This is a genomic window from Myceligenerans indicum, from assembly GCF_016742955.1.
In the GTDB taxonomy this organism is placed as follows: Bacteria; Actinomycetota; Actinomycetes; order Actinomycetales; family Cellulomonadaceae; genus Myceligenerans; species Myceligenerans indicum.
In genome coordinates this window covers 113,372-171,042 of the sequence record NZ_JABBYC010000003.1, presented here as the reverse complement: position 1 = coordinate 171,042, position 57,671 = coordinate 113,372, and the positions used below count along the sequence as shown (strand labels likewise).

Below are 57,671 nucleotides of genomic sequence, written 5' to 3'. Positions count from 1 at the left end.
CTGGGACCACAAGCGTCCCAACGCGGTGGCCGCGAAGAAGGCGTTCGTGATGAACCGGGTGGGCGACATGGGGCTCATCGTCGCCATGGCGCTGCTGTTCGCGCACACCGGCGCGCTCGACTACGGGACGCTGCTCGGCAGCGGTGCCTCGGGCACGGCCGCCGTGGACGGGCTGGACCAGGGGACCGCCACCGCCGTCGGCCTCGCCCTGCTGCTCGCCGCCTGCGGCAAGTCCGCGCAGTTCCCGCTGCAGGCCTGGCTCGGCGACGCGATGGCCGGCCCCACACCCGTCTCCGCCCTCATCCACGCCGCCACGATGGTCACCGCCGGCGTCTACCTGCTGGTCCGCTCCGGGCCGATCCTCGACGCGGCGCCCACCGCGCAGCTCGTCGTGGTGATCGTCGGGTCCGTCACGCTGATCTTCGGGGCGATCGTCGGCTGCGCCAAGGACGACATCAAGAAGGCGCTGGCCGCCTCCACGATGTCGCAGATCGGGTACATGATGCTCGCGGCCGGGCTCGGCCCGGTCGGCTACGCGTTCGCGATCTTCCACCTCATCACGCACGGCTTCTTCAAGGCGGGGCTGTTCCTCGGCGCCGGCTCGGTGATGCACGGGATGAACGACGAGGTGAACATGCGTGGCTTCGGCGCGCTGCGCCACGTCATGCGGCTGACCGCGTGGTCGATGTTCTTCGGCTGGCTCGCGATCCTCGGCATCCCGCCCTTCTCCGGGTTCTGGAGCAAGGACAAGATCATCGAGGCGGCCTTCGTCGGCGAAGGCTGGCAGCCCTGGGTGTTCGGCGGGGCCGCGCTGATCGGCGCCGGCATCACCGCGTTCTACATGACGCGCCTGATGACCATGACGTTCTGGGGCCGGCCGCGCTGGACGGAGCCGGAATACCATCCGCACGAGTCGCCCGGCCTGATGGTGTGGCCGCAGGTGGTCCTCGCCGTCGGCTCGATCGCGCTGGGCGGAGTCCTCGCGTTCGGCGACGTCTTCACCACCTGGCTGGAGCCCGTCGTCGGGACGCCCGGGCACCACGAGCCGGTGCTGGCCGTCCCAGTGCTGATGGGCGCCACCATCGGCGTCGTCGTCCTCGGGGCCGTCATCGGGTACGCCATGTACCGGCGGGACGTTCCGGCCGAGGCGCCGCGCGGGTCGGTGCTGACCCGTGCCGCACGGCGCGACCTCTTCCAGGACACCGTCAACGAGGGTCTCGTGATGAAGCCCGGGCAGGGCGTCACGGCGGTCCTGGTCACGGCCGACACCGGCGTGATCGCTCGGGGATGGGCCACGCTCGCGGGCGGTGTGGCGGCGCTCGGCGCATGGCTGCGCAAGGCGCAGACCGGGTACGTGCGCGCCTACGCCGCCTCCATGGCGGCCGGCGTGCTGATCATCGGCGTGGTGATCGCGCTCGTCGCGACCCTCGGTCAGACGGCCGGAGCGTAAGGAGACATCGAGATGACCGTTCCCTGGCTGACCACGCTCGTCGTGTTCCCGCTGGTTGCCGCCGTGGCCGTGTGGCTGCCCGGCCTGGTGGGCTCACGCCGCGACGGTGCCGGAGGCGCAGGCCTGGCCAAGACGACGGCGCTGACCGCCGCGCTTGTCGAGGTCCTGGTGCTGATCGGCGCCTTCCTCGAGTTCGACACCGCGACCGCCGCCGAGTACCAGCTCGCCGAGACCCACGCGTGGATCCCGCAGATCGGCGCGTCGTACGCGCTGGGGGTCGACGGCGTGAGCCTCCTGCTGGTCGCGCTCGCGGTGGTGCTGGTGCCGCTGGTGCTGGCCGCCGCCTGGCGCGAGCAGGGCGACAACGGCCTGCACCTGCGCCGCTACCTGGCGCTCGTGCTGATCCTCGAGTCGCTCATGGTCGCGGTCTTCGCCGCCCGCGACGTGTTCCTCTTCTACGTCCTGTTCGAGGCCGTGCTCATCCCCGCCTACTTCCTCATCGGCGGGTTCGGGCAGGGTCCGCAGCGGCGCCGGGCCGCCGTGAAGTTCCTGATGTTCTCCCTCGCGGGCGGGCTCATCATGCTGGCCGCCGTGATCGCGCTGTACTTCCAGGTGCCGGTGGACCCGGCCACGGGGCTGCGGCCCGAGGACGCCTTCCTCACCACGAACCTCACCGGGCTCGAGCTGGACCCGGTCGCGGGACGGCTGATGTTCGCCGGGTTCTTCATCGCGTTCGCCATCAAGGCGCCGCTGGTCCCGGTGCACTCGTGGCTGCCCGACGTCGCCGGCAACGCCACGCCGGGCACCTCCACCCTGCTGATCTGCGTGCTGGACAAGATCGGCACCTTCGGGATGCTGACGCTCTGCCTGCCGCTGTTCCCGGAGGCGTCCCGCTGGGCCGCTCCGCTGGTGATCGCGCTCGCGGTGGTCTCGGTGCTGTACGGCGCGATCGCGGCGATCGGGCAGACCGACCTGCTGCGGCTCGTGGGCTGGACCTCGGTGAGCCACTTCGGCTTCATCATCCTGGGCATCTTCACCTTCACCGGGCTCGGCACGGCCGGGTCGGCGTTCATGATGCTGAACCACGGCCTGGCCACCGGCGCCCTGTTCCTCACCGCCGGGTTCCTCGTCGCCCGGCACCCGGACCGGTCGCAGGCCATCGCGGACTACAGCGGCCTGCGCACGGTCACCCCTGTGCTCGCCGGGACGTTCCTCGTGGCGGGGCTGGCGACGCTGTCGCTGCCGGGCCTGGCCACCTTCGTCTCGGAGATCATGGTGCTCGTCGGGGCCTACGGCGACACCCCCGGATGGGCGTTGGCCGCCATCCCGGGGGTCGTGCTCGCCGCGATGTACATCCTGCTCACCTACCAGAAGATGTTCACCGGCGACGTCGCCGAGGGGCTGGACCGGATGCCCGACATCGGCCGGCGGGAGAGGTTCGTCGCCGCGCCTCTCGTCGTCGGCCTGCTCGTGCTCGGGCTCGTCCCGCAGCTCGCGCTCGACTACGTCGACGCACCGTCGGCTCGTGCTGTCGCCGGGATCGAGGCCGTGGCCGACGTCGGCGCAGCGGGCGCGGCCGATGCCGGCACCCCCGCGGAAGGGAACGAGTGATGCCTGAGATCACCGCATTCGAGGCTCCCGAGATCGAGTGGGTGGCGCTGGCGCCGCTCCTGATCGTGCTGGGCACCGGCATCGTCGGCGTGTTGGTCGAGGCCTTCGTGCCGGCCCGTGCCCGCCGTCTCACGCAGATCGTCCTCACCCTCGCCGCTCTGGCGGGCGCGCTGGTCGCCGTGGGCGTGCTGTGGGGGATGCTCCAGGACACCCTGACGGCGCAGCCCGGCCAGGAGGCGGCGCTCAACCCGCGGGTACTGGGCGGCACCCTGTTCCTGACACCCTTCGCGCTCGGGGCGCAGGGGATCATCACGATCCTCGCGATCCTGGGCGTGCTGGTGGTGGCCGACCGCACCTCGACCGGTGAGGACGCCTTCGCGCCCACGGCGGCCGCGGTACCGGGCACCCACTACGAGGACCTGGCCCGCGAGGCCGGGCTGCGCCAGACCGAGATCTACCCGCTGCTGCTGTTCGCGGCCGGCGGCATGATGCTGTTCGCCTCGACGGACGACCTCATCGTCATGTTCATCGCCCTGGAGGTGCTGTCCCTGCCGCTGTACGTGCTGTGCGCGACGGCGCGCCGGCGCCGGCTCCTGTCGCAGGAGGCCGCGGCCAAGTACTTCCTGCTGGGCGCGTTCGCCTCGGCGTTGTTCATCTTCGGGGTGGCGCTGATCTACGGGTTCGGCGGGATGGTGGTCCGGGGCGGCAACCCCGACGCGATCGGCGTGCGGCTGCTGGAAGTCTCCTCCGCCTCACGCAACATCCTGAGCCAGGGCGGTTCCCTTCCCGACGGCACGGCGGCGCTCTACCTGGCGGGCGTCGTGCTCGTGGTCGTGGGCCTGCTGTTCAAGGTGGGCGCGGTGCCGTTCCACGCCTGGACCCCTGACGTCTACACGGGCGCCCCCACCCCGATCACCGGCTTCATGGCCGCGGCCACCAAGGCCGCCGCCGTGGTGGCACTGGTGCAGGTGCTGTGGCGGGCCGGCTTCGGGATGGCGCCTGACGTGGTCGAGCAGCTCCAGCTCGCGGTGGTGGTCATCGCCGTGCTGACGATGGCGGTCGGCACGGTCGTGGGTGCGGTGCAGACCGACGTGAAGCGCCTGCTCGCCTACTCCTCGATCGCGCACGCCGGGTTCCTCGTCACGGGCGTGGTCGGCTTCGCGACGGTGGTCGACGGCGGCGCCGCTGTCTCCTTCGTGACGCCTCCAGAGGGCCAGACGATCGTCGCCCCCGACGTCATCCGCGGCGTCCTCTTCTACCTGCTGGCCTACGGCGTCGCGACGGTCGGCGCGTTCGGCGTCGTCACGCTGGTGCGGGAGCGGTCGGCCGACGGCGTGATCCTCGGCGAGGCCACCGACCTGGCCGCCTGGCGCGGCCTCGGACGGCGGGCACCGTGGCTGACGGCCGCGTTCGCGCTGTTCCTGCTCTCCATGGCCGGCATCCCGCTGACCGCCGGGTTCGTGGCGAAGTTCGGCGTGTTCTCGGCCGCGGTCGCCGCGGGCTACTGGTGGCTCGCGGTGCTCGGTGTGCTGGCCTCCGTGGTCGCGGTGGCGTTCTACGTCCGGGTCATCGTCATCATGGTGATGACCCCGAGCAACGAGGAGACGGCGGCCGCCGCCCAGGGCGTCGTGGCGGTCAGGGACGCGGGGGTGCCCGGCTCCGGCGCAGGTCTGTCCGGCTCGGGAGCCTCGGGCCGGGGCTCGGCCGACGCGTCCGCCGCCCCGGCCGGAGGCGCCGTGGAGCCCGCGGCCCCGGCATCCGGCGCCGTGCGGACCGCAGCTCCGGAGGGCGGGCTCGCCACCGCGACCGTCTTCGGCGAGGAGCACGAGGCGAAGGCCGAGGCCGCTGCCACCGACGCCGTCGTCGTCGGATCACGCGGACCGGCCGCCGTCGCGGTCGCCCTGTGCGCCGCGGCCACCCTGGTGCTCGGCCTCTTCCCCTCCCTGGTGCTCGACCTGGCCGAGCAGGCGACGCGCTACGTTCCATGACCAGTCATCGGTACCAGCCGCGCGGCCACGCCCTGGTGCTCGACGGGTGCGTTCCCATCGAGCGCGAGCGCGTGGTCGCCGCGTGTCGGGAGACGGCCGGCGTGTGGGCGACTCCACTGCACTCGCGGACCGGCATGGTTCACCGAACCGGGCCCGTACGAAGTAAGTTCGTCCCGTGACTTCTGCACCTCACGAGACCGACGCCGCGGCGGCGGCCCTGACCGACCCCGCCGCGGCCGCAGTGGCGCTGGGCTTCCCCGTGCAGGACACCGAACTGGCAGGCCGGCTCGCGGACCGGCTGACGGAGGTGGACCAGGCCCTCGAGGACGCGGTCGCCCAGGCCGACGCGCTGGCCGACGACGTCTCCCGGCATCTCGTCGACGCGGGCGGCAAGAGGTTCCGGCCGCTGCTCACGCTGCTGTGCGGGGAGCTCGGCGACGGCACACGCGCGGAGCTGGTCGACGCGGCCGTCGTCGTCGAGCTGACGCAGGTCGCGTCGCTGTACCACGACGACGTCATGGACTCGGCGCCGTTGCGGCGCGGGGCGCCGTCGGTGCACTCGGTGTGGGGCAACTCGGTGGCGATCCTCGTGGGCGACATGCTGTTCGCCCGCGCGTCGCAGCGGGTCGCCGAACTCGGGCCCGAGGCGGTGATCATCCAGTCCAAGACGTTCGAGCGCATGTGCCTCGGTCAGCTTCACGAGACCACGGGACCGGACACGGGCGAGGACGCGGTGACGCACTACCTGCAGGTGCTGAGCGACAAGACCGCGAGCCTGCTGGCGACGTCGGCCCGGCTCGGCGCGATGTTCGGGGGTGCACCCGCGGACCAGGTCGAGGCCGTGGCCGCCTACGGTGAGAAGGTCGGCGTCGCCTTCCAGCTCGCCGACGACGTGCTCGACATCGCCTCGGACGGCTCCGTCTCCGGCAAGACGCCCGGCACCGACCTGCGTGAGCACGTGCCGACGATGCCGGCCCTGCTGCTGCGCAAGCGCGTGATCAGCGGTGACGGTTCACCGGACGCGGCCGGCCTGCCGGCGTCAGGTGCCGGGGCGTCTGCGTCCGCGACGCCGGACGGCGCCGCCGCGTCATCGGCCCGGGACGCGAAGCTCCTGGCCGATCTCGAGGGCGACCTGTCCTCCGACGAGGCGCTGGCCGACGTCGTGCGGAGGCTGCGCGAGCACGAGGTCCTGACCGAGACGCGCGACCTGGCACGCGCCTGGGCGCAGGAGGCGGCGGACCTCCTGGCGCCGCTGCCGGAGGGCCCGGTCAAGGACGCGCTGACCCAGTTCGCCGCGGCGGTGGCCAACCGTACGGTCTAGCGGTGGTCGGCTAGTGTCGGGCCATGATCATCACCGGGCTCGTCCTCGCTGGTCTCGCGGCCCTCGTCCACGTCTACATCTTCTACCTGGAGTCGGTCGCCTGGCGGAGCCGCCGGGCGCGCGCGACCTTCGGTATCGCCTCCGACGAGGAGGCACGCCTGACCCAGCCGCTGGCCTTCAACCAGGGCTTCTACAACCTGTTCCTGGCGGTCGAGATCGTGCTCGGGATCGTGCTGGTGGCCGCGGGAACCACGGCGGTGGGCGCAACCCTCGTGTTCGTCGGCGCCGGGTCGATGGTGGCCGCCGCGCTGGTGCTGGTGCTCTCGAACCCGTCGATGGCCTCCGCCGCGGCGAAGCAGGGCGCGCTCCCGCTGCTCGGCGTGATCGCGCTCGCCGTGGGGCTCGTGGTGTGACCGTGGTGGCCCCCCCGCACGCGGGGCCACGGGTCCGGGCCCGTCGCGTCGGTGGTGGTCCGGGCCGGCTCTAGGTGAACGTCACGGTCTTCTCGTCGCTGTCGTAGTCGTAGCTGCCGGTGAAGCCCCAGTTGATCCAGCCGCCGTCGCCGTTGTTCACCACGGTCCCCTCGTCGAGCGCGATGACGTCCATGCCGTCCACGGTCGCCAGGTGCACGAGGCCCTCGGTCTTGCTGAACGTGAAGTTCTCGAAGTCCTTGACCACGAGGATGTTCTTGTCCGGGAACGCCTTGGAGTACTCGTCCAGCAGCGAGTGGACCCGCTCGGCCCGGTCGCCCGGGATGTCGCCGTCGTAGTCGGTACCGGGGTAGGTGCCCTCGGTGTACATCGGGTGCTTGTTGTCGGCGTAGTCCTCGCCGAGGTCGTGCCGGGAGTCCAGGTTCTTCGTGGGCGGGTCGGAGAAGTCGTCGGTGTAGTAGTCGTCGGGCTGCTCGAAGTCCTCGTCCTTGCAGCGCGGTGCGGGCGAGGCAGTCTGCTTGTCGCCGTTCACGTCGGTGACCTCGAACGAGGACTCCGACAGCGTGCGCTCCTCGTCGACGGTGGTCCACTCGACGCTGAACAGGTCCAGGCCCTCCCAGGACAGTCCGGCGTTCCCGGTCTCGGTGACCTTGTCGGCGTCGTACTCCAGCTCGCGCACGTTGGCGTAGTCCTCGGCGGCCTCGTAGAACGTCCCGCCGTCGGAGTCGTTGCCGTCGATCTCGACGTCGTCCTTGATCAGCCGGCCGTCCTCGTCACGAGGGAAGACCTCGTCGATCTCCGGACCGAGCGTGTCCCGCAGCTCGGGATACTGGTTGAAGTCGATGATGAGCTGCCGCGTGGAGATCGTGCCCTCCTCCTCGGACCTGTTCCAGCCACCACCCACCGAGAAGCCGTACGGCAGCGCCACGTCGACGTCCACACCGGCGTTGTAGAGGGTCTGCATGACCTGCTCGTCCATGGTGATGATCAGCTTGGACAGCTCGCCGTCCTTGTTCCATGCCACGGTCGTGCTCGTGGTGCCCTTCCACTCCCTGCCGACCTTCCCGCCCGCGCCGGCTCCGCCGCTGCTGGTGGTCTTGTCGCCCTTCTTGGTGAAGGGCTGCTTGCCCCCGAGCTTCGCGCCGATGAGGAATCCGCCGATGTCGGAGGAGGTGTAGGTGGCCGTCTGGCTGCCGTCGGACCACAGCCGTTCCTCGACCTGCACCTCGCCCTCGTAGCCCCCCTCGACGCTGCCCTTGAGGCCGAACTTCCCGGCCTCGCCCGACAGGCTCAGTCCGCCCTTGAACTTGACCTTCTTCACGTCGCTCTCGGCCTCGGCGAGCTCGTGGTGCTCGGGTTCCTCGTCCCGCAGGTCCTCGGCCTCCTCGAGATACGGGTTCTCGCCGCAGCTCCCGGACCACTGGATCCTGGCTCCCGAACAGCTCTTCTGCTTCCCGTTGACCTCGTTGTACTTCTTGTACCAGTCGATCCACTCCTGGGCCTTGTCCATGTCGGCGAACTCGTAGGTCTTGTCGGACTCGTAGCCCGTGATGCCCGCGATGTCGAAGCTGACGGGGGAGCCGCCCACGCCGTCGCCGCTGACCCCGGCGCCCTGCTCGACGCCCTTGAGGATGTGCACGCGGATGCGCCCGTCACCGAGCTTCTCGATCAGGGTCCCGTTGCTGTTGCCCCAGCGGAAGAACAGGAACGAGACCTTGTTGGACTCGACGTGCCCGGTGGACTCGACCACGCACGGGGGCTCCATCGAGTCGTAGGCGTCGCTGATGCAGTTGGCCAGGTGCCCGGAGGCCCCGGCGCGCTCCTTGCCCTCGGAGGCGTTCTCGTAGTCCTCCCACTCCTGCTCGCACCCCTTGGGCACGGGCAGTTCGCGGCAGCCCACCTGCACCCGCGGTGGCGCGTCCGGATCGATCTCGCCGCTGGTGGGTACCGCGTTCACGCAGTCCTCGTCGTTCGGGTCGTCGCTGGGTCCGCCGCGGCCGTCGGTCACGCAGTCGACGAAGTCCCCGATCTCGTCGGCGCGGTAGACCCGTTCGCCGTCCTCCCGGTCCAGGAAGCCGTCCGGCATGTTCGCGGAGAAGCAGATCGTGGGCACCGGGTACCACTCGCACCCGATCTGCACCACCGACGTGTCCCACTCGCTGCTGCTGGTGTCCACCGTGTCGAAGGTGACGTCCTCCTCGCAGTCCCCTTCCGGGGGCCGGTAGCCGTCGCCGGGGCCGTCCTCTCCGCCGCCCGGGCCGTTCTCTCCGCCGCCCGTGGCGCAGTACGTGACGCCCTCTTCCTTGATGATCGGGGACACCGCGCAGATCAGCTGCTCGGCCACGCTCGCCCCGACCGGCGTCGCGGCGGCGAAAACGATCGCCACGATCAGCAGGGTCAGGCCGATCACGCCCACGTACTCGGGCAGCGCCTGGCCGGCCTCGTCACGCAGGCCGGCCCGGGTGCCGGTGATGCTCTCGTGTGCTCCGCGGCCGCGAGGAGGCACGCCGGTCCGCAGGCGACGGCCGGACCGGGGACGCCGGCTCGCGGGGGCATTGTCCGAGGTGGTCACGTGGCCCAACGTACGGACTCTTCTCGCAGGTCACGACGGCCCAGTGGCTCAAACCCACTGGGCCCACGCACCCACCGCGCCTGGGTCGCGGGGCCGTCGTCGCAGGCCCGGCAGGATCCTAGGTTGGACCGGTGCCGACAACACCGCCCCGGGGTCCTGTCCGAGCCTTCGAGCGGTCTCCCGCGCCGGACCTCGCCCGCGGCGGCATGCTGCTGCTGATCGCCGTCGCGAACACCGTGTGGTACCTGTGGGGCCGCGACCATGCGCCGGGCAACGGCCATCCCGTCGACGGCTCCTGGATCGACAAGGCGACGGACGCCCTCGTGATCATGACCGTCGACATGCGGGCCTATCCGCTGTTCGCCTTCATGTTCGGCTACGGGATGGTGCAGCTGTACACGCGGCAGGTCGCCTCCGGTGCCGGTGAGAGGGACGCGGCGGGGCTGCTCCAGGTACGTAACCTCTGGCTCCTGGTCCTCGGGTTCGTGCACGCCGCGACGCTCTGGATGGGCGACGTCCTGGGCGCGTACGGACTGGCAGGGCTGCTGCTGGTCTGGATCTTCCTCCGCCGCCGGGACGCCACGCTCCTCGGGTGGGCCGGTGGACTCCTCGGCCTGCTCGTGATCGGGACCGCGATCAGCGTCGTCGGCTCCTCCTTCGCGGCGCGGCTCTCGTCCGCCGAGGCGGCGCAGGCGGCCGGCCCGTCCACCTCCGTGGACCCGTCGATCAGCCTGGACTCCTACCTCGCGTCCGTTCCCGTGCGGCTCGGCCAGTGGGTCTACGGCACTCTCGGCCAGGGCGTCGCGGACCTGGTGGTTCCGATGATGATCCTGCTCGCTCTCTGGGCGGGCCGCCGCCGCATCCTGGAGAACCCAGGAGCCCACCTCCCCCTGCTGAGGCGGGTCGCGGCGATCGGTGTTCCGATCGGCTGGCTCGGGGCCCTGCCGAACGCCCTGGACCACCTCGGCGTGCTCGGGGTTCCCGCGCGCGCCGAGGGATTCTTCCTCCTGGTGCAACTGCTCACGGGATTCTTCGGTGGGCTCGGCTACGTGGCGCTCTGGGGCCTGGCCGGGCACGTCGTGGCCCGACGGCGGTCGCGCGTGCCCGCGGCCGGCATCCCGGGCGCCGGTCTGCTCGCCGTCGACGGGCTCGTGGCCGGGGCGATCCAGGCGGTGGGCAGGCGGTCACTGACCTGCTACCTGGCGCAGTCCGTCCTGTGCGCGCCGGTCCTCGCCGCCTGGGGGCTCGGGCTGGGACAGCACCTGTCCTCGGGCACGATGTTCCTCTACGCGACCGCCGTGTGGGGCGTGACCGTCCTGTTCGCGGTGTGGCAGGAGAACAGGGGTCTGCCCGGGCCCGCGGAGGTGCTGCTGCGCAGGCTTACCTACCGCGGCGCGATCCGCCGCTGACGTCGAAGGGTGGCCGGAAGGGACCCTCATCAACCCTCCGGCCACCCAGCTCTTGGGGGCCCCGGCGCGGTGCGCACGCCCGGTCTCAGTCGGACAGCACGACGGCGCTGCGGAAGGCGGACACCTCGGGTGGCGTCCAGTCGTCCTCCTCGGTATCGCCGTCGTCCTCGTCCTCGTCCTCGCCGTCGCCGTCGCCGGGAGGCGGGTCGTCGGCGAGCTCGTCGAGGAGGTCCGCCAGGCCGGGCAGGCCCTCCGGACCGGTCACGCAGTCGCCGTCGATCCGCCAGCCCAGGCCGTCGTCGCTCACGCACAGGCCGCCGCTCAGCCTGATCCGAGCCGTGGCGGACGCCTCCGAGCGCACCTCCGCGACGGGGACCTCGTCCTCGTGCCGCACCTCGGCGGTCACCCGCAGGCGGGCCGCGTCGACGCGGAGGGCGGTCAGCTCGGCGCCGTTGCGCTCGGCGTACTCCTGGGCCGCCTGGTACATCTCCTCCCGCACACCGGCGGTGAGCGGCGGCGCGTCGAGGATGCCCCAGAACTCCGCCGCGTCCGGCGCCCCGAGGTGCAGCCCGCTCAGGACGCCCAGGTGGTCGTCCCACTCCTGGGCCGCGGCGAGCGCGGCGGCGTCCGCGGCCGTGCCGGTCTCGCGGCGGTCGTCCGTGGCGGACCCGATCATCGTGATGACCAGTACCGCACCGGTCACGAAGGCGAGCGCGGCCGGGATGGTCAGGACGTGGAGCGAGCCGCGTTCGCGGTCGTGCCGTTCCCGCGCGGCGACGGTCCTCACGCGGCGCCGGTGCCCGAGCCTCATGTCAGTCTCCTGTTCCGCCGGTCACGGGGACGCCGGTGATCCGGAACCGGTCCGGTGCGTCGACCGTGACGGTGTCCTGCCCGGTGTCGGGCCAGACGACGGCGATCGTCGTGGTGTCGCCCGTGCCGATAGTGGTGACCTCCTCGTCGCCCAGCAGCCGCCGCAGCTGGAAGCCGGTCGGGGTCTTGTACGACTTGTAGTCGTAGGGGAGGACCCGTTCCGTGGGCCCCAGCAGCGCGAGGTTGTGCGGGCCGGCGGCCTCCGCGAGGGTGCCGAAGCTGCGGTCGCCGACGAGCTTGAGATAGGACGGGAGGAACCAGGCCGGGTCGACCGAGTCGCCGGCGGTCCGCTCCGCGGTCAGCGTGCCGACGACCGCTCCGGGCCGGCGCACCATCGAGGTGACCTCGACGGTGTAGTCGCCGCCGCTCGTGGTGATGTCCACGGGTCCGTTCGCGACGGTGGGGGCGTCGGTCCCCGGGAGGTCTTCGCCGCTGTCGTCGTCCTGGACGACGAGACGGCCCCGGAACTCGATCTCGACGCGACGGTTCGCGGCCCGCGCCGCCGCACTCGTCCCCTCGGCGATCGGCTCGGACTCGCCGCGGCCCTCCTCGGAGACGGTGTAGCCGGATCCGAGCGCGGTCCGCAGGCGGTCGGCGACCGACGCGGCGCGCCGTTCCGACAGCGTCTGGTTGTACGAGTCCGAGTCGACGTCGTCGGTGTGGCCGACGACGTGCACCTCGCCGGAGTCGGCCTGCTCCTGGATGTCCCGCGCCGCGCGGTCGACGACCGCCCGTGCCTTCTTCGACAGCGTGTGGCGGTCGGAGGCGAACAGGACGTCGGACGCCAGGGTGACGGTCACCTGGTCGTCCTCGGCCGAGGTCACGGACTCGTCGTCGTAGGAATGGGTGAACGCGCGGATCTTCCGGCTCTCCGTCTCCGGCGTGCCGCCCACCAGCGAGACGGCGTCGTCGAGGCCTCCCTCGTCCTCGACGACGGGCACGCCGAGCGCGGCGCCGAACCGGGGGACCAGGACATCCACGGTGCTGCCCTCCGGGGCGGCGAAGACGGTGGTGGCCCGGCCGCGCAGCACACCGGGTTCGTCGGCGTCGTCATGGACGCGCTCGATCGTGGTCGCGGGGCCGTCGTCGTTCTCGCCGACCGGGTACACGAGCCCGGCGCCGGTGTCGAAGAGGCGGACTCCGCGGCCGTCGGTGGCGGTCTCGCCGAGGCCGCCGAGACTCAGGGCGAGCGTCGACCACAGCGGGGTGTGCTCCGCGTCGTCGGACGTCGCCGTGACGTCGTACCGCAGGACGGCCAGGTCACCGTCGGTCTCGATCGGGTACAGGCCGATGCGGACCCGCGTTCCGCGGACCCAGGGCGCGTCCAGCGTGGTCACGGGAACGACCCCGTCCGAGGGCCCGGTGCCCTCGGACGGGGTCGTGGGGACGGATACGCCGGACGGCGAACCGTCGCCGGAAACGGGATCTCGGTCCCCGAGAAGCCCGCATCCTGCCGACAGGCCCACCAGGGTGACCGTGAGCAGGGTGAGTGCGGTCCGACGCATCAGCTTCCTCCATCGTGCTCGGGTGTGTCAGCCCTCGCCGCCGCCGCCGATGTCGTTCACGGCGTTGGTCAGCTGGGTGACGATGGCCTTGCCGACGTCGCCGCTCGCGGCGACCACGACACCGACGATGGCGACGACCAGCAGGATCGCTCCGACGTACTCGACGGTGCCCTGACCGGTCTCGTCGTCGTGCGTGCGACGGGCGATGCGGTCGGCGTGGGTCCTCAGCGCCACCTGGGCGGCGACGACCTTCTGCGTGAGCGTGTTCATGACGTCCTCCACGTGTGCGGTTCTCGTTCCGGCTGCGGAACCCCGCCGCAGCACGAGCACGAATCTATGGACGGGCGGAACGTCTTCCCAGGGCGTGAGGTCCCAGGTCAGGGCCCTTCCTGGGTGGGCCTTCGGGCCCAGCGGCACCGGGTCTGCCGGCGCCGGGGCCGTGGCCCTGGCGGAGCCACAGCACGATGGCCTGGCTCCGTGTCGTCACGGCCAGCTTCGCGAACAGGCTGTTGACGTGGTTCTTCACGGTCTTCTCGGAGAGGAAGAGACGTGCGGCCACCTCACCGTTAGACAGCCCGTCGGCCACCAGGTCCATCACCTCCGCCTCACGCGGCGACAACAGGCCGCGCACCGCCGGGTCCGGACCCGGGGCGGCGTCGCGGCCCATGGCGGGCGTCCCCGGCGCGACGCCCGAGACGACCTGGCTCCCGCCCCGGCACAGGCGCATCGCCTCGACCATCGCGCGCGGCTCGAGCGCGCCGTGCACCAGGTACCCGGCTGCCCCGGCAGCCATCGCCTCGGCCACGGTGGCAGGGTCGTCCGTGTGCGTCAGCATCACCACCGTCGCGCCGCCCGCGAGCCGGGGCAGCAGCTCCAGACCGCTCACCTCGGGCATGCGCACGTCCAGCAGCACGACGTCGACCCAGCCGGCCAGCACGTGAGCCACCGCTTCCTCCGGGTCGCCGGTGTCGATCACCGAGGTGACGCCCTCGGTGCCGTCCAGGAGCGTTCTCAGGCCCATCCGGATGATCGGGTTGTCGTCCACGGCAAGGATTCGCATCAGACCACCTCTGCGGTTCGGCCGCGGCGGTGCTCGGACCTCCGCGGCGGTCGGTCGGGGACGACGTCGGACACGTCGCCGTTCGGGCGCTCCGGTCGGCCGGCCGGTTCGGCGGGCAGGAGGACGCGTGCGGTGGTTCCGCCGCCCGGAGCCGGGGTCCAGGTCACGTCGCCGCCGCACAGCGCGGCCCGCTCCCGGATGCCGCGAAGCCCGTACCCGCCCGTCGCGGGCACCTCGGCCGGAAGCCCGCGGCCGTCGTCCGTCACGAGCACCCGAGCGGCCGGCCCCTCGGTGGTGACCAGGACCTCGACCCGGGAGGCGCCGGCGTGCTTGCGGACGTTCTCCAGCAGCTCGGTGACGACCGCCCGGATGTGCCGCGCCCGCCCGGGCCCGATGATCTCGTCCGCGCCGGCGCGCACCATGACGTCCACCGGAACGCCGGTGCGTTCCGTCCAGCGACGGGCGAGGTCGGTGACCGGGCCCGTGACACCCCGGGTCTCGTCGCGCAGTTCCCCCAGAGCGCTCCGCGTGTGCCGGTGAGCGGTCTGGACGGCATCGCTCAGCCGGCGGGCGACCTCGACGGTGCCGCGTGCGACACCCTCCCGTTCCAGCCGGTCGGCGAGCCCGCGCGTCGTCAGCGAGAGCCCGGCGAGGTCTCCGGCGACCGTGTCGTGCAGGTCGCGGGCCAGGCGCAGGCGTTCGGCCAGCATGGCCTGGTGCTCGCGCGTCGTGGCCAGCTCGGCCGTGATGACCGCCTGCTTGCGCAGCCGTCGGCCGAGCATGGTTCCCGTCCAGGTCATCACGGCCGTGAGGGCGGCTCCGGAGATCCCGGTGACGAACCCCTGCCAGGACGGCTCGTAGGCCGTGAGCTGGAACAGGCACAGCGGCACGGCCATCACCAGGCCGAGACGCAGGCCGGCGAAGAGTCCCCAGAGGGCGGCGGTCGCGGCGGCATACACGGCCATCAGCGGCGATCCCGCCAGCGGGATCAGGGCGACGACGGCGACGACGATGTCGCACGCGAGCAGGATGCCGTTACGGGCGTAGATCCGGCCACGGGTCTCCCAGTTCAGCGCGGGAACGAAGGAGAACGGCGCGGCGAGCACCACGAGGACCGCACCCAGCCAGCCGGTGCCGTTGAGCATCGCCAGAACCAGGGAGAACGCCAGGACCACGAGCCGCACCTGGCACAGGAGACGCACCGCCGGACCGATCGCGCGCTGCGTGGTCGCGTCCATGCCGCGCGGCGGGAGGGACGCCGGGCCGTCACGCTCAGAAGACCCCACCGAGCACCCCCGCGTTCGCGATGAGAACCGCCGAGACGATGAGGATCAAGGCTCCCGGCAGGATGGTCACCGTGACCGCGAGCGACACCATCGGGGCCGCCCGCGCGGCACGCTGCCGCACGTTCTCGGCGTGCTCACGGCGCACGTCGGCGGCGATCGAGGTGAGCGCCTCCGCCAGGGGAACGCCCAACTCCTCGGCCTGCAGCAGCGCCGTCACGAACGTGCCCACGGCGCGGGACCTGTTGCGCTCACGCAGAGCCTCGAACACCTGGCGCCGGCCAGATCCCACGTTCATCTCCCGCAGCGCGGTGCGCATCTCCCCGGCCAGCGCGCCGCCATGGAACTCGCACACGCGCTCCAGGGCCTGACGGAAACCCAGACCCGCGGTCACCGTCACCGCGAGGACATCCAGGAAGTCCGGAAGCTCCTGGTCGATCTGCAGCTGGCGCTTGTTCGCCTCGAGCTGCAACCACAGGCGCATCCAGGTGCTGAGCGCCACGAACAACACCAGGCCGATCTGCCAGTAGCCCTGCAACGCGAACAACAGGCAGAACAGGACACCCAGAAGAACCAGCGCGGCCTCGCGGCGCACGAACATCGTCAGCGTGACGCCGTCCGGACGCCCGGCACGGCGCAACACCGTGTCGAGCCGCTGAAGACGGGCGCGGCCCCGCAGCCGCACGGCCGTCCGCTGCAACGGCGCCCCCAGCACGTCCAGCACGGCGGCGAACCCGAGAGTCCGCTTCACCTCCTCCGGCGCGTACTCGGCCTCGACATCCTCCAGACCGGTACTGGTGACGAGCCGATAGCCCGTCATGCCCAGCACCGCCACCCCGGCCGCGGCCAGCGCGATCAGAATCCCGAACACGTCACACCTCCCTCCGTCGTCATCGGTGTTTCTCGGACTTCGTTTCCGGCGTGTGCCTCGTTCCTCGGCCCACACCGTGCACTGCGCCCTTCGTCACACCTCCACCTTCGCGAGGCGGCGGACCAGCAAGTAGCCGACCACGAACAAGCCGGTCGCGACGAGCAGCACCACCTGGCCGATGAGGTTGGTGATCATCTCGTCGACCACGCCCGGGCTGAACACGTTCATCAGTGCCACCGCGCCGAAGGCCAGGAAGATCACCGTGTACCCGGAGAACTGGGCGCCGAGAGTGGACGTGGCCACCTCACGACGCAGCCGGCGCCGCTCCTCGAGCGTGCTGCCGATCCCCGACAACGCGGTGACCAGGGCGCCGCCCGTCCGCCCCTGGATCGACAGCGTCTGGACCAGCACCGACAACTCGCGCGACGGAAGACGCTCGCTCAGGCTGTCGAGGGCTTGCTGCAACGACCGGCCCACCGCCATCTCGGCGCTCACCTGCGACACCTCCGAACCCGCGGGCTCCGGCATCTCGTCGGCCGCCATCTCCAACGAGCGGCGCACCGCCAGACCGGCCGACGCGCCGTTCGCCAGCAGCCGTGCGAGCTCGGGCAACTGCGCCACGAACCGGTCCACCCGCTGCTTGCGCCGCCGCTCCAGCCAGCTCCGTACGGCGACGACGACGATCAGAACCGCCAGCGCCGCCGTCGTGCGGCCGAACAGAGGAAGCACGATCAGACCACCCGCGAGCGCCGCCGCCGCCGTCGCGGCGACGAACATCGACGGCGACCACCCCGGCAGGCCCGAACCAGCGAGCAGGGACTGCAGGCGCTGCCCCCAGCGGACCCGCTGCAGGCGCTCGTCGAGACGGGCGAAAACGCCGACGCGCTTCTTCGGGTCCATCTCGGCGGACTCCACGATCCGCCGCTCGATCTCCGCGTTGTTCGCCCACGTCGCGACGGTCGCCGCCGCCGTCATGAGCGTCACCAGCAGGCCCACGGCCACGAGGAGGACGATCATGACGTCGCACCCCCGTCGGCCGGAGCCGGGCCCTGCACGGCCTCGCCGGCCCGGCGGAGCCGTTCCACCAGCTCCGCCGGCGGCGTGGACCGCAGGAACCGACCCGTCACGAGACGGTCCGGGCCCAGCGGATCGGTCACGAACTCCACCAGCGGGGTCAGCGCGTAGTCCTCACGCCGCCTCGACGTCACCGCCTGCACCTCCACGACACGGCGCGAGCCGTCCTGTGCGCGCTCCAGGTGGATGACGACGTCGATCGCCGAGTTGATCTGGTCCCGCAGGGTCGTCACCGGCAGTTCCACCTCGCTCATCGAGGCGAGCGTCTCCAGCCGGCTCAGCGCGTCCTGCGCCGTGTTCGCGTGCACCGTGGCGATCGACCCGTCGTGGCCGGTGTTCATCGCCTGCAGCATGTCCAGCGTCTCGCCGCCACGGACCTCACCGACGATGATCCGGTCCGGCCGCATGCGCAGGGCGTTGCGCACCAGATCCCGGATCACGACCGCGCCCCGCCCCTCCACGTTCGCCGGACGGGACTCGAGCCGCACCACGTGTCCCTGCTGCAGGGACAGCTCGGCGGCGTCCTCGATCGTCACGATGCGTTCCTGCTCCGGGATCATGCCCGACAAGGCGTTCAGGAACGTCGTCTTCCCCGAACCCGTGCCGCCCGAGACCACCACGTTCAGCCGTGCTCGCACGCAGGACCCCAGCAGTGCCGCGGTGTGCCCGTCGAGCGTGCCGCGGTCCACCAGCTCACTCATCCGGAAGGGCGTCGGGAACCGCCGGATCGTCAGCGTCGGCCCGTCCAGCGCCAGCGGCGGGATGATGACGTTCACGCGTTCGCCGCTCGGCAGACGTGCGTCCACCATCGGCGAGGACTCGTCCACCCGGCGGTTCACCTGCGACACGATCCGGTCGATCGTCTGATAGAGCTGGTCCGAGGACGGGAACCGGGTCGGGACCCGCTCCACCTTGCCGTACCGCTCCACGAAGACGTCCTGTGGTCCGTTCACCATGATCTCGGTGATCGACTCGTCCGCCAGCAGCGGCTCCAGCACGCCCAGCCCGAGCGCGTCGTCCACGATCCGCTGCACCAGCGCGCTGCGTTCCCGGGCGGACAGGACCGGTCCGTCGACGGAGAGCATGCGGGACAGCACGCGCTCCAGCCTGACCCTGCGCTGGGCCGGGGCGAGGCGGGAGAGCTCGTCGACGTCGATCTCCTCGAGCAGGCGCTCGCGGTAGACCTTGGCGAGGTCGTGGTCGTCGTCGCGTCGCTCGTCGGCGGCGAGCCGGTCGCGAAGGGCCATGTCACCCCTCCCTTTCCTGTCGTGGTCTGTCTCGGATGTCGTGACCGGGCCTGCCGTGCCCCGGTCCGCGGGGACCGGCGTCTCCCGTCAGTCCTCCATCGGGAACTCCGCGGCCCGCGTGAGCGACACGTCGGTGACCTGCATCTCGCCCAGGCCGAGCGGCGCGGAGACCGTCACCTGCACGCGGGCCGTGCCGTCCTCGGCGGCGAACTCGGCGGCCTCGAGCTCCAGGCCGTCGGGGATCTGCTCCTCCACGACGGACCGCCAGTCCTCTCCCTGGCTCAGGGCGCGGGCTCCGTTCCGGGCGGCCTCCTGCGTGATCGAGGCCGTCTGGGCGACGGTGATGCCCTGGATCGCGAGCAGTGCGACCAGGACGATGACGAAGACGACGCCGACGAGCTCGACCATCGCCTGGCCGGCGTCGTGGTGCCGCGGACCGCCGTCCATCTCAGCGCTCCGGGTAGACGGGGGCGGTGGACGACGCGGACAGCTCCACGCCGGGCAGGACGGTCGGGACGGTGACCCGCACGCTCACCTCGTCGGACGAGATGGCGATGTCGGAGTCCCGGACCACCTCGCGCAGGGCGTGGGGCAGGCGTTCACGTACGTCCTGGCGGACACGCCGCTCGACCTCGTCGACGTGTTCGTCCTCGTGGTAGCCGACGATGCCGACCGTCCGCGCCCCCTCCTGCGCGGCGGCACGAGCGGCCAGGAGGCCCGAGGCCCAGCCGATGCCCTGGACGCACAGCAGGATCGTCATCAGTGCCACGGCGATGAAGACCGGCAGCTCGACGGATGCCTGACCGGCGTCCCGGGTGGCGGGCCGTTCGGGCGCCTTGTGGCTCGCGCTTCTCTTGTCGGTCCTCTGCGCCCTGCCCGCCGTCCTGCGGTCGCGGCGGCCGGGCCGGCTCGCCGAGCCGGCCACCAGGGCCTCCACCTCCGTGGGGCCGTCCGGTGTGTCCGACGGCGTGTCACCGGCCTCCTCGCGGAGCGCGGCCGCGCCCACCTCGGCGACCGCCCTGTGTACAGGTGTGGGCGACTCCAGCAGGGTGGCGGTGTTGACGGCGGCTGCGAACGCGGTTCCGCCGTCGGGCACGGTGAACGCGACCGGACGCTCCACGATGCGCTCGGCGAGCTGGGGTGTGACCTCGTCCTTCGGGCTGCGCCGGTTGAGGACCAGCTCCACCGACGTCGGCTGGCGGATGGCCAGGCGCTCCCACTGCGCGAGCGCGCGGCGGGCGGACCGCAGGGACGGGAGATCGGGGGTGGAGACGAGAAGCACGCGATCGGCGAACTCCAGCGCGGTGGCGCGGACCTCGTCCAGGTGGGTCCCGACGTCGAGCACCGCGAGGTCCGACTCGAACCGCAGGCCGGAAAGGATCGACCGGACCGCCGCCGCCGCGATCTCCTCGCCCCGTTCGCCGTCGGCCGGGGCCGGCAGCAGGCGGATGCCCCCGGGCACGTCGTAGGTGGTCTCGCGCAGCATGCGCCCGGTGATCTCGCCCTCCACGCCCGCCAGGTCGACGATCGAGCGGCGGGTGCGGACTCCGGCGTAGGCGGTGAGGTCACCGGCGGCGACGTCGAGGTCGACGAGGGTGGTGTCGCCGGTGCGGCCCGCCCGGGCCAGCAGGAGGGCCAGCACCGAGGTGCCCACCCCGCCCTTCGCGCCGGCCACGGCGATGATCCGCCCGCTGCGGCCACCCGTGCGTTCCGCGGAGATCGCGGCCTGTGCCACCGCCGACCACGACGCCACGGACTCGAACCGGGTGAGCACTTCCTCGAGACCCGAGTTGCGGGCGATCACGGACCGCGCGCCGACCTCCATGGCGGCCGCCATGGCGGTGCTCATCTCGGCCGCGTTGTGCGCCTCGACGACCATCACGATCCCCGTGAGCGGGACCGCCATACCCACCGTGCGGGCCAGGGCGTGTCCCCGGCCGTCGTCGGCGGCCTCGTCGACCACGATGAGGCCGACGTCCGGGTGACGGTCCAGCGCCGTCATGACGCCCGGGGTGTCCGCCACGGCCGCCGCGAGCTCGAAGCCGTCGGACTCCGAGAGCACGTGGCCCAGATGGTCCCGCACCTCGTGCGACGCGGTCACGAGCAGGACTTTGGTCGCCACGTTCAGCTCTCCTGCTTCTTCTTCTGGGCAACGGTGCCGTCGAAGGTCCGCTCGTCGAACGGGATCTCGGCCTCGTCACCCGCGCCGCGCAGCGCGATACGCATCTTCTCGGAGAAGGTCTCGACGTATGCCAGCGTCAGCGCGTCCTCGGTGCTCAGGGCGAACGTCACCGGAAGGCCGCGGCTGGGGGCGATGTCGTCCGGGTCCTCGACCGTGGTGGGGATCCCCACCTCGACCACCAGCACGTTCGACACCCAGACCCGGGCGAGGTTCTTGGAGTCGCCGTCGGCCCGCATCGTCGCGATGACGTCGACACGGTCCCCGGGCCGCACCTTGCCGGCGACGCCCGTCTCGGCGTCGACGACGACGGCCACCTCGCGGAACCCGGGCTGCACGATCGGGCGTTCCACCAGCATGCCCGCCTGCACCACCGCACCCCGCTTGTAGGCGGTGGCCGCGACGAGCCCCTCCACGTCCGACTTGGTGTGCGGGGCGGAGGCGGGGGCCCAGCGTTCCGGGACCGCGATCTCCTCCAGCATCGCCGGCTCGATGGGCTCCTGCGCCTCCACCGCACGGTTCAGCTGCAGCACCGTGGTCATGGGGCCCACCTGCGTGCTGACCGTGCGCACGTAGTACAGGACGCCCGCGAAGACGGCGACTGCCAGGACGGAGGTGACGACGAGGAGGAACACCCCTCGTCGCTGCCGGGGATTCATCGGACAGCCTCCAAGGGCTCGGGATGGGGTGTGGCCCCTGCGACGCCACCGCGTGACCCGGTCCGGGCGGGGTGGGCGGCGACGTCGCAGAAGAGACAGGACTCCGGAGCCGCGCGGCCGCAGACGTCGCAGGCCGGCCAGCGGAAGAACCCGGAGGCCACGTTGGCGATGGTCGTGGTGAGCGGGGCGTCGAGGCTGGACACCTCGAACCACCGTGGTGCCGGCCACTCGGCCGCCGGGAGACCGTGGGGCCCGCCCAGTTCGACGTCGGCAGGGTGGGGGAGCAGCGCGTCCACCCCGGGGACGACCGGCCGCGGGGACCGTGCGACGACGATGGTCTCGCCGTCCGGGACCCCGAGGTGGCCCAGGAACCGCCCGACGGTGCCCCGGCCGGGGTCGACCACGAACGCCGAGGTGGGCAGAAGGCTGCCCGCGTGCTGACGGAACGTCGGGGTGGGCTCGGCCAGGGAAGTGACCGTCGAGACGAGGGCGCGCGTGACGACGCGGGACAGGACGTCGTCGGCCACGGCGCGGGCCGATGCCGCCGGGAGTGCGGGAGTGGTCAGGCCGGCGAGGATCACGGCCCAGGCCGTGAGGTGCACCTCCAGGTGCAGGATCGCGAGGCGTTCGGGGCCCAGGACCAGGCGGGCCGAGCGAGCGACCTTGCGTGCCGCCTCGTCACGCGTCGCGAGCACGACGTCGTCCACGGGAAGGCGGCGGATGGCGGCCACGACGGACTCCAGCGTGGGATCAGCCCGGTGGACCGAGGCGTGGACGCCTTCCGGTGCACCGATCGCGACGACGAGCACGGTTTCCCCCTTTGGTGACCGGAACGGATCTTGCTACCGGAACTAACAAACCCCGCGCCGAGCTGTCCCGGCGTGCGAGCTGTGCGCTCCGTGGAACCACCGTCCTGTCCTGTGCCGGGCGGCACTGCCGGGCGTCGAACTGTGACCGGGGCCATTCCGCCGGTTCCATGTTGGATGCTGACGGGCTCATTGCTGACCGTCAAGCATGTACCGGGCAGAACGGTCAGATAATCCCGGGAAGCGGGCGGAGGGTGTGGAGGGTGCCTCGGGTATTGAAATCGATACCAGGCGCGCAATGGCGGTCATGTCGGTCAGCACTGGCGAAAGTGTTCAACACAGACCAGTCACGAAATGCACACGATGCACGCCCGATCGGTCACTGATAACGGGGGCGTGATGCCGCCCGCGCCGTGAGCCGTGCGAGGCGCCCCGGCTCTCGTGGGTGGCGCCGTGCACGCATGGTAGAAAGGCCTGCCTACGGTGGAAAATTCCGGTCCGAGGCGCCTGGTGAGAGGCGCGCGGTGAACAGTCGTCCGTGAACGAGGGGGTTCGATGAAGCGGCGCACGCTGGTGGTCGACGGCAGCCCGGTGGCCGAGGCCGAGGTGGCCGACACCGCCCTGGGGCGAGCGCGCGGGCTGCTGTTCCGGCGCGAGCTGCCCGAGGCCCTGGTGCTGCGTCCGTGCTCGTCGGTGCACGGTGCGTGGATGCGCGTGCGGCTCGACGTCGCGCTGCTCGGTGCCGACGGTGACGTGCTGCACGCGCAGGTGCTGCGCCCCTGGGGCGTGTCCGCGATCCGCCGTGGCGTCGGCAGCGTCCTGGAGGCGCCGGCCGGGAGCTTCGAGCGCTGGGGGCTGCGTGTCGGTAGCACGGTGGTCCTGGCGGGAGCCTGATCCGCGCGGGCGCTCCGGGCGGGTCTGCGGGTCCGTGACCTTTCAATCTGGGTCGAAACGATGCCGGAGAATTACCTCTGTGCCTCACGGAAATGTGGAGATCCTGCGGATGGGGAGATCTCCCCATCCGGGTTTCCCCTCTGGGTGTCAGTGTCTCCTTGTAGGGTGAAGTCCGAATTCTTGGTGCGGACCCGATTAATCGGACAGGTCGGCAAACGGGTGGCGGGGAGCGCGCCCGGTCGATCGCGCCCATCACCACAACGCGGTAGTCGAGGAGGAGACTCGTGTCCCTGGTGTCACGCCTCATGGAGAACAAGCGCGCGGTCGCTTCGGTCGGTGTGGTCACGGTCTTCTCGGGTGCGCTCGTCGGCCTGGCGTTGTGGTACGACGGCGAGGCGACCGCGGAGGTGGTGCTCAACGACTCGGGCATCTGGGTGACCAGGGCCGGCCAGAGGGAGCTCGGCCGCTTCAACGTCGAGGCCTCCGCGATCGACGGCATCATGCAGACCGCCTCGACGAGTTTCGACGTGTCGCAGGACGGCGGGCGCGTTCTCCTGAAGGACGACGGGAACTCCGAGGCCAGCCCCGTCGACCCCGCTCACCTCGAGTTCGCCGGCGCCCTCGACCTGCCGGCCGGCGCGCAGGCGGCGTCGGGCGGCGCCACGACCGCCGTCTACGACGGCGAGTCGGGCCGGCTCTGGGTCCTTCCCTTCGACGGGGCGCAGGCCTTCGACGAGGAGGAGCTGGATCCCACCGCGGAGATCGGCAAGGACGGCGTGCTGGCCGTGGGTACCGACGGGACGGTGTACGTCGCGACGACGGCCGGCGACGCCGAGCTGACGAGCGTCCGCACGGGTCGGCGCGGCGCACCGGGTGAGGTCGAGACCGAGCGCCTCGACGTCCAGGAGGGCGCGAGCCTGCAGGTCTCCGCTGTCGGTGACCGGCCGGTGGTCCTGGACCGCACCGCGGAGACCCTGATCCTCCCCGGCGGTGACCAGATCCATGTCAGCGGTTTCGCCGAGGCGCAGCTGCAGCAGCCGTCGGGTCCGTCGGACACGGTGGCCGTCGCCACCGGTGACTCGCTGGTCAGCCAGCCGCTCGACGGCGGCGACGCGCTCACCCAGCACCGGTCGGGCCGGCCTGCCGCTCCGGTCCAGGTCGGCGGGTGCACCTACGGGGCCTGGTCGGGCTCCGGCGAGGTGATCCGCGACTGCCCCGGAACGGACTCCGACGCCCGGCAGGTCCTCGACGGGCTGTCGCCCGACGCGGTCCTGCAGTACCGCACGAACCGTGGCCGGATCATCCTGAACGACGTGATCGGTGGATATCTGTGGCTGCCCACGGACGACTACCGCAAGGTCGACGACTGGGACCAGAAGGACAACGAGAACGACGAGGGCGAGAAGTCCGACTCCGAGACGACCGTCTACACGCAGGTGGACCAGACGGTCGCCGATCGCGACCAGCCGAACAAGCCACCGCGGCCGAAGCCCGACGATCTCGGCGTCCGGCCCGGCCGCACGACGGTGCTCGACGTGCTCGGCAACGACATGGACCCCGATGGCGACGTCATGACGGCCTCGGTGGCCGGCGGTCCCGGCGAGGGCTCGAAGATCACCATCCACCGGGTGCTCGACGGGGCGGCCCTGCAGGCGGACGTTCCCCCGGACGCGAAGGGCACCATCACCTTCACCTACCAGGTCGACGACGGCCGCGAGAACGGCACCGCCGAGGCGGACGTCACCCTGAGGGTCCGCCAGCCGGACGAGAACGAGATCCCCGTGGAGCCGAGCATTCCGGGGCTCAAGGTCGCACAGGGGGGCACGGGCGAGATCAAGGTGCTGCCCTACTTCAAGGACCCCGACGGCGACGACCTCTTCCTCGCCCAGGCGACCACGCAGGACCCCGAGGACGACGTGCGCTTCCGGCCGGACGGCACGATCGAGTTCCTCGACGGCGGCCGAGCGACGGGCACCAAGGTCATCGACGTCACGGTCTCCGACGGGACCGGAGCGGCCACCGGGCGCGTCAACGTGTCCGTCGTCGCGGACGAGCGGCCCCCGCTCCCCGTGCAGGACCACGTGACGACCCTGGTGGGTGAGCCGGTCACGGTGCGTCCGCTGGAGAACGACTCGGACCCGAACGGTGACCGGCTCCGGCTGACGCACGTGGGGGACGCCGCGCCGGCCGAGATCACGATGTACCACACGGCGGGCACCTTCAGGTTCGTCAGCGAGGCCGCCGGTTCGTACGACATCCCCTACACCGTCAGCGACGGCCCCCAGACCGCGACCGGCCTGGTCCGGGTGGATGTCGTCGAACCGCCGAGCGACGCCGGCAAGCCGGTGGTGGTCACCGACCAGGTCCTGCTGCCCAAGGGCGGCGAAGGCCTCGTGGACGTGCTCGCGAACGACACCGACCCGGCCGGTGGTGTGCTCGTGGTCCAGGAGGTGGACGTTCCCGAGGACTCCGGCCTCACCGTCGCGGTGCTGGACCACCACGTCCTGAAGGTCACCGAGAACAGGCGCCTCGAGGCGGCCACGACCATCGGCTACACCGTGTCGAACGGCGAGGCCACGGCCCACGGACAGGTGCAGGTCGTGCCGATCCAGAGGACGGAGCGCCTCCGTCCGCCCGAGGCGGGAGCCGACGAGGTGGACGTGCACGTGGGGGACACGGTCACGATCCCGGTGCTGAAGAACGACTCGCACCCGGACGGCCTGCCGATCACGCTCGCCCGTGAACTGGCCGAGGAGCCCGACCCGAGCCTCGGCGAGGCATTCGTCTCCCAGGACGTGATCCGCTTCAAGGCGGGCGACGAGGCGGGCGTCGCGCATGCGGTCTACGAGGTCACGGACCCGAACAAGCAGCGCGGCTCGGCACAGATCACGATCAACGTGCGCGACGGCGACGAGAACACGGCACCGCAGCTTCCGGACGTGACCGCACGCGTCCTGCAGGGCGGAACGGTGCGGATCGACGTCCCCCTCGACGGCGTCGACCCCGACGGCGACTACACCATGCTGTCGGACATCGCCGGAGCTCCGACGATGGGACGCGCCCGGATCACCGACGGCTTCATCGACTTCGAGGCATCACCGGACGCGGAGGGGACGGACACGTTCACCTACACCGCGACCGACAGCCGGGGAGCCGTCGGCCTGGGAACCGTGCGGGTGGGAATCGCCCCGTCGCCGGAGACCAACCAGAAGCCGATCGCTCAGGACGACGAGACACTCGTGCGCCCGGACCGAACGGTGGCGATCGATGCGCTGGCGAACGACACGGACCCGGACGGGGACGAGATCGGCCTGGTGGAGTCCCTGTTCGCCAGCACCGGAGACCTCGACCCGCAGGTCGAGGACGACCAGGTGATCGTGACGGCACCGGGCAAGGCCGGCGAGCACCCCTTCTACTACGGGATCCAGGACTCCTACAAGGCGCGGGCGCAGGCTGCCATCACGGTCAAGGTCTCCCCGGACGCCCCGCTCCTGCCTCCGGTGGCGAACGACGACGTCCTCTCGATCCCCGACGTGGCGGGCAAGGACTCCGTCACTGTGGACGTGCTGGCCAACGACGTCGACCCCGACGGAGTGGCGTCCGAGCTCGAGGTGAGCACGGGAGCGCAGGACGCGACGCTGTCCGAGGACGGGAAGATCACGATCCCGGTGACCCCGGACCTGCAGATCGTCACCTACACCGTCACGGACATGGACGGGCTGGAGTCCAGCGCGTTCGTGCGGGTTCCCGGCGACGCGCTCACCCCGCATCTCAAGCCCGGCCTGGACCCGCTGGAGGCGACCAGCGGGGAGCCGCTGGAGATCGACCTGTTCGAGTACGTGGTGGTCGAGGAAGGGCGCAAGCCGCGCATCACGGAGGAGTCGAAGGTCAGCGCCGTCGACGGCTCGGTGACGGTGGAGGGGCCGACGAGCCTGACCTACCTCTCCGAGGACGACTACATCGGCCCGGCATCGGTGAGCTTCGAGGTGACCGACGGCGCCGGCGCCGAGGACCCCGAAGGACGCAAGGCCACGCTCACGCTCCCCATCGAGGTCAGGGCCACCGACAACCAGCCTCCGGAGATCAAGGGGAGCCCGGTGCTGGAGGTGCCGGCCGGTGAGGAGAACGCCGTCGATCTGGCGGCCTACGTCCGGGACCCGGAGAACGACACCCTGACGTTCGAGCTCAAGGGCGACGTCGAGGGGCTTTCGGCCTCCGTGCGCGCCGGCACCGTGACCGCCCAGGCGGAGCCGTCGGTCACCAAGGGCACGTCGCGGGTCATCCCGTTCACGGTGACCGACGAACACACCGATCCGGTCCCGGGCGAGCTGACCGTCAAGGTCGTGGCGTCGACGCGGCCGCTGGCCGTCACCGGCGAGGACGTCGTGGACAACGCGCACGAGGGTGTGGCCGAGCTCGTGGACGTCCTGGTCAACGACAACAACCCGTTCCCCGAGGTGCCGCTCGAGCTCGTCGGCGTCCCGGTCGTGGAGACGGGCAAGGGGACCGCGGAGTACCGCGGCGACCAGGTCGCCGTCCAGCCCGAGGAGGGCTTCCACGGCGCGATGCGGGTGAAGTACACGGTGCAGGACGCGACGAAGGATCCCGACCGGCAGGTCGACGGGGTGATCAACCTGACCGTGCTCGGAAAGCCGGAGGCGCCGCGTGCCCCCCGCGTGGAAGAGGTGCGGTCCGAGACCGTCGTGCTCAGCTGGGACGAGCCCAACAACAACGGCGCGCCCATCGAGAGCTACACGGTGACCTCGTCCCAGGGTGACGAGCAGCGGTGCCCCACGACGACGTGCACCGTCACGGGCCTGACGAACAACGTGACCTACACGTTCACGGTGCGCGCGGAGAACGAGGTGGGGCTCGGCGATCCCTCGCCGCAGTCGCAGGAGGCGCGTCCGGACGAGAAGCCGGACCAGCCCGCACCACCCCAGCTGGTGTTCGGCGACCAGTCGCTCGAGGTCTCGTGGACCAACAGGACGTACTCGGACCGTTCGCAGATCGAGTGCGTGAACCTGGAGATCTCGCCCGCGCCGCCGAACAGCGTCACCCAGAAGAGGTGTCTCGCGACGACGAGCACCACCTGGGAAGGTCTGGAGAACGGCACGGCGTACACGGTGCGGGTCCAGGCGAAGAACGAGGCCCCCGATCCGTCGGAGTGGTCCGACCCGTCCGCGCCCGAGGTGCCGGCCGGCCCCCCGGAGCAACCCGCGCCGCCCACCGCGACACGGGTGAACACGAACCTCGGCGGTCAGATCAACGTCAACTGGACCGCGCCCGCCAACAACGGCGACGCGATCAAGGACTACGACCTCGACGTGCTGGAGGGCGGTTCGACGGTCCGGACGCTCGAGGCGATCACCGGGACCAGCCAGACGGTGCAGAGCCTGGACCCGAAGAAGACCTACACGTTCCGGGTGCTGGCCCGGAACAAGGCGGGGGACTCCGAGAAGAGTGCGCAGTCGAACGCGGTCCAGCCCTACGGCACCCCGGACCGCCCTGCCGCCCCGTCGGCCTCGTTGATCCCCGGAGACACGAGCGGCAAGGCGAGCGTGACCTGGAGTGCTGTCGGCAGCTTCCGCGGCACGGGCGGCTACTACGAGGTCCGGTCCAGCCCGGCGACCAGCACCCGGCAGACCACGGGCACGACGATGACCTTCACCGGCCTGTCGAACGGGACCACGTACACGTTCAGCGTGCGGGCCTGCAACGACAAGGGCGCCTGCTCCGTGTGGTCAGGGGAGTCCAACTCCGTCAAGCCGTACACCACGCCCGGCACCCCGGGAGTGACCTGGTACAAGGACAGCGCCACCGACGGCCACTTCACCGTGCGCAACCCGGGATCGAACGGCGGCAGCGCCGTCACGAAGATCGAGTGGGTGCTGAGCGGTTCGCAGTCGGGTAGCGGGTCGAAGACGTCCGGCCCGTTCGACATCAACGTGAACGGCGGCTACGACAAGAACTACACACTCAAGGCACGTGCCTGCAACCAGGCGGGATGCGGAGCCTATGCGTCGGCCTCCGGATCCACCGACGCCGCCCCGAACCCCGCGGCACGAGTGGTGCACGGCTCGTCGGTGAGCAACTCCCAGTGCTCGGACGCGTCGTGCGCCTACTTCAAGATCAACTACAGCGACTTCCCGAGCGGCAACCACAGGGTGGAGTGCTGGGCGGGGACGAACCCGGACACGACCGGGTGGCACAACATCATCGACGGCAGCAGGAGCTCGGGCGGAGCCGGTCAGACCCTGAACTTCGGGGGCTCCGGGACGAAGCAGCTGAACTGCTACTACGGCTACCCGGGCACGTCGGTGGCCGTGGTGATCGACGGCACGAGGTACCAGTCGTCGTCGTGGTAGGCGGTCCTCCGCGCGGAAGCGGGGAGCGGCCGGCCGGGTCGAATGCCTGGCCGGCTCCCTCCCGCTGCCGAGCGGCGTCCGCCTTCGTGCGGGAGACACGTCCACGGCCGTGGAGCTCCCCGCGCATGGGGACAAGTCCCCATACGACTTTCCTGTTCGGGTGTCAGTACCCCCTTGTAGGGTGAACTCGGGAATCTGGCGGATGAACGAGATCATTCGGACAGGCGGGTCGGAAGCCGACAATGGGCCGTGCGGCCCAGCGCGTCCATGTCAGCCAAGTCCAACAGTCGAGGGGGAGCCTCGTGTCCTTGGTGTCACGACTCATGGAGAACAAGCGCGCCGTCGCGTCGACGGGTGTCGTGACGGTCTTCTCTGCTGCGGTCCTCGGCCTCGCGCTCTGGTACGACGGTGAGGCGACCGCCGAGGTGGTGCTGAACGACTCCGGGATCTGGGTGACGCGGGCGGGCCACGGCGAACTCGGCCGGTACAACGTCGATGCCCGGGCGATCGACGGCATCCTGGCGACGAACTCCACCAGCTTCGACGTCTCGCAGAACGCCGGCCGCGTACTCCTGGACGACGTCGGCCAGGGACAGGCAGGGCCGGTCGACCCGGCACACGTCCAGCTCGGCGGGACCCTCGCGGTGCCGTCCGGAGCGCTGGTGGCTTCCGGGGGCCCGGCGTTCGCGGTGTACGACCCGGCGGACGGGCGGCTGTGGGTGCTGCCGTTCGACGGCATGCTGGCGTTCGACGAGGACGAGCTCGACCCCACCGCGAAGGTCGGCACGGGAGGCGCGCTGGCCGTCGGCACCGATGGCACCGTGTACGTGGCCTCGCCCGCGGACGGCACGCTCACCTCGGTCGCCACGGGTGCCCAGGGTGCGCCCGGTGAGGTGGCCGAGGACTCGCTCGTCGTCGCCGCCGACGACGCGGACCTCCAGATCACCGCCGTGGGAGATCAGCCCGTCGTGCTGGACCGCAGCGGTGGGACGCTGATCCTGCCCGGCGGCAAGACGGTTCGTCCGGACGGACTGGCCGATGCGATGCTGCAGCAGCCTTCCCCAGCGGTCGACACGGTCGCCGTCGCAGGCACCGGCTTCCTGGTGAACCAGCCGCTCGGTGGCGGCGACGCGCTCAAGCAGCCCGCGTCAGGCAGGCCTGCCGCGCCGGTCCAGCTCGGTGGGTGCACCTACGGCGCCTGGTCGTCCACCGGTGAGGTGATCCGCGACTGCCCCGGCGTCGACGCCGACGACCGGCAGACTCTTGAGGGACTCCCGCCGAACGCGATCCTGCAGTTCCGGACCAACCGAGGTCATGTCGTCCTCAACGACGTGATCGGCGGTGGGCTCTGGCTCCCCACCGAGGACTACCGCAAGGTCGACGACTGGGAACTCAAGGAGAACGAGAGCGACGAGGGTGAGGAGACGGACTCGCAGGAGACCGTCCAGGAACTCGTGGACCAGTTCGTGGCGCCACGGGACCGGCCGAACCACCGCCCGGAGCCGAAGGACGACGACATCGGCGTGCGGCCCGGCCGTACGACGGTGCTCGACGTGCTGGGGAACGACGTCGATCCCGACGGCGACGTCATGACCGTCACCCTCGAGGGCGATCCGGCGGTGGGCGGCGACATCACGGTGCACGAGGTCCTCGACGGGAAGGCGCTGCAGGCGGACGTGCCTCCCGACGCGACCGGGACCGTCGGCTTCGAGTACACCGTCGACGACGGCCGCGAGGGCGGCACGGCCACGGCGAGCGTCGAGCTCACGGTCCACCCGATGGAGGAGAACGAACCTCCCGAGCAGAGCGGCGAGCCGGTGCTCAAGGTGGCGCAGGCGGGGACCGCCGGCGTGAACGTCCTGCCCTACTTCAAGGATCCGGAGGGCGACGACCTCTTCCTGTCGAACGCCACCACTGCCGACCCGGCCGACGAGGTGCGTGCGCGGCCGGACGGGCGGCTCGAGTTCCTCGACGGGGGCGGCGCGACCGGCCGCAAGATCGTGGAGGTCCAGGTGGCCGACGGCGAGGGGGGAGCTGCCCAGGGCCGCGTCCTCATCGACGTCGTGGCGCAGGAGGAGCCCCCGATCCCCGTCCAGGACCACGTCACGACCCTGGTGGGTGAGCCGGTGACGGCATGGCCCCTGCGCAACGACTCCGACCCGAACGGTGACAAGCTGCGGCTCGTCAACGTGACGGGGCCGGACGGGGTCGAGATCACGCCTGGCTTCACGGCCGGGAACTTCGCGTTCTACAGCGAGAAGCCCGGGTCGTACGACGTCACCTACCAGGTCTCGGACGATTCCGGCTCCTCGGTGGGGCTCGTCCGGGTGGACGTGCTCGAACCGCCCCGTGATGCCGGCAGGCCCGTGGTCGTCTCCGACCGTGTGCTCCTGCCTCAGGGCGGCGAGGGCCTGGTGGACGTGCTCGCGAACGACGACGACCCGGCCGGCGGCGTGCTCGTGGTCCAGTCGATCGAGGTGCCGGAGGAATCCGGGCTCACGGTCGCCGTGCTGGACCACAGCGTGCTGCGGATCACGGAGAAGCAGCGGCTCGGTGCGACCGTCACGCTGAACTACACGGCGTCGAACGGGAGCTCGACGGCGGAGGGCCAGGTCCAGGTGGTGCCGATTCCGACGTCGTCCCGCCTCCGGCCGCCGGAGGCGGGCTCCGACGAGGTGGACGTCCACGTGGGTGACACGGTGACGATCCCGGTCCTCAAGAACGACTCGCACCCCGACGGACTGTCGCTCGAGCTCGAGCCCGAGCTGGTGGAGGAGCCCGACGCCGCGAAGGGCGAGGCGTTCGTCTCCGAGGACGTCGTGCGCTTCAAGGCGGGCGACGAGGAGGGGGTGGCGCACGCCGTCTACGAGGTGACGGACCCGAACGGCCAGCGTGACTCGGCTCAGATCACCATCAACGTCAACGGCGACGAGAAGAACACCGCGCCCCAGCTTCCCGAGGTCACGGCACGTGTGCTCTCAGGCGGGACCGTGCGCGTGGACGTGCCGCTCGACGGCGCCGACCCGGACGGGGACCACGTCATGCTGTCGGACATCTCCGGTGCTCCGGCCAAGGGGCAGGCGCGGATCGTCGACGGGTTCATCGACTACCAGGCGTCCCCGGACGCCATCGGGACCGACGCCTTCACCTACCAGGCGACCGACAGCCGGGGAGCCGTGGGTGTCGGCCACGTACGGGTGGGCATCGCTCCGCTTCCGACGACGAACCAGAAGCCCGTCGCCGAGGACGACACGACGCTCGTCCGGCCGGGCCGCACCGTGGCGATCGACGCGCTGGCGAACGACTCCGATCCGGACGGCGACCAGATCGGCCTGGTCGAGTCCCTCTTCGGCAGTGCGGACCACCTCGACCCCCGTGTCGTCGACGACGAGGTCGTCGTCACCGCACCGGAGGAGGACGGCGAGCACCCCTTCTTCTACGGCATCCAGGACACGTACAAGGCCCGTGCCCAGGGGGCCATCACCGTCCAGGTCGACGACGAGGCTCCTCTGGAGCCGCCCGTCGCGCACGACGACGTCCTCGCCGTGCCCGACGTGGTGGGCAAGGAGTCCGTCACGGTGGATCTCCTGGCGAACGACGTGGACCCGGACGGTGTGGCCGCCGACCTCGCGGTGGAACTGGAATCCCCGGCCGAGGGCCTCATGCTGTCCCAGGACGGGAAGCTCTCGATCGAGGTGCAGCCGGACCTGCAGATCATCACCTACACGGTCACCGACATGGACGGACTGACCTCCAGCGCGTTCGTCCGCGTTCCCGGCGACGAGCTGACCCCGCATCTCCGGCCAGGACTCGAACCGGTCGTGGTCCACGCCGGAGAGCCGAAGGACCTCGACATCGCGGACTACGTCGTGGTCGAGGAGGGCCGTGAGCCGCGGATCACCGAGGAGTCCACGGTCAGCGGTGTCGAGGGTGCCGTCGAGGTCACGGGCCTCACGGGGATCACCTACACGGCCAAGGAGGACTACGCGGGGCCGGCGTCGGTCAGCTTCGAGGTGACCGACGGCGACGGGCCGGACGATCCGGACGGCCGCAGGGCGACCCTGACCCTGCCCCTCGAGGTCAAGCCCACGAACAACCAGCCACCGGAGTTCCGCGGAGTTCCGCGGCTGGAGGTGCCCGCCGGCGACGAGGGCGCGGTCGACCTCGCGGCATACGTCAACGACCCGGAGAACGATCCGCTCACGTTCGAGGTCAGGAGCGGGGGCGAGGGGCTGGCACTGTCCGTCGAGGGCAGCACCGTGACCGCACAGGCCGATCCCTCGGTCGCGAAGGGGGCGTCCTCCACGGTCGACATCAGCGTGACCGACGGCAGGACGGACCCGGTCGAGGGCGAGCTCATTGTCGCCGTCGTGGCGTCCACCCGGCCGCTCCCGGCCACCGGTGAGGACCGCGTGGACGACGCCCACCAGGGTGTGGCGACCCGTGTGGCCGTCCTGGTGAACGACACCAACCCGTTCCCGGAGACCCCTCTCGAACTCGTCGGCGTGCCGCAGGTCGAGGCGGGCGACGCGACCGTGGACTACAGCGGGGACCAGGTCGTGGTGACGCCCGACGCGAACTTCCATGGCCTCATGCGGGTCCGGTACACCGTGCAGGACGCCACGGGGGATCCGGACCGCCAGGTGGACGGGTTCATCAAGCTCACCGTTCTCGGCAGGCCGGAGGCGCCCCGGCCGCCGCGCGTCGAGGAGGTGCGCTCCGAGACCGTCGTCCTGACCTGGGACGAGCCCAACAACAACGGCGCCCCCATCACGGGCTACACGGTGACCTCGTCCCGGGGGGACGAGCGGGCGTGCCCCACGACCACCTGTACGGTGAGCGGCCTGACCAACGACGTGACGTACACGTTCACGGTCCAGGCGGAGAACGAGGTGGGCCTGTCGCCGGCGTCGCCTCCGTCGCAGCAGGCACGTCCCGACCAGAAGCCGGACCAGCCGGCCCCGCCGCAGCTCGAGTTCGGCGACGAGTCGCTCACCGTGAAGTGGACGAACACCAAGTACTCGGATCGTTCGCCGATCCAGTGCGTCAACCTGGAGATCTCACCGGCGCCGCCGAACGGCACGATCCACAAGCCGTGCCTCCCCGGCACCAGCACCGTCTGGGAGGGGCTGGAGAACGGTACGTCCTACACCGTGCGTGTGCAGGCCAGGAACGCCGCCCCCGACCCGTCCGAGTGGTCCGACCCGTCGGCGCCGGAGGTTCCGGCGGGGCCGCCGGCGCGCCCCGCCGCCCCGACCGCCACCCGGGTCAACACCGTGCTCGGCGGCCAGGTCAGCGTGAGGTGGACGGCTCCGGCGGACAACGGCGACGCGGTCAAGCTCTACCACCTGGACGTCCTCGAGTCCGGTTCGGTCCGGCGCACCCTCGAGGTGTCGGGCACCAGCCAGACCGTGGAAGGCCTGGACACGAAGAAGGACTACACCTTCCGGGTGACGGCCGAGAACAAGGCGGGGAAGGGCGAGACCAGCCCGCAGTCCGGCAGGGTGACGCCGTACGGGACGCCACCGCGGCCGGCCGCGCCGACGGCGTCGCTGGGCAGCACCACGAGCGGCCAGGCAGACGTGACGTGGACCGACGTCGGCGACGTGCGCGGCACCGGCAAGTACTACCAGGTGCGGCGCAACGGCTCGGGGACCGTCTCGGTCGGGAACACGACCTCGTACACGTACCGGGGGCTGACGAACGGCACCACCTACACGTTCCAGGTGCGGGCGTGCAACGACTACGTCTGTTCGGCCTGGTCCACGGAGTCCAACGCGGTGAAGCCGTACACGACGCCCGGCACGCCGCGGATCTCCTGGACCAAGTCGGCCTCGACCGGTGGCTACTTCACCGTGCGCGAGCCGAGCTCCGACGGCGGCCGCCCGGTGCAGCGGATCGAGTGGTCGATCTCGGGCTCGCGCAACGACAGCGGCACGAAGACCACCTGGCCGTTCGACATCGGTGTGACGGGCGGCTACGGCAAGAGCTGGACCGTCAAGGCGCGTGCCTGCAACGCGGCCGGATGCGGGGCCTATGCCACGAAGAAGGCCAGCATCGCCGACCTCAAGGTCTGGGTGACGTCGTCCAGCAACGGTCCCAGCTGCGGCGAGGTCTGCAAGTACTGGGTCGTCAACTGGCAGAACCTCCAGGGCAGCCACGAGGTCGCCTGCTGGGCCGGGGACACGACGGCCAACGACGGGCCGAAGGCGTGGCATGACATCCACGAGCCGCACCCGACGACCTGGTCCGGTGTCCCGGCCGCCAACAAGTACGACATCAGCGGTGCCAGCGGATCGAAGCAACTGCCGTGCTACATGGGCAGAAGTTACAACGGCACCCAGGTCGCGATGTATGTCGACGGAGTCAGATATACCGTCTCCACCTGGAATGTCTGAGATCGGGCGGGGAGAACCCCGCACGCGGCCCCACTCGAATCACGCTCCCATGACGCAAGAAAGCAGGAACACATGAGTACGATGACGCCGGAACAGGCGGCCTGGTTCGCGCAGACCTTCGACCGTCTGGTCGGCAACGTCGGGCAGGCGGTGCTGGGCAAGTCCCAGGTCATCCGGCTGGCACTGACCTGCATGCTCGCCGAGGGTCACCTGCTGCTGGAGGATGCCCCCGGCACCGGGAAGACGGCCATGGCCCGCGCGATCGCGGCCTCCGTCCAGGGCACGCACAACCGCATCCAGTTCACGCCCGACCTCCTGCCGTCGGACGTCACGGGCGTCACCATCTACGACCAGAACACCGGCAAGTTCGACTTCCACCAGGGGCCGATCTTCGCGTCCATCGTCCTGGCCGACGAGATCAACCGTGCCTCGCCGAAGACGCAGTCCGCGCTGCTCGAGGTCATGGAGGAGGGCCACGTCACCGTCGACGGCGTGCGGCACAGCGTGGGCAACCCGTTCATGGTCATCGCCACGCAGAACCCGATCGAGCAGGCCGGCACCTACCGGCTGCCCGAGGCCCAGCTCGACCGGTTCCTCATGAAGACCTCCGTGGGCTATCCGGACCACGCCTCCACGGTCGAGATCCTCACCGGCGCCTCGGTGAAGGACCGCAGCCAGGGGCTCCAGCCACTGATCACCACCAAGGCCGTCACGGAGATGTCGGCGCTGGCGCACGCCGTCTACACCGACACCGCCGTGCTGGAGTACGTCTCGCGCCTCGCCGAGGAGACCCGCAACGCCCCCGAGGTCCGCATCGGCGTCTCCGTCCGCGGAGCCCTCGCGCTCGTGCGCTGCACCAAGGTGTGGGCGGCCGTGCACGGCCGCAACTACGTGCTGCCCGACGACGTGAAGGACCTGGCCCAGCACGTGTGGGCACACCGTTTCGTGCTCGACCCGGAGGCGGAGTTCGCCGGCGCGCAGCCGGACATCATCCTGGGCCGCATCCTCTCCGACGTCGCCGCCCCGCAGGAGCGTGTGACGGCATGACGGCGACGGCGACCCGGCCGCCCGTCACCACCAGCGCGACGTCGCGGCCGGGCTACGGGAAGCGGACGGAGACCCCCGGCGGCCGACGGGCGCGTGGCGCGGGCCTGCGGCGTGCCGCACGCCGTGGCCGGCTGGCGTTCTCCGGCGTGATCGGACGCGGACTGTCCCGCGTGCGCGCGTGGCTCCGTCCGCTCACCGAGGCATTCAGCGGCTTCGGTCTCGCGGTGCTGGTCACGGCCGTGGCGGCGTGGGTGGCCGGCCTGCTGCTCTCCTGGGTCGAGGTACTGATCGCGGCCGTCCTGCTGACGGTGACCCTGGTCGCGGCGAGTGCGTTCGTGCTCGGGAAGTTCCGGTACACCGTGGTGCTCGACCTGGCCCAGCGGCGCGTGACCGTCGGCGACCGCGCCGTCGGTCGCCTCGACGTGCGCAACGAGGCGCGGCGGCCGGTACTGCCCTCGGTCATGGAGCTTCCGGTCGGAACCGGGACCGCGGCCTTCCCGGTCCCGCGCCTGCGCGGCGGCGGCTCGCACGAGGAGATCTTCACGATCCCGACGAGGCGTCGCAGCGTGATCAGGGTGGGTCCGGTCAAGTCCGTGCGTGCCGACCCGCTCGGACTGCTGCGCCGCGAGGTCACCTGGACCGAGCCGGAGGAACTGTTCGTGCACCCCCAGGTGAAGAACCTGATGGGATCGAACACCGGTTTCTTCAAGGACCTCGAGGGCCGCGTCACCCAGGACCTCTCCAACTCGGACGTGTCCTTCCACGCACTGCGCGACTACGTGCCCGGCGACGACCGCCGCCACATCCACTGGAAGACCACGGCGCGCACCGGGCAGCTCATGGTCCGCCAGTTCGAGGAGACGCGACGCTCGCACCTGGCGGTGCTGCTGAGCACGCGGGCCGCGGACTACGCGGGCGAGGAGGAGTTCGAGCTCGCGGTCAGCGTCTGCGGTTCGCTGGGCCTGCAGGCGATCCGTGAGGACCGGGGCGTCACCGTGATGGTGAACGACGCCGGCAACCTGCGCGGTGACCACCGCACCCGGCTGCTGGACGACCTCTCGCGGATCGAGCTGACCTCGACGAGGACCACGCTCGCCGACCTCGCCCGCATCGCCGGCACCACGGTGAACGACGCCTCGGTGATGTCCTTCGTCACGGGGAGCCTCGTCACGCCGACCGAGCTGCGCTCGGCCTCCGCACGCCTCCCGGCCGGCGTGCAGGTGATGGCGATCCAGTGCGTGCCCGGGGCCTCGCTGTCCCGGCACGCCATCGCCGAGCTCGGCGTCCTGACGCTCGGCAAGCTCGGCGACCTGCCGCTCGCACTGCGAAAGATGAGTGAGGGATGAGCCACGACGAGACCACCCGCGGCGGAGCGCGCCGCGGGATCAACCCGGACGGCAGCAGGCCGACCGGTCTCACCGGGTCGAGGACCCGGGGCGGCGGCACCACCCGCCGCGCCGCCGACGCGCGCCCGCGCGCGGCGACGACGGGCGCAGGGTTCGACCTGGGCGCCATCGCCGCGATGTGCGGGGTCGTCGTGCTGGGCTTCGGCCCCGTCTGGGGCGCGCCGGGGTACCTGGTGCCCGCGATCGGCGGCACCGTGCTCGGCCTGGCCATCGCCTGGCTGAGCGCATGGCGCCGCTGGCCGGCCGTGACCGTGGCGGCGCTCGCCGTCCTCGGCTATCTGCTGTTCGGCGCCGTGCTCGCCCTGCCGCGTGATGCGATCGGCGGGGTCCTCCCGAGCCCGACCACCCTCCAGGATCTGCTGCTCGGCGCCGTCCAGGGCTGGAAGGCGTTCGTGACGACCGTTCCGCCGCTGGGCTCGTTCCCCGAACTGGCCGTCGTGCCGTACCTGATGATGCTGGTCGTGGCGCTCGTCGCGGCGACGATCGCGTTGCGTGCCCGGCATGCCGCCTGGGCGATGCTGCCGATCATCGTGGGATTCGCCGGGGTCATCCTGCTCGGCACCCTGGAGACGGCGCTGCCCGTCGTGCAGGGTCTCGTGCTCGCGGTGGTCGGGCTGTTGTGGGGTGGAGTCCGTGCGATGGGTGCCAGGGTGGGCACCCACGCGATCAGCACCGAGCAGAGCCGTGAGGCCACGCGCCGACTGGCCTGGTACCGGGTGCGCACGGGTGCGGTCATCCTGGGCGTCGCGGCCGCGGCCGCCGGCTTCGCCGGCCCGGCACTGCTGCCGGACGCTCCGAGGACGGTGCTGCGCGAGGAGATCGTGCCGCCGCTCGACCTGCACGAGTTCTCGACGCCGCTCGCCTCCTTCCGGCACTACGCCAAGGACGAGAAGGAGACCGACATCCTCAGCGTCACGGGCTTGCCGGAGGGTGCCAGGATCCGCCTGGCCACGCTCGACGAGTACGACGGCGTGGTGTACGACGCGGCGGGTGAGGGTGGCGCGACGGGCGTGTTCACGCGCGTGGGCCGCGAGATCGTCACGGCTGCGCGGGGCACCCGGGCAACGGTCGCCGTGACCTCGCTCGACTACCGCGACGTGTGGGTGCCGGAGACGGGCGACCTGACGGGGGTCACGTGGACGGGCGCACGCGCCTCGAACCAGGACGCGGGCACCTACTACGACAGCGAGACGGAGACCGCCGTGACGCTCGCGGGCGTGCAGCCGGGCGACAGCTACGAGTTCGACGCCCTGCTCACCACGCCTCCGTCGGAAGAGGACCTGGCCCGCGCCACGGTGTCCGACGTCGAGCTTCCCACGACCGAGAGGGCGGCACTCCCGGCGAACGTGCCTGCCAAGGCCGCGCAGTACGTCGGCGAGAAGACCGAGCCGGCCGAGAAGCTCTTCCTCATCAGGGACGCCCTGGAGGCGGACGGCATCCTCTCCAGCGGCCTGGAGGGGCAGCCGCAGTCGCGCCCCGGCCACGGCGCCGCGCGCATCGACCACCTGCTCGACCAGAAGAAGATGGTCGGTGACGAGGAGCAGTTCGCCGTGGTCTTCGCCCTCCTCGCACGGCAGGTGGGTATTCCCGCGAGGGTGGTCATGGGGTTCGTCGAGGACGAGGACTCCGACCGGTCCGCGGGCGAGGAATGGGTGGTACGCGGTAAGGACGTGCACGCCTGGATCGAGGTGCCGTTCGAGGGGTACGGCTGGGTGCCGATCGACGTGGACCCGGACGAGGACACGAAGATCCAGCCCGAGCCGCGGACGCAGACCCTGCCCAAGCCGCCGGTGCTGCAGCAGCCCGAGCCCCCGGAGGAGCCGGAGCAGAACAAGGCCGGCAGCGTGGACGACGAGGACCAGGACGAGGCCGAGAACGAGGCCTTCGACTGGGCGATGCTCCTGACCGTCGTGCTCGCGGTGGCGATCCCGCTGGCACTGGTGCTGCTTCCGATCCTGCTGATCCTCGCGCACAAGGCGCGCCGCAGGACCCGGCGGCGCACCGCCGGCGAACTGGCCGACCGCTTCAGCGGCGGCTGGCATGAGGTGGTGGACGCGGCGACCGACATGGGCACGTCCGTGCCGCGGTCCGCGACACGGCGCGAGGGCGCGGGGCTTATCGCGACAAAGCATGAGACACCCGGCACACTGATGCTCGCACACCGGGCCGATGCCACGGTGTTCAGCGGGAGCCAACCGACACAGGACGAAGTCGACACCTTCTGGGAGGAGGTGGACACCGTCCTCGGCGGCCTACGCTCATCCGTGGGCACCCGGCAGAGGATCGCCGCGGCGCTGTCCCTGCGCAGCGTTCGCGCGCGCATGGCGGGTGGACGCGGAGTCACGGGCGTCCTGCATGACCTGGTGAAGCAAGGCTCGAAGGAGAACCGATGACGGACGTGGTGTGCGGTGGCTGCCTCTCGCGCCAAGCCGCGGGGACGCAGTACTGCGGGGTGTGCGGACGCGAGTTCCCTCCTCCTGGCGGGCCCGCGGCCGAGCAGCAGCCTGGGCCGTGGAGCGCTGTCCGGCAAGGTGCGGGCGGAGGCTATGCCGCGCCCCCGGGCGGGCAGGATCCTCCGTTCCACCATGGTGTGGCGGGCCCCGACGACGTCTTCCAGACGGGTACGGTACGGGCGGTCCACGACCGGACCCCGGCAGCCGAGGAGCCGGGGCCGGTGTTCGCGCACGTCGGCAGGCGGATCGTCGCGGTCCTGCTCGACGGCGCCGTCGGAGCCGTGCTCTTCTCCACCGTGTACGGGATCGCCTTCCTCCTCGCGCAGCCGCCCGAGGGCGTGATCGCCATCGACGAGAACGAGCAGCGCGCGATGGCCACCACGCTGGTCGCGGGTCTCGTCGTCGGTTTCGGTCTCATGTTCGCGTGGAACCTGGCCATGTGGATCTGGGCGGGCCGGTCCGGAAGGACGTTCGGCAACGTCGCGCTCGGGATCCGCACGGTCTCGGCCGCCGACGGGCAGCCCATCGGTTTCTGGCGCGTCGTCCTACGGGTGCTGGTCGTCGGCGCCGGAGGCCTGGTCTGCGGTGTCGGCGCCTGGGTGGTGCTGCTCAGCCCCCTGTGGGACAAGGGTGGTCGCGTGCAGGGCTGGCACGACAGGGCGGCCGGCGCCGTGGTCGTCGACGCCAGGAAGAAGCCCGCGCCCGTGGTGGAGGGCTTCGATCCCGACTCCCGTCCGCACGCGCCCCCGCGTCCGGGCGCGCCGCGTCCCGGAGGGCCGGGCCGCGGCGCTCCGGTGCCCGGCGCTCCCGTGCCGGGGACACCGCCGACGTCGGCCGGCCAGGCGAGCCCAGGCGCCCTGCGGGCGGCCGGGCAGGCCCATTCGGCTGCCTCGTCCGCGGGCCAGGCGCCCGCCGGCCCCGCGCTGCCTGCCGGTCGGCAGCCGGCGGCCTCGTTCACGCCGGGCGGTCCGGCAGCCCCGGCCCAGCCGGATCCCTGGTCGTTCCCCGGCGCGTCGTCGGGCGAGGGACTGATCACGGACGTGCCCGGAGGCGCGGCCGGTCAGGCCCCGTCCGTACAGCCCGGCGGGCCGGGCCAGGACGTCCCGGCCTGGCAGCGGCCCGGACAAGCTCCCGCCCGGCCGCAGCAGCCGATGTCTCCCGGGGCACCGCCGTCGTCCCCGCCTGCTGACGCGCCGACGACGGCGGCAGCCTCCACGCCGTCGCCGCCCGCGACACCCAGCTCGCCGCGGCCGATCACCGCCGCGAACACCATTCCGGATCATCCGGTGCCGGAGACGTCGCCCTACCCCCCGATCTCGCAGCCGCAGCGGCGCGACTCCCAGCCGACCCGTGCGGTCGGGATCGACGGCCCCGGGCAGCGAAGGGGCTCCTCAGGTCAGGCGCGGGCGGAGCGGTACGGAGCCGGCGGGTTCCCCGACCCGGACACCCGCATGGATCAGCTGTCGGACCAGACGATGATGCAGTCGCCCACCGCCTCGGGCGGGGCGATGGACCCTCCGCCGGTGCTGGGTGCCGTGCTGGAGCTGGAGTCGGGCGAGAGAGTCCAGGTGGCCGGTCCCACCCTGGTGGGCCGCAACCCGCAGGCACCGGGCGGCTCGGGCGTTCGCCTCGTCCAGATTCCCGACCCGACCCGTTCCGTGTCCAAGAACCATGCGGAGCTCGGCGTGGACTCGGCGGGTCTGTGGCTCACGGACCGGGGCTCGACGAACGGGACCGTGGTGTCCGTGCCGGGCCTGCCTCCCCGGGTCGCGGAGGCCGGGGCCCGGGTGCGGGTCCCCGTCGGGTCGACGATCCACTTCGGCGACCGGCGCGTCGTCGTCCATCCGGGGACGCGGGGGTGAGCTCCGACAACCGGCCGTCGCTGATGTGGGGTGCCGCATCGGACCGCGGCCGGCGACGCAAGCTCAACGAGGACGCCTACCTGGCCGAGAACGGCGTGTTCCTGGTCGCCGACGGAATGGGCGGGCACGACGCCGGGGACATCGCCAGCGCGACCGCGCTGGGCGCCCTGAGCTTCCTGCTCGAGGCGGAGACGATCGAGCCGGAGCTCGTCGACGTCCTCGTGGACGTCGCGCAGAAGGAAGTGCGGGCCATCGAGACCGGTCCCAAGGGCCGCAGCGCCGGCACCACGCTGACCGGCGCGGTGCTGGCCTACGTCGACGGTGTTCCGTACTGGCTGCTGGTCAACGTCGGCGACTCGCGGACCTACCTTCTCTCGAACGGCGAGCTGGAACAGATGAGCGTGGACCACTCGGAGGTCCAGGAGCTCGTCGACGCCGGCGTGCTCACGGCCGAGGAGGCGCGGCATCATCCCCGGCGCAACGTGATCACCCGGGCGCTCGGCGGGCCTGACGACCCGGACGCGGATTTCCGGTATGTTCCGGTCGAGGCACATGAGCGGATTCTCGTCTGTTCCGACGGGCTCACGGCCGAGCTGGACGACGAACAGATCCGCGAGATCCTGCTCGCCTTCCCGGACCCGGGGACGGCCGCGCAGGAACTGGTTGCCTCCGCTCTCGAAGCGGGCGGCCGCGACAACGTGACGGTGCTGGTCGTGGACGTCACGGGAGTGCCGCACGACACGGACGGCGCCACAGCGGAGCGCGACTGTGACATGGTGCCGGGCGGCCGGCGCCTGATGGAAGACACGCAACCACGAAACGGCGGATGACCGAGACGCCGGAGGGACCGAGATGACTGTGCACTACACCGAGGGACCTGCCCGCGCGGTGATCCGAGGGGAGACCGTGGTGGTACTCCCCGGCCAGGCCGATGCCGGCCTGCTGGCCGAGCTCTGGACGGAGCTGGCCGCCGCCTCCGACGGTGTCGCGGCCGCCCTCGGCGTGCTCACGTCGGTTCCGGGCGGCCTGCGCGCCGTGCCACCGTTCGCCGTCGTCTCCGTCCAGTCCACGGGCGCCGCGCATGTGGCCGTCCGGGGTTCGGGCGTGGGGGTGGCCGTGGCGACGCCCGCGGGGTCCGTGCAGGTGACGGGACAGGACGTCGTGTCCTGGTCCGAGCGCGTCATCGAGGAGCCGACGTCGTTCGTGGCGGCGCTGTCGACGGCCTCGACCACGTCCGGGGCGGCCGGTCCTGGCGGTCTGCCGGTCGAGTCGGCCGTGGTGCCGGTCGAGTCGGTCCACCGGGAACTCGTCGCCGGTGCCCTGTCGGCCGCAGCCCCCGGTCCGGCTGCCGCGAAGCAGGACGAGGTCTCCGGTCTCGAACAGATCCCCGAGGTGCCGGGCGTCTCGCCGGTCCCGCCCCCACCTCCGGCCCGGACCGAGCCCGCGGCGGGTGCCGGGGCCCTTCCGGCCTCGTCGTTCGCCGGGCCGGCCGTCCCGCCGCCGTCGGACAGCCCCGTGCCCGAGGCGACCAAGGTCGGCGGTGACGACGAGTACGAGCATCTGTTCGGCGAGACGATCATGCGCAGCGTCGAGGATGCCGCGGTGCGCATCTCGGAGGACGACGAGGAGGAGGACGAGAGCCCGGGAGGACCGAGCCCGGACCCGTCCGCCCCGGTCGCTGCGCCCGTGGCTTCCCCTGGCGCGCCCGAACCGGCCGTTCCGTCCGAGGCGCCGGAGCCCACGCCCCCGGCGGCCGTCTCGGGAGCGGTCCCTGGACCGGGCGACGAGCCGAGCCGTCCCGCCGGGGAGCCGGGCCTGATCTCCGCGATCCCGGGAGCCCTCCCGGGCTCCCCGGTATCGGCGACCGGCGGCACTCCGGCCGCCGCGCACCGCGCCGCGGCCGTGAGCGGCGTGGAGCAGGAGGAGCCGGACGACCACGACGGCCACACGGTCATGCAGTCCGATCTGGCAGCCCTGCGAGGTTCGAGCGGTCCTCTGCCGGGTGCTTCCGCACCAGGCGGTCCGCCGGTCTCGGGCGGCGTCCAGATCCTTGCCGTGAGCTGCCCGAACGGTCACGCCAACCCGCCGTCGAGGCCGACCTGCCGCACCTGTGGCGAGCCGCTGGCCGGCGAGCCGTCGACCGCCGCGCGCCCACCGCTGGGGCGGCTCGTGGTCACCACCGGGTCGGCGCAGACCGGTGCCGACGGAGTACGCGGCGAGCAGATCGTCCAGCTGGACCGGGCGGTGATCGTGGGACGAAGGCCGCGGACCGCGACCACGTCCGCCTCGGAGATTCCGCGACTCGTGACGGTGTCGAGTCCCAACCAGGACATCTCGCGCTCACATCTGGAGATCTCGCTCGAGGAGTGGCACGTCCTGGTGGCGGACATGGCCACGACGAACGGCACCACACTCCTCCGTCCTGGTCAGCCGCCACGCCGCCTCCATCCGAACGAGAAGGAGATCGTGGCGGACGGTGACGTGGTCGATCTGGGCGACGGCGTCACCCTCACCTTCGAGGGGATCTGGTGAATCTCCGGATCCCGCGCTGAACGCACGGTATGTGTGGGTCCGCGCCCCAGAACCCACCATCGCGGTGCATTCGACGAAGTCTGACATGAAAGGAACCGAGTGAGCAGCAAGCGTGCGCCCTCCGCGCCGCCACAGATCGATGGCTACGAGTTCAAGAGAGTCGTCGGTTCGGGCGGTTTCGCGGATGTGTTCCTCTACGAGCAGCGCCGTCCGCGGCGCCAGGTCGCCATCAAGGTGCTGCTCAAGGAGTGGTCGAGCGCAACCCAGCGGGAGACGTTCGACGCCGAGGCCGATCTCATGGCCACCCTCGGCAACCACCCGTCCATCGTGACGATGTACGAGGCGGCGACCGCCGGGGACGGGCGCCCGTACCTGGCGATGGAGTTCTGCTCACGCCCCAACCTCGGGGCGCGCTACCGCAGCGAGCGGTTCTCCGTGGCCGAGGCGCTGCGGACCACCATCCAGATCGCCGGGGCGGTCGAGACCGCGCACCGGCTGGGGATCCTGCACCGCGACATCAAGCCGGCGAACATCCTTGTCACGCAGTTCGGCCACCCGGTCCTGACGGACTTCGGCATCGCGTCCACGCTCGACGAGGCGTCGGCGGCGGAGGGCATGTCGATCCCCTGGTCGCCGCCGGAGTCATTCCAGGACCCGCCGATCAGCGGGATCGCGACGGACGTGTGGGGCCTCGCCGCCACCTGCTACACCCTCCTCGCGGGCCGGACCCCGTTCGAGGTGCCCGGGGGATCGAACCGCTCGGCGGACCTCATGGCACGCATCGAGACCGGATCGCTGCCCGCGCTCGGCCGCTCCGACGTGCCGCCCTCGCTGGAGCGTGTCCTGGCCACCGCCATGAGCAAGCGGCCCACCTCGCGCTACCCGACCGCGCTGGCGTTCGCCCGGGCCCTGCAGCAGGTCCAGGTCGAGATGTCGCGCGACATGACGACGATCGACATCCTCGACGAGTCGGGCCAGATGCACCAGGAGGAGGACGACGACCAGGACGGCACCCGGTTCCGCAACGTCGTCTCGATCGACCCGGGCCAGCAGGCGCCCCCGGCGCGGGGCCCGGCCCCGGACGTCGCGTCACCACCTGCGGGGCCTCCTCGGCCGGCCCGTGCCGGAGGCGGCTTCGAGCCGCCGCGGCCGGGCGGCGAACAGCAGGGCTCCGTCACCGGTGCGCCCTCCGGCACGGGGATGGCGCCGCAGCCGGTGGGCACCGCCGCGGCGCCGCACCTGCCCTTCGTCCCGGGTGGTGGCGTCGTCGACACGGTCGAGGAGACCGTGGCGCGTACGTCGCTGCCCGCCGGGCAGCAGGGGGTCCAGGAGCACGCTCCGCAGGGAGCGGACCAGGAGGAGCCCTCGCCCGGCCCGAGGCGGCTCGTCGCGCCGATCCTCGGTGTGGTCGCGCTCGTGGCGATCGGGGTGCTCCTGTTCGTCCTGCGGCCCTGGGACGCGCAGCAGGACGAAGGCGACCCGACGGCCTCCGGCACCAGCACCGGCGAGTTCGACGACGGACTGGTCGACAACGTCGTTCCCAACTACCTGGCGCCCCCGCTGCAGGTCACGGCCGAGGCGGACGGCGAGCAGGTCGTCGTGACCTGGAAGAGGCCGGAGTCCTTCGAGGAGGGGGACCAGTTCGGGTACTGGGTGAAGAGCTTCTCCAAGGAACGGGCCTACACGTCCGTGGGCGACGAGACCACCGTCACCGTCGATCGCGAGCCCGGCGACACCTGCGTCGAGGTCGTGACGATCCGGGACAACAACCTGTCCGAGGCGGCAGATGACTGCGTACCTCCCGCGGAGGCAGACGGATGAACGGACTCTCGATCGAGTTCTGCGGCGAGTGGTTCCGCCCGGAGGGTGACGGGACGACCTTCGACATCGGCCGCGAGGGCGACCTCAGCGTCGACGACAACCCCTACCTGCACCGCCGCTTCCTCCGCGTGACGTACGAGGAAGGGATCTGGTGGCTGTCCAACGTCGGGTCGCTCATCTCGGCCACGGTGTGCGACGCCGGAGGAGGCGTGCAGTCCTGGCTGCCGCCCGGCAACCGTCTGCCGATCGTCTTCCCGAGCACGTCGGTGGTCTTCACCGCCGGCCCCACCACGTACGAGCTCAGCCTGCACCTCGAGGACGCCCCGTACCACGAGATCTCGTCCGACGACGACGCGGGCAGCGGCGCCACGACCATCGGGGCCATCCGGTTCACCACGAGCCAGCGCCAGCTCATCGTGTCTCTCGCGGAGCCCATGCTGCGCCGTGAGGGCAGCGGTCTCAGCGAGATCCCGAGCTCCGCGGCCGCGGCCCGGCGCCTGGGCTGGGCCGGCACGCGGTTCAACCGGAAGCTCGACAACGTGTGCGAGAAGCTCGACCGGATCGGCGTCAAGGGCCTGCGCGGCGACTCCGGATCCCAGGCCACCAACCGCAGGGCGCGTCTCGTCGAGTACGCGGTCGCCTCCCGACTGGTGACGCCCCACGACCTACCCCTGCTCGACCTGAAGGACGACGCCTGACATGTGGATGACGACGACCCGCCGTACCCGCGCGCTGGTCAGTGCCGAACGGACACTGCCATGACTCGCCTGCGGCCCACCAGAGAGCTGGTGCCCGGCTTCGCGATGGGAGGCGCGGCGATAGGTTTCGTGCTCGCCGTCACGACGTTCCTGCTGACCAGCGGGGGCCTGGGGACCGGCGAGTTCACCGATCCGTTCGAGGCGGCAGGTCGAGCCCTGGTGGACGCCTCCACGTGGACGGCGGTCCTGATCGGTGCGGTCGTGGGTGCGGTGGTCGGACTGGTGCTCGGTTTGAGCAGGAACAGGAAGGGATGACATGCGCGTCAAGGTGACGCTGATGCGGCGCGACGGGAGCCAGGACGACGTCGTGGTCGCGGCCGACGCCGGTGCGAAGATCGGCGAGATCGCCGACACGATCGCCCGGGTCGACCCACGCGGCGACGGCGCTGCGGCGGGCCCGCGCACGCTGGAGGCACAGCTGCCCGGTCAGGACCGGCCGTCGCGCCTGCCGGCGGAGGCCGCACTCGGTGAGGCCTCGATCGGGTCGGGCGCGTTCGTCGCCTCCGTCGAGCAGGCGATGCCCGGGTTCCAGTACCCGGGTTCGCAGCAGGTGCGGGCCGCCGTGCGGATCGACGGCGGCCGGACGGTCGAGCTCACCGAGGGGTCGTTCGTCCTCGGACGCGCGGAATCCAGTGACGTCGTCCTGCGCGATCCGCTCGTGTCGAAACGGCACCTGCGCATCGACGTCGGCGATGAGGTGGACGTCGTCGACCTCGGTTCCGCGAACGGCATGGTGGTCGACGGGGAGTACATGCAGCGCATGCGTGTCGACTCCACCCAGCAGATCCTCGTCGGCGACACCACGATCACCGTGGAGCGCAAGGGTGCTGGGGTCCTGACCGGCGTCGCCCCGACGGCAGGGCCGGTGCCGTTCACCCGGAGCCCGCGGGTCGAGGCGCGCTATCAGGGCGAGGACTTCGAGCCGCCCGAGGTGCCCAAGGAGACCGATCCGCGAGAGTTCCCGTTCCTCGCCCTGATCGCGCCCGTACTGATGGGTCTGGGCATGTTCACGATCACGGGCCGTCCCATGTCGCTGCTGTTCGTGGTCATGGCACCGATGATGATGTTCGGCAACTTCGTCACGCAGAAGCGGCAGGTCAAGAAGCGGAAGGATCGCGACGTCGACCGGTTCGACGAGCGTCTCTCCGCGCTGCGTGAGGGACTCGCCGAAGCCTCCGAGACCGAGCACTCCGTGCGGTTGCGCGAGGCCCCGGCCACGCAGCACGTGTACGTCGAGGCGATGCGCCACGGTCCGCTGCTGTGGACGCGGCGCCCGGAGCACTGGAACTTCCTCAACGTCCGGTTCGGGCTGGGCACGATGCCCAGTCGTAACTCGGTGACGACCGGCAGCAAGGGCAACCTCCTCAAGGAGTACCAGGACCTGCTGAACGAGGTCGTGGACAAGCACAAGGACATCGCCGGCGTGCCCGTCGTCGAGAACCTGTACGACGCCGGTGCGCTGGGCTTCGCCGGCCCGCCCGAGCAGGTCACGGGCAGCCTGAACGCCGTGCTGCTGCAACTCACCGGCCTGCACTCGCCGTCGGAGCTCGCCATCGCGGCCATGGTGAGCCCGGTGTGGACGGCAAGCCTGCAGTGGCTCACCTGGATCCCGCACACCTCCTCCCCGCACAGCCCGCTCGAGGAGCACCACCTCGCCGACTCCGCCGGCGGCGCGCAGAAACTGCTCGCCGAGCTGGAGGAACTCGTCTCGAACCGCCTCAAGGCGCAGCGCGGAGCCAGGCGACGCGGCGCGCTCAAGGAGGACGAGGGCGCGCTGGAGCGCGGCGGCGAGGTCGGTACGGGCGCCGACGAGGCGGGGACGAAGTCGCCGGTGCCCGCCGTCGTCGTGCTGATCTCGGACGACATCGACGTCGATCGCTCCCGGCTGATCCAGCTCGCCGAGCAGGGCGCCGACGCCGGCGTCTACCCGGTGTGGATCGCCGCGCAGGCGGCGAACCTGCCGGCTGCCTGCCGGACCTTCGTCGACCTGGGGCCCGAGGGGCCGCGGGTCGGCATGGTCCGCCTCGGGCGCTGGGTCGACGACGTGCAGCTCGAGACGGTGGACCCCACGACGGCGATGGAGTACGGCCGTCGACTGGCACCGGTGTTCGACGCCGGTGCGATCGTGGAGGACGCCTCCGACCTGCCGCGGGCAGTGACGATGCCGACGCTGCTGGGACACGACCTGTTCGAGAGCAGCCAGGCGGTTGTCGAGCGCTGGCGGCAGAACCTGTCGATCTACGACCGCTCCGGCCCGGCCAAGAGGCGCAAGCGTGCGGGAACGCTGCGTGCGATCGTCGGCTCGGCGGGTGTGGATGCCCAGCACCTGGACCTGCGGACGCAGGGCCCGCACGCGCTCGTGGGCGGGACCACCGGTGCGGGCAAGTCCGAGTTCCTCCAGGCGTGGGTGCTCGGCATGGCCGCCGAGTACAGCCCGGACCGCGTGACGTTCCTGTTCGTGGACTACAAGGGCGGTTCCGCGTTCGCGGACTGCATCGCGCTGCCGCACTGCGTCGGCCTGGTCACCGACCTGTCACCGGCGCTCGTGCAGCGCGCGCTCACGTCTCTCCGGGCCGAGCTGCACCACCGGGAACACCTCTTCAACCGCAAGAAGGTCAAGGACCTTCTCGAGATGGAGAAGCGGGGGGACCCGGAGACGCCCCCGTCACTGGTGATCGTCGTCGACGAGTTCGCCGCTCTGGTGGGCGACGTCCCCGAGTTCGTGGACGGCGTCGTCGACGTCGCGCAGCGCGGACGTTCGCTCGGCATCCACCTCATCCTGGCGACGCAGCGGCCTGCCGGTGTCATCAAGGACAACCTGCGCGCCAACACGAACATGCGCGTGGCGCTCCGCATGGCCGACCAGTCCGACTCCAAGGACGTCGTCGACGTGGCCGACGCCGCGTTCGTCGACCCGGCACTGCCGGGCCGTGGCCTGGTGAAGACCGGTCCGGGGCGTGTGCAGGCGTTCCAGTCCGGCTACGCGGGCGGCTGGACCACGCGTGAGCCGGAGCGAGCCAAGATCGAGGTGTCGGGCCTGCAGTTCGGGCGCGAGGACAAGTGGGAGGAGCCGGTGGTCGAGGGCGGTGACGAGGAAGGCAAGGACCTCGGCCCCAATGACCAGCAGCGCCTCGTCGCCCGGGTGATGGAGGGCTTCCGGGCCGCGGGTCTGCCCAAGCCGCGGCGTCCGTGGCTCGACCCGGTCGCGGACGTCTACGACCTCACCCGGTTGCGGCAGCGGACCGACAGCGAGCTCCTGCTCGGGGTCGCCGACGTGCCGGAGAAGCAGGCACAGGCCGTCATGTACTTCTATCCGGACCAGGACGGCAACATCGGCATCTACGGCACGGGTGGTGCGGGTAAGTCCGCCGCGCTGCGGACACTGGGCGCAGCGGCCGGGATCACGCCACGCGGTGGCCCGGTGCACGTGTACGGCCTGGACTTCGCGGCCGGCGCGTTGCGCATGCTGGAGTCCCTGCCGCACGTCGGCGCGATCGCCAAGGGTGACGACAACGAGCGGGTCGTCGGACTGATGCGCATGCTGCGTGACCAGCTCACCGAGCGCGCGGAGGCGTTCGCCGCGGTGACGGCGTCGAGCATCGTCGAGTACCGGCAGATCACGGGCCGGCGTGGCGTGCCGCGCATCCTGCTGCTGCTCGACGGCTTCGCGAACTTCAAGGACGACTACGAGATCGGTGCCGGCCGGGCCGAGTGGTATGGCGTGCTGCGCGACATCCTGCAGGACGGTCGTGGTCTCGGTATGCATGTGGCCTTCACCGCGGACCGCGCCGGAGCCATTCCGACGTACGTGCGGTCGCTGGTACAGCGCAACGTCATCCTGCGCATGCCGGAGGACGGGTACCTGGCGTTCGGCGTCCCGAAGGACATCATCCAGCCGACGTCACCTCCCGGGCGCGCGATCGTCGACGGTCTCGAGACCCAGATCGCCGTCATCGGCGGGACGACGTCCGTCTCCGAGCAGGCCGAGGCGACCGAGCGCCTCGCGGAGTCGATGGAGCGCGCCGGCGTGACCCCGGCGGACCCGGTGAAGGTGCTGCCGCGGGAGTACCCGGCGCTGGACCTGCCGGACGTCCTCGGCGACGAGAAGTGGCCGGTGCTGGGACTGGACAACATCAGGCTCGCGCCGTTCGCGTTCGACCCGACCGGCACGATGGTGGTCTCCGGGCCTCCTGGAGCGGGCCGGTCCAACGCGCTCGTCGCGATCACGAAGGCGATGCTGCGGGCCAACCCCGGCGTGCGGCCCTACCTGTTCGCGCAGGGGCGTTCGGCGATCGCGGGAGAAGTTCCGTGGACCGGGATCGCGACGGGTCCCGAGAAGGTGGCGGAGCTCGCCAAGGCTCTCGCCGTCGCCGTGCAGGACGAGGACACGGAACCCGGAATCCTCGTCGTCATCGAGGGCATCAACGAGTATCTCCAGTCCCCGGCCGACAAGCCGATCCAGGAGCTCACCAAGGCGATCCGCAAGAGCGACCATCTCCTCGTCGCCGAGGCGGAATCCGCCGCCTGGGGCGCGTCGTGGCCGCTGATCTCCGAGGTGAAGAACGGGCGTCGCGGCCTGCTGCTGCAACCGGCGAACCTCGAGGGCGACACGATTCTCAAGACCTCCCTGCCGCGCGCGGGCAAGGACGAGTTCCCGGTGGGCCGCGGTGCGTACGTGGCGCGCGGGAAGCACGTGCGGGTGCAACTGCCCCTGGTCCTCGGCGGGAGGTCCTGATGGGGACTGCTCCCCATGGTCGGAACCGTTCGGAGCCGCTAGGTTTCCGGCGGACCAACGATCACCGTGGCTGGACTGGAGGAGGTGTCGCGTGTGGCTGACCTGGACATGAACCTGGAGGATCTCCGGGCGCTTGCCGACGACCTGACGTCGATCAGGAGTGAGTTCGAGAACGCCGACGACAACGCCGAGGATGCGGCGGAAGCGACCGGGCACGATGAATTGCGCGATATCGTCAACGACTTCGCCGACGAGTGGCGGATCAAGCGCGGCGACATGATGGAGGATCTGGCGAAGCTGACCGACGTCATCAACCAGATCGCCGACTCGTTCACCGAGCTGGACACCGAGCTGGCCAATGCCCTCGAAGAGGGCGCCAAAGGGGAGGGCTGAGGTCAGCCATGGGTGATACACAGTGGGAAGCGCTCGACGGCAAGCCCTACACGGTCGGCGCCAAGGGCCGTCGGTACCAGGAGATCGCCGAGGCGATCCAGCGGTCGATGGGCTCGCTCGACAACATCGTCGACCAGATCGACAACAAGTCCTTGGCGATGGACGCGACGCGAGAACTCGCGAGCAGCGTCAAGGAGGACATCGAGAAGGCGCGGGTACGCTACGCCGACACCGGCGAGGCACTGGCCACGTACGGCGATGCCCTGGAGACCGCGAAGTACGAGCAGGCGGATCCGGCGGCCCGGGAGCTCGCGGGGCTGCGCGGTGAGCTGGAGGCGGCGGAGACGGCAGAGCGCAACGCGGCGAGTGCCGTCGACGACCTGCCCGACGACGCCAGCGACGCGGACAAGCAGTCCGCGGAAACGACCGCGACGAACGCGACGAGCGAGGCCTCGGCGCTACGCGGCGAGATCTCCCGGTACGAGCAGCAGTGGACCGATGGTCACGAGGCGAAGAACGCCGCCGCGGCTGTCGCGAAGGACAAGATCCACGAAGTCGTGTACGGCTCGAAGGTCAACGGGCTGAAGGACGGCTTCTGGGACAAGGTCAAGGAGATCGGCACCTTCCTGTACAAGGCGCTGAAGATCATCTGCGACATCGCGGGAATCCTCGCGATCTTCCTGTCGTGGGTGCCGATTCTGGGGCAGGTCCTCGTGGCGCTGGCCGCACTCGGAGCCATCCTCCAGATCATCGAGGGCATCGTGAAGATCGCGACCGAGGGCTTCAGCTGGGCCGCTCTCGGGGGCATCGGGCTCGGCGTCCTGGGCCTGTTCGGCGGCAAGGCGATCGGCGCCGTGGCCAAGTACGCCAAGGCGCGGTCGGTGGTGCAGACCTCGGCGCAGCTGTCGACGAGGGCGAGCAAGCTCAAGTTCGGGAACTCGCTGCTGAAGTCGTCTCGGAAGACGTTCGCGCTGACCAAGGGGCAGCGCGTGAGCGAGGCGCTGAAGTCGCCGTTCCTGCGGACGGCCACCGACAAGAAGATCGCCGGCCTGCTGAAGAGTCGCGAGTGGACGAATGCTCTCAAGACCAAGTTCCCCATGCCATACAAGGACGGCGGGATGCGTCTTGCGTTCGGCAACGACGACGTCGTCGACATGGCGAAGTTCTTCAGTCAGACCGGGCTCCGTATCGACGGCGCGACATCCGCCGCGATGAACACCGCGTACCTCGGTTCCATCACGCACAACTTCATCAACCTCGGCCGGAACACCTACAACCTGGGTACCGACATCCAGTCGGGCAACGGCTGGGGCATCGCCGGTGACGCGAGCACGATCGGTACCCAGCCCGCGGGCGGGGACTACAACAAGATCATCGGCAAGGGAATCAAGCTGGTCGGCTAGGTTCCTCGGAACACGGTGCCGAGCCATCTGCTGCGGGAGATCACGACATGACACGAAGACTGGCGGGATTCCAGCTCCGGCTTCCGGAGTCCTGGTTCGAGGTACCCGATGGGGTGCCGGACGTGACCGAATGGGCACGGACAGCCGCGGAGGCGATGCTGGCCGCAGCAACCGTCCCGCCGGACACGGATGCGGGTCAGGCCGTGGAGAACGCCCCTGAGGAGGCCCAGGACGATCCGGTGGCGGCTCTGGCGGAGCAGCTCGTGGACGTCGCGGGCTCCGTGCGGGACACGGGTATCCGCGGACTGGAGACCGCGGTGCTCGTCCGGCGGCCCGATCTCGGGATCGTCGACGCGATGATCACGCTCGTCGGCCAGCAGGGACTGGGCCGCGCGGAGTTCGACGCGCAACTGACCGGGGCGGTCGAGGACTCCGAGGACGCGGAGCACGTCTTCGCCGGAACGATCGACGCGGCGGTTCCCGCGGGTGATGCCAGTGGGATGCACCTCATGATCGGGCACCTGCGGGGCACGATGGGCGAGGGCGTCGCCGTGCTCGAGGAGCGTGTCGCGATGGGTGTCTTCCCACCCGGGTGTCCGGACATGGTGGAGGTGACCGCCATCGCGCGGAGCGCCGGCGTCTTCGACGACATGGCGCAGGCGGTCGTCGACATGATGGAAGGACTCACGATCGAGCTGGAGCCGGTGGCATGACGGACACGAACGGGCAGGCCCGCGTGCTCGGCCGAGGCATCCGGGTGATCGTCCCGGGAAGCTGGGTCAACATCCCGCTCAAGAGCCGCGAGGCCGCCCAGAAGTTCATCAAGAAGCTCGTCCGGGACCAGGTGGGCACGGACGACCGCCTCGCGAGCATGCGCCGCGACGCGGTACAGGAGCTGCTGAACAACGTGGGCGACGCCGTCGCCGTCGGCGTGCACACGTACCTGCTGTCCCTCGAGATGCTTCCGGGCGTGCCGTTCCCTGCCGCGATGGTCATGGTCGACGAGGAATGGCCGGCCGCGGCACGGGAGCACCGTGACGCGGGTGACACCGGTGCTGCCCTGCGCGCCTCCTTCCCTGAGGGAGAGGTGGCCGTGCAGCGCCTGGGGCCGGTGGCACGGGAGGTCGAGATGGCGGAGAAGGTCCTGGAGGACGGCGAGCAGCGCACCGAGAGCCTGACGATGCGACTGAGCTACCACGTCCCCTACCCCGACCGGTCGAAGCTCCTGCTCGTGCGCGTGAACGTACCGAACGTCCCGTCGGCGGAGCCGTTCGCGATGCTGTTCGACGAGATCGTCGACACGATCACGTTCCTCGAGAACGACGGGGGCTCGGCGCCGGGGGAGGACACGGCGGGTTCTTCCTCGCCGGTGGTGGCGCAGGCGGTCTGACCTGCCCGATGGGCAGGGCGGGTGCGCTGATACGGCGACCCGCCCTGCCCGTCAGCCGGCGTCCCGGCTGTCCCCGCCGTGCAAGCGATCGAACTCCTCCGCGCTGAGGTTGCCCTCTTTCATGCGTCGCGAGGCGATGAGGGTGGCGCCGACGGCGAGCACCAGACAGAGGATCGTCAGCGTGATCCATCCGCCGACGGCGGCGAAGAGAGCGGGCGCGACGAACGAGCTCAGGCCCCCGGCGAGGATCAGGGCGAAGCCCACCCCGATGGCGATCGCCCCCGGACGGAGAATCCGCTTGGTTCCCTCGTCGAGCGGCCCGATGTCTCGGGGATCGGTGTCAGACACTCTCTTCGCTCCTCGTGGATCGGCAGCCATGACCGATACGTACGGTACATGCGGGCACGGGCCCGCGACGGGAGCTTCGAGCGTGCTCCGTCGCGATCGACGCACGCAACCCGATACCTCGTCAGACCGGCTCGAGCAGCGCCGACAGCTTCCCGATCTTGCCGTCCGCGTTGAACTCGACATGCAGGTAACGCTGGTTCGCCTCGTACCTGACGAAGTTGGGCCCGGTACGTTCCGCCACCCCGAAGATGGCTTCGACCTCGGTCCGTGTGGCGGTCGGCGGTAGGCCGTCGACCAAGGCTGCCGGCCTCGGGTACACGCCGTAACTGGGGTCTTGCGCGTCAGGATGCATCCGCACGATGGCTGACACGAGCACGCCATCCTCGAAGAGCAGGTCTGTGCCTGCCGGTTTGAAGATGAAGTATGTGGACCTCTCGCTGCCCCAGTCGAACTCCTCGATCTCCATACCGGGCCCGACCAGGGCAATCGCGTCAAGGATGCGACGGTCACCCTGTGGTAGGCCCAGCACGTCCAGCATCACGGCCATCTCACCTGTGACGGTCACCATCAGATCCCTCGTTCCTTGTTGGCCGCGCGCATCTTCTCGATTGCCGCGGCCACGTCCTCGGCGTCGAATCCGGCATCGATCAGGTTCTGACTCTGGGTGGCGTAGTCCCTCTCTGCTGCCGCAGTCAGGTCCGACGCGTCGCCGCTGATCCGGTCCGAAGTGTTCTTCCCCCGCCAGGTGTCCCCCTTGGCGTGCACTTCCTTCGGGAGCTCGATCGCAATGCCCTGCTCGTGAATGTCCTTTGCCTCCTGCGGTGTCAGCTTACGGCCGAGCTCCTGTTCCTTGGCCTTCTTCAGCGCCGCGGACGACGGGATGTGGTCGTGCTCCAGGTTATCGCCGACCTTGGCGGCCTTCTTGAGATCACTGTAGGTTCCGACGTCGAGAGCCTTGACGTGTCCTGCGTTGTGGACGAGGACTGGTGTATCGGCGCTGAGGACGTAGTAGTTGGAGTGGGTCTCGACGTGGAAGTTGTAGACGGTTTCGGGGTCGGCGCGTTGTTCGGTCTCGATGGTCTGGATGGGGACGGTGGTGCCCTCGGGGGTGACCAGGAGGTCGCCGACGTTGAGGAATGCGGCGTCCAGCCAGCCGCGGCCGTGGACCATGAAGGGGTGTTCGGCGGTGGTCGAGACGCGTTCGCCGCCGATGGTGAGGTGGAACAGTTCGGTGGTGGTGCGCACGAAGGTCTCGGTGACGAGTTGGAGTTCGTCGTGGCCGGTGGCCAGGTCGTGGGCCCAGACCTTGTCGCCGGTTCGGATGTCTTCGATGGGGCGGGGGCCGTCGGGGGTGTGGATGAGGGTGCCGGCGACGAAGCACTTGCCGAACCCGAATTTGCACCAGGCCTTTTTCGCGCCTTGTTTGAAGCCTTGTTTGAGGGCTGCTTTGGATAGTCCCATGGCGGCTTTGGCGGCTCCGCCGAGGCCGATGAGGGAGAGGGCTGCGCCGGCGATGGCGAGTCCTGC

Annotated in this window: 39 protein-coding genes (2 of these 39 running past the window's edge); 23 read left to right on the top strand and 16 right to left on the bottom strand. The window is 70.9% G+C overall.

Annotated features, from left to right (window positions below; genetic code table 11):
* The 5 genes from nuoL to HGK34_RS04085 all read left to right on the top strand — a co-directional run.
* A protein-coding gene (gene nuoL, locus HGK34_RS04105; protein ID WP_201845321.1) for an NADH-quinone oxidoreductase subunit L crosses the window boundary here: on the top strand, positions 1–1,450 show its 3' portion. The gene continues 473 nt to the left of window position 1, outside the view; 1,450 of the gene's 1,923 nt are visible here — the last part of the coding sequence; its start codon lies off the left edge, out of view; it ends in the stop codon at positions 1,448–1,450.
* Positions 1,451–1,462: 12 nt separating this feature from the next.
* The gene (locus tag HGK34_RS04100) at positions 1,463–3,061 is read left to right on the top strand and encodes an NADH-quinone oxidoreductase subunit M (RefSeq protein ID WP_201845289.1); all 1,599 of its coding nucleotides are present in this window, start codon (positions 1,463–1,465) and stop codon (positions 3,059–3,061) included.
* Positions 3,061–5,049 carry an NADH-quinone oxidoreductase subunit NuoN gene (gene nuoN / locus HGK34_RS04095; protein ID WP_201845288.1) on the top strand — a complete coding sequence of 663 codons (1,989 nt, stop codon included), beginning with the start codon at positions 3,061–3,063 and terminating at the stop codon, positions 5,047–5,049. Before HGK34_RS04100 ends, nuoN begins: the two co-directional genes overlap by 1 nt.
* 175 nt (positions 5,050–5,224) lie before the next feature.
* Positions 5,225–6,370, top strand: coding sequence for a polyprenyl synthetase family protein (locus HGK34_RS04090; protein ID WP_201845287.1), 1,146 nt, complete (start codon positions 5,225–5,227; stop codon positions 6,368–6,370).
* A 23-nt stretch (positions 6,371–6,393) separates the two neighbouring features.
* Positions 6,394–6,783, top strand: coding sequence for a DUF1304 domain-containing protein (locus tag HGK34_RS04085; protein WP_201845286.1), 390 nt, complete (start codon positions 6,394–6,396; stop codon positions 6,781–6,783).
* A 70-nt stretch (positions 6,784–6,853) separates the two neighbouring features.
* Here HGK34_RS04085 and HGK34_RS04080 read toward each other — a convergent pair whose 3' ends face one another.
* A complete protein-coding gene (locus HGK34_RS04080) occupies positions 6,854–9,373 on the bottom strand; it encodes a hypothetical protein (RefSeq protein ID WP_307815729.1) in 2,520 nt (839 codons plus the stop codon).
* A gap of 131 nt (positions 9,374–9,504) precedes the next feature.
* Between HGK34_RS04080 and HGK34_RS23445 the strand changes: the two genes are divergently transcribed.
* Entirely contained in the window at positions 9,505–10,782 is a 1,278-nt protein-coding gene (locus tag HGK34_RS23445; RefSeq protein WP_307815728.1) for a DUF418 domain-containing protein, read from the top strand.
* Positions 10,783–10,867: 85 nt separating this feature from the next.
* On the opposite strand, the gene HGK34_RS04070 is transcribed toward HGK34_RS23445, so the two are convergent.
* The 12 genes from HGK34_RS04070 to HGK34_RS04015 form a co-directional block, all read right to left on the bottom strand.
* The gene (locus tag HGK34_RS04070; RefSeq protein WP_201845285.1) at positions 10,868–11,593 is read right to left on the bottom strand and encodes a pilus assembly protein TadG-related protein; all 726 of its coding nucleotides are present in this window, start codon (positions 11,591–11,593) and stop codon (positions 10,868–10,870) included.
* A 1-nt stretch (position 11,594) separates the two neighbouring features.
* Positions 11,595–13,157, bottom strand: coding sequence for an OmpA family protein (locus tag HGK34_RS04065; protein ID WP_201845284.1), 1,563 nt, complete (start codon positions 13,155–13,157; stop codon positions 11,595–11,597).
* Between the two features lie 27 nt (positions 13,158–13,184).
* Positions 13,185–13,427 carry a hypothetical protein gene (locus HGK34_RS04060; RefSeq protein ID WP_201845283.1) on the bottom strand — a complete coding sequence of 81 codons (243 nt, stop codon included), beginning with the start codon at positions 13,425–13,427 and terminating at the stop codon, positions 13,185–13,187.
* 64 nt (positions 13,428–13,491) lie between these two features.
* The gene (locus HGK34_RS04055; protein ID WP_201845282.1) at positions 13,492–14,217 is read right to left on the bottom strand and encodes a response regulator transcription factor; all 726 of its coding nucleotides are present in this window, start codon (positions 14,215–14,217) and stop codon (positions 13,492–13,494) included.
* Entirely contained in the window at positions 14,217–15,503 is a 1,287-nt protein-coding gene (locus tag HGK34_RS23440; RefSeq protein ID WP_201845281.1) for a sensor histidine kinase, read from the bottom strand. Before HGK34_RS23440 ends, HGK34_RS04055 begins: the two co-directional genes overlap by 1 nt.
* Positions 15,490–16,371: a type II secretion system F family protein gene (locus HGK34_RS04045; protein WP_201845280.1), complete on the bottom strand. Its 882-nt coding sequence runs from the start codon at positions 16,369–16,371 to the stop codon at positions 15,490–15,492. Before HGK34_RS04045 ends, HGK34_RS23440 begins: the two co-directional genes overlap by 14 nt.
* 93 nt (positions 16,372–16,464) lie before the next feature.
* Positions 16,465–17,388, bottom strand: a complete 924-nt coding sequence (locus HGK34_RS04040; RefSeq protein ID WP_201845279.1) for a type II secretion system F family protein — start codon at positions 17,386–17,388, stop codon at positions 16,465–16,467.
* Complete coding sequence (locus tag HGK34_RS04035; RefSeq protein ID WP_201845278.1) at positions 17,385–18,692, bottom strand: TadA family conjugal transfer-associated ATPase; 1,308 nt, start codon at positions 18,690–18,692, stop codon at positions 17,385–17,387. The genes HGK34_RS04040 and HGK34_RS04035 overlap by 4 nt, the downstream gene beginning before the upstream one ends.
* A gap of 87 nt (positions 18,693–18,779) precedes the next feature.
* Positions 18,780–19,139 (bottom strand): TadE/TadG family type IV pilus assembly protein, encoded by a 360-nt coding sequence (locus tag HGK34_RS04030; protein WP_201845277.1) that lies wholly within the window; start codon positions 19,137–19,139, stop codon positions 18,780–18,782.
* Position 19,140: 1 nt separating this feature from the next.
* On the bottom strand, positions 19,141–20,814 hold the full coding sequence (locus HGK34_RS04025; RefSeq protein WP_201845276.1) for a P-loop NTPase family protein: 1,674 nt from the start codon (positions 20,812–20,814) through the stop codon (positions 19,141–19,143).
* 2 nt (positions 20,815–20,816) lie between these two features.
* Positions 20,817–21,530, bottom strand: a complete 714-nt coding sequence (gene cpaB, locus HGK34_RS04020) for a Flp pilus assembly protein CpaB (protein ID WP_201845275.1) — start codon at positions 21,528–21,530, stop codon at positions 20,817–20,819.
* The gene (locus HGK34_RS04015) at positions 21,527–22,339 is read right to left on the bottom strand and encodes a hypothetical protein (RefSeq protein WP_201845274.1); all 813 of its coding nucleotides are present in this window, start codon (positions 22,337–22,339) and stop codon (positions 21,527–21,529) included. The genes cpaB and HGK34_RS04015 overlap by 4 nt, the downstream gene beginning before the upstream one ends.
* 552 nt (positions 22,340–22,891) lie before the next feature.
* Between HGK34_RS04015 and HGK34_RS04010 the strand changes: the two genes are divergently transcribed.
* The 17 genes from HGK34_RS04010 (at position 22,892) to HGK34_RS03930 (ending at position 55,796) form a co-directional block, all read left to right on the top strand.
* Positions 22,892–23,230, top strand: a complete 339-nt coding sequence (locus tag HGK34_RS04010) for a DUF192 domain-containing protein (RefSeq protein ID WP_201845273.1) — start codon at positions 22,892–22,894, stop codon at positions 23,228–23,230.
* A 284-nt stretch (positions 23,231–23,514) separates the two neighbouring features.
* Positions 23,515–29,598 (top strand): Ig-like domain-containing protein, encoded by a 6,084-nt coding sequence (locus tag HGK34_RS04005; RefSeq protein WP_307815726.1) that lies wholly within the window; start codon positions 23,515–23,517, stop codon positions 29,596–29,598.
* Positions 29,599–29,921: 323 nt separating this feature from the next.
* Positions 29,922–35,996, top strand: coding sequence for an Ig-like domain-containing protein (locus HGK34_RS04000; protein ID WP_201845272.1), 6,075 nt, complete (start codon positions 29,922–29,924; stop codon positions 35,994–35,996).
* A 72-nt stretch (positions 35,997–36,068) separates the two neighbouring features.
* The gene (locus tag HGK34_RS03995) at positions 36,069–37,043 is read left to right on the top strand and encodes an AAA family ATPase (RefSeq protein ID WP_201845271.1); all 975 of its coding nucleotides are present in this window, start codon (positions 36,069–36,071) and stop codon (positions 37,041–37,043) included.
* Positions 37,040–38,389 carry a DUF58 domain-containing protein gene (locus HGK34_RS03990; RefSeq protein WP_201845270.1) on the top strand — a complete coding sequence of 450 codons (1,350 nt, stop codon included), beginning with the start codon at positions 37,040–37,042 and terminating at the stop codon, positions 38,387–38,389. The genes HGK34_RS03995 and HGK34_RS03990 overlap by 4 nt, the downstream gene beginning before the upstream one ends.
* Positions 38,386–40,842 carry a transglutaminase TgpA family protein gene (locus HGK34_RS03985; protein ID WP_201845269.1) on the top strand — a complete coding sequence of 819 codons (2,457 nt, stop codon included), beginning with the start codon at positions 38,386–38,388 and terminating at the stop codon, positions 40,840–40,842. Before HGK34_RS03990 ends, HGK34_RS03985 begins: the two co-directional genes overlap by 4 nt.
* On the top strand, positions 40,839–42,764 hold the full coding sequence (locus HGK34_RS23125) for an RDD family protein (protein ID WP_201845268.1): 1,926 nt from the start codon (positions 40,839–40,841) through the stop codon (positions 42,762–42,764). Before HGK34_RS03985 ends, HGK34_RS23125 begins: the two co-directional genes overlap by 4 nt.
* Positions 42,761–43,594 carry a PP2C family protein-serine/threonine phosphatase gene (locus tag HGK34_RS03975; protein WP_307815725.1) on the top strand — a complete coding sequence of 278 codons (834 nt, stop codon included), beginning with the start codon at positions 42,761–42,763 and terminating at the stop codon, positions 43,592–43,594. Before HGK34_RS23125 ends, HGK34_RS03975 begins: the two co-directional genes overlap by 4 nt.
* 22 nt (positions 43,595–43,616) lie before the next feature.
* A complete protein-coding gene (locus HGK34_RS03970) occupies positions 43,617–45,296 on the top strand; it encodes an FHA domain-containing protein (protein ID WP_201845267.1) in 1,680 nt (559 codons plus the stop codon).
* A 99-nt stretch (positions 45,297–45,395) separates the two neighbouring features.
* A complete protein-coding gene (locus tag HGK34_RS03965) occupies positions 45,396–47,117 on the top strand; it encodes a serine/threonine protein kinase (RefSeq protein ID WP_201845266.1) in 1,722 nt (573 codons plus the stop codon).
* A complete protein-coding gene (locus HGK34_RS03960; RefSeq protein ID WP_201845265.1) occupies positions 47,114–47,815 on the top strand; it encodes a hypothetical protein in 702 nt (233 codons plus the stop codon). Before HGK34_RS03965 ends, HGK34_RS03960 begins: the two co-directional genes overlap by 4 nt.
* Before the next feature lie 60 nt (positions 47,816–47,875).
* Entirely contained in the window at positions 47,876–48,130 is a 255-nt protein-coding gene (locus HGK34_RS03955) for a hypothetical protein (RefSeq protein ID WP_201845264.1), read from the top strand.
* Between the two features lies 1 nt (position 48,131).
* Entirely contained in the window at positions 48,132–52,610 is a 4,479-nt protein-coding gene (locus HGK34_RS03950) for a type VII secretion EssC family protein (protein WP_201845263.1), read from the top strand.
* 93 nt (positions 52,611–52,703) lie between these two features.
* The gene (locus HGK34_RS03945; protein ID WP_201845262.1) at positions 52,704–53,003 is read left to right on the top strand and encodes a hypothetical protein; all 300 of its coding nucleotides are present in this window, start codon (positions 52,704–52,706) and stop codon (positions 53,001–53,003) included.
* A gap of 8 nt (positions 53,004–53,011) precedes the next feature.
* Positions 53,012–54,406 carry a hypothetical protein gene (locus HGK34_RS03940; RefSeq protein ID WP_201845261.1) on the top strand — a complete coding sequence of 465 codons (1,395 nt, stop codon included), beginning with the start codon at positions 53,012–53,014 and terminating at the stop codon, positions 54,404–54,406.
* Between the two features lie 47 nt (positions 54,407–54,453).
* Complete coding sequence (locus HGK34_RS03935; RefSeq protein WP_201845260.1) at positions 54,454–55,119, top strand: hypothetical protein; 666 nt, start codon at positions 54,454–54,456, stop codon at positions 55,117–55,119.
* Positions 55,116–55,796 carry a hypothetical protein gene (locus tag HGK34_RS03930; RefSeq protein WP_201845259.1) on the top strand — a complete coding sequence of 227 codons (681 nt, stop codon included), beginning with the start codon at positions 55,116–55,118 and terminating at the stop codon, positions 55,794–55,796. The genes HGK34_RS03935 and HGK34_RS03930 overlap by 4 nt, the downstream gene beginning before the upstream one ends.
* 51 nt (positions 55,797–55,847) lie before the next feature.
* On the opposite strand, the gene HGK34_RS03925 is transcribed toward HGK34_RS03930, so the two are convergent.
* From HGK34_RS03925 to HGK34_RS03915, 3 genes are all read right to left on the bottom strand, one after another.
* On the bottom strand, positions 55,848–56,144 hold the full coding sequence (locus HGK34_RS03925) for a hypothetical protein (protein ID WP_201845258.1): 297 nt from the start codon (positions 56,142–56,144) through the stop codon (positions 55,848–55,850).
* Positions 56,145–56,265: 121 nt separating this feature from the next.
* The gene (locus tag HGK34_RS03920; RefSeq protein ID WP_201845257.1) at positions 56,266–56,712 is read right to left on the bottom strand and encodes a hypothetical protein; all 447 of its coding nucleotides are present in this window, start codon (positions 56,710–56,712) and stop codon (positions 56,266–56,268) included.
* Positions 56,712–57,671, bottom strand: the 3' portion of a protein-coding gene (locus HGK34_RS03915; protein WP_372433064.1) for a polymorphic toxin-type HINT domain-containing protein. It continues 807 nt past the right edge of the window; only the last 960 of its 1,767 coding nucleotides appear in the window; the start codon falls outside the window, past its right edge — the gene reads right to left on this strand; its stop codon occupies positions 56,712–56,714. Before HGK34_RS03915 ends, HGK34_RS03920 begins: the two co-directional genes overlap by 1 nt.

What these genes read in the sequence shown, in the direction of transcription:
- HGK34_RS04070 (WP_201845285.1), bottom strand. Translation starts at nt 11,593, where the DNA reads ATGAGGCTCGGGCACCGGCGCCGCGTGAGGACCGTCGCCGCGCGGGAA.
- HGK34_RS04000 (WP_201845272.1), top strand. Translation starts at nt 29,922, where the DNA reads ATGGAGAACAAGCGCGCCGTCGCGTCGACGGGTGTCGTGACGGTCTTC.
- HGK34_RS04085 (WP_201845286.1), top strand. Translation starts at nt 6,394, where the DNA reads ATGATCATCACCGGGCTCGTCCTCGCTGGTCTCGCGGCCCTCGTCCAC.
- HGK34_RS03985 (WP_201845269.1), top strand. Translation starts at nt 38,386, where the DNA reads ATGAGCCACGACGAGACCACCCGCGGCGGAGCGCGCCGCGGGATCAAC.
- HGK34_RS04010 (WP_201845273.1), top strand. Translation starts at nt 22,892, where the DNA reads ATGAAGCGGCGCACGCTGGTGGTCGACGGCAGCCCGGTGGCCGAGGCC.
- HGK34_RS03930 (WP_201845259.1), top strand. Translation starts at nt 55,116, where the DNA reads ATGACGGACACGAACGGGCAGGCCCGCGTGCTCGGCCGAGGCATCCGG.
- HGK34_RS03990 (WP_201845270.1), top strand. Translation starts at nt 37,040, where the DNA reads ATGACGGCGACGGCGACCCGGCCGCCCGTCACCACCAGCGCGACGTCG.
- HGK34_RS04060 (WP_201845283.1), bottom strand. Translation starts at nt 13,427, where the DNA reads ATGAACACGCTCACGCAGAAGGTCGTCGCCGCCCAGGTGGCGCTGAGG.
- HGK34_RS03960 (WP_201845265.1), top strand. Translation starts at nt 47,114, where the DNA reads ATGAACGGACTCTCGATCGAGTTCTGCGGCGAGTGGTTCCGCCCGGAG.
- HGK34_RS03970 (WP_201845267.1), top strand. Translation starts at nt 43,617, where the DNA reads ATGACTGTGCACTACACCGAGGGACCTGCCCGCGCGGTGATCCGAGGG.
- HGK34_RS04030 (WP_201845277.1), bottom strand. Translation starts at nt 19,139, where the DNA reads ATGGACGGCGGTCCGCGGCACCACGACGCCGGCCAGGCGATGGTCGAG.
- HGK34_RS04035 (WP_201845278.1), bottom strand. Translation starts at nt 18,692, where the DNA reads ATGGCCCTTCGCGACCGGCTCGCCGCCGACGAGCGACGCGACGACGAC.
- HGK34_RS03955 (WP_201845264.1), top strand. Translation starts at nt 47,876, where the DNA reads ATGACTCGCCTGCGGCCCACCAGAGAGCTGGTGCCCGGCTTCGCGATG.
- HGK34_RS04055 (WP_201845282.1), bottom strand. Translation starts at nt 14,217, where the DNA reads ATGCGAATCCTTGCCGTGGACGACAACCCGATCATCCGGATGGGCCTG.
- HGK34_RS03935 (WP_201845260.1), top strand. Translation starts at nt 54,454, where the DNA reads ATGACACGAAGACTGGCGGGATTCCAGCTCCGGCTTCCGGAGTCCTGG.
- HGK34_RS03950 (WP_201845263.1), top strand. Translation starts at nt 48,132, where the DNA reads ATGCGCGTCAAGGTGACGCTGATGCGGCGCGACGGGAGCCAGGACGAC.
- cpaB (WP_201845275.1), bottom strand. Translation starts at nt 21,530, where the DNA reads ATGAATCCCCGGCAGCGACGAGGGGTGTTCCTCCTCGTCGTCACCTCC.
- HGK34_RS03995 (WP_201845271.1), top strand. Translation starts at nt 36,069, where the DNA reads ATGAGTACGATGACGCCGGAACAGGCGGCCTGGTTCGCGCAGACCTTC.
- nuoN (WP_201845288.1), top strand. Translation starts at nt 3,061, where the DNA reads ATGCCTGAGATCACCGCATTCGAGGCTCCCGAGATCGAGTGGGTGGCG.
- HGK34_RS03920 (WP_201845257.1), bottom strand. Translation starts at nt 56,712, where the DNA reads ATGGTGACCGTCACAGGTGAGATGGCCGTGATGCTGGACGTGCTGGGC.
- HGK34_RS04065 (WP_201845284.1), bottom strand. Translation starts at nt 13,157, where the DNA reads ATGCGTCGGACCGCACTCACCCTGCTCACGGTCACCCTGGTGGGCCTG.
- HGK34_RS04040 (WP_201845279.1), bottom strand. Translation starts at nt 17,388, where the DNA reads ATGATCGTCCTCCTCGTGGCCGTGGGCCTGCTGGTGACGCTCATGACG.
- HGK34_RS23125 (WP_201845268.1), top strand. Translation starts at nt 40,839, where the DNA reads ATGACGGACGTGGTGTGCGGTGGCTGCCTCTCGCGCCAAGCCGCGGGG.
- HGK34_RS03940 (WP_201845261.1), top strand. Translation starts at nt 53,012, where the DNA reads ATGGGTGATACACAGTGGGAAGCGCTCGACGGCAAGCCCTACACGGTC.
- HGK34_RS04100 (WP_201845289.1), top strand. Translation starts at nt 1,463, where the DNA reads ATGACCGTTCCCTGGCTGACCACGCTCGTCGTGTTCCCGCTGGTTGCC.